58 protein-coding genes, 1 tRNA gene and 1 other RNA gene (2 of these 60 cut by a window edge) are annotated in these 54,721 nt (G+C 72.3%); 26 read left to right on the top strand and 34 right to left on the bottom strand.

Annotated elements, in window-relative coordinates; all coding sequences use genetic code 11:
- A protein-coding gene (locus tag ACIQF6_RS07875) for a sensor histidine kinase (RefSeq protein WP_400891425.1) crosses the window boundary here: on the bottom strand, positions 1–163 show its 5' portion. Its footprint begins 962 nt before the window's first position; the window shows 163 of its 1,125 coding nt (coding positions 1–163); the start codon lies at positions 161–163; its stop codon lies off the left edge, out of view.
- A gap of 120 nt (positions 164–283) precedes the next feature.
- Here ACIQF6_RS07875 and ACIQF6_RS07870 point away from each other — a divergent pair, with 120 nt between their 5' ends.
- Genes ACIQF6_RS07870 through ACIQF6_RS07850 form a run of 5 tightly spaced genes read left to right on the top strand, consistent with a single transcriptional unit; the run spans position 284 to position 3,814 of the window.
- Positions 284–472, top strand: coding sequence for a hypothetical protein (locus tag ACIQF6_RS07870; protein ID WP_400891423.1), 189 nt, complete (start codon positions 284–286; stop codon positions 470–472).
- Positions 469–1,368 (top strand): ABC transporter ATP-binding protein, encoded by a 900-nt coding sequence (locus ACIQF6_RS07865; RefSeq protein ID WP_400891421.1) that lies wholly within the window; start codon positions 469–471, stop codon positions 1,366–1,368. The genes ACIQF6_RS07870 and ACIQF6_RS07865 overlap by 4 nt, the downstream gene beginning before the upstream one ends.
- Positions 1,365–2,354, top strand: a complete 990-nt coding sequence (locus ACIQF6_RS07860) for a hypothetical protein (RefSeq protein WP_400891419.1) — start codon at positions 1,365–1,367, stop codon at positions 2,352–2,354. The genes ACIQF6_RS07865 and ACIQF6_RS07860 overlap by 4 nt, the downstream gene beginning before the upstream one ends.
- Before the next feature lie 60 nt (positions 2,355–2,414).
- Positions 2,415–2,939 (top strand): SigE family RNA polymerase sigma factor, encoded by a 525-nt coding sequence (locus tag ACIQF6_RS07855; protein WP_400891417.1) that lies wholly within the window; start codon positions 2,415–2,417, stop codon positions 2,937–2,939.
- The gene (locus tag ACIQF6_RS07850; RefSeq protein WP_400891415.1) at positions 2,936–3,814 is read left to right on the top strand and encodes a hypothetical protein; all 879 of its coding nucleotides are present in this window, start codon (positions 2,936–2,938) and stop codon (positions 3,812–3,814) included. The genes ACIQF6_RS07855 and ACIQF6_RS07850 overlap by 4 nt, the downstream gene beginning before the upstream one ends.
- A gap of 27 nt (positions 3,815–3,841) precedes the next feature.
- Here the strand turns inward: ACIQF6_RS07850 and ACIQF6_RS07845 are convergent, their stop codons facing one another.
- From ACIQF6_RS07845 to ACIQF6_RS07825, 5 genes are all read right to left on the bottom strand, one after another.
- A complete protein-coding gene (locus ACIQF6_RS07845; protein ID WP_400891412.1) occupies positions 3,842–4,315 on the bottom strand; it encodes a hypothetical protein in 474 nt (157 codons plus the stop codon).
- Positions 4,213–4,857, bottom strand: a complete 645-nt coding sequence (locus tag ACIQF6_RS07840; RefSeq protein ID WP_400891410.1) for an alpha/beta hydrolase family protein — start codon at positions 4,855–4,857, stop codon at positions 4,213–4,215. Before ACIQF6_RS07840 ends, ACIQF6_RS07845 begins: the two co-directional genes overlap by 103 nt.
- A 147-nt stretch (positions 4,858–5,004) precedes the next feature.
- Positions 5,005–5,781 carry an ABC transporter permease gene (locus ACIQF6_RS07835; RefSeq protein WP_400891408.1) on the bottom strand — a complete coding sequence of 259 codons (777 nt, stop codon included), beginning with the start codon at positions 5,779–5,781 and terminating at the stop codon, positions 5,005–5,007.
- Positions 5,778–6,794, bottom strand: coding sequence for an ATP-binding cassette domain-containing protein (locus tag ACIQF6_RS07830; RefSeq protein ID WP_400891406.1), 1,017 nt, complete (start codon positions 6,792–6,794; stop codon positions 5,778–5,780). The genes ACIQF6_RS07835 and ACIQF6_RS07830 overlap by 4 nt, the downstream gene beginning before the upstream one ends.
- A gap of 167 nt (positions 6,795–6,961) precedes the next feature.
- Positions 6,962–7,630 carry a DUF4097 family beta strand repeat-containing protein gene (locus ACIQF6_RS07825; protein WP_400891404.1) on the bottom strand — a complete coding sequence of 223 codons (669 nt, stop codon included), beginning with the start codon at positions 7,628–7,630 and terminating at the stop codon, positions 6,962–6,964.
- Positions 7,631–7,854: 224 nt separating this feature from the next.
- Here ACIQF6_RS07825 and ACIQF6_RS07820 point away from each other — a divergent pair, with 224 nt between their 5' ends.
- On the top strand, positions 7,855–8,628 hold the full coding sequence (locus tag ACIQF6_RS07820) for a helix-turn-helix domain-containing protein (protein ID WP_400891402.1): 774 nt from the start codon (positions 7,855–7,857) through the stop codon (positions 8,626–8,628).
- Positions 8,629–9,055: 427 nt separating this feature from the next.
- On the opposite strand, the gene ACIQF6_RS07815 is transcribed toward ACIQF6_RS07820, so the two are convergent.
- Together ACIQF6_RS07815 and ACIQF6_RS07810 are read right to left on the bottom strand one after the other, a co-directional pair.
- A complete protein-coding gene (locus ACIQF6_RS07815) occupies positions 9,056–9,610 on the bottom strand; it encodes a cysteine hydrolase family protein (RefSeq protein ID WP_400891399.1) in 555 nt (184 codons plus the stop codon).
- 59 nt (positions 9,611–9,669) lie between these two features.
- A complete protein-coding gene (locus ACIQF6_RS07810; RefSeq protein WP_400891396.1) occupies positions 9,670–10,905 on the bottom strand; it encodes an MFS transporter in 1,236 nt (411 codons plus the stop codon).
- A 123-nt stretch (positions 10,906–11,028) separates the two neighbouring features.
- Here ACIQF6_RS07810 and ACIQF6_RS07805 point away from each other — a divergent pair, with 123 nt between their 5' ends.
- On the top strand, positions 11,029–11,964 hold the full coding sequence (locus ACIQF6_RS07805; protein ID WP_400891394.1) for a LysR family transcriptional regulator: 936 nt from the start codon (positions 11,029–11,031) through the stop codon (positions 11,962–11,964).
- Positions 11,965–12,235: 271 nt separating this feature from the next.
- Here the strand turns inward: ACIQF6_RS07805 and ACIQF6_RS07800 are convergent, their stop codons facing one another.
- The 5 genes from ACIQF6_RS07800 to ACIQF6_RS07780 form a co-directional block, all read right to left on the bottom strand.
- Positions 12,236–12,880: a response regulator gene (locus ACIQF6_RS07800; RefSeq protein WP_400891392.1), complete on the bottom strand. Its 645-nt coding sequence runs from the start codon at positions 12,878–12,880 to the stop codon at positions 12,236–12,238.
- The gene (locus ACIQF6_RS07795; protein ID WP_400891389.1) at positions 12,844–14,139 is read right to left on the bottom strand and encodes a sensor domain-containing protein; all 1,296 of its coding nucleotides are present in this window, start codon (positions 14,137–14,139) and stop codon (positions 12,844–12,846) included. Before ACIQF6_RS07795 ends, ACIQF6_RS07800 begins: the two co-directional genes overlap by 37 nt.
- Positions 14,140–14,291: 152 nt before the next feature.
- On the bottom strand, positions 14,292–16,784 hold the full coding sequence (locus tag ACIQF6_RS07790; RefSeq protein WP_400891386.1) for an FtsX-like permease family protein: 2,493 nt from the start codon (positions 16,782–16,784) through the stop codon (positions 14,292–14,294).
- Positions 16,784–17,566, bottom strand: coding sequence for an ABC transporter ATP-binding protein (locus ACIQF6_RS07785; protein ID WP_400891384.1), 783 nt, complete (start codon positions 17,564–17,566; stop codon positions 16,784–16,786). The genes ACIQF6_RS07790 and ACIQF6_RS07785 overlap by 1 nt, the downstream gene beginning before the upstream one ends.
- 134 nt (positions 17,567–17,700) lie before the next feature.
- Positions 17,701–18,654: an MBL fold metallo-hydrolase gene (locus ACIQF6_RS07780; protein ID WP_400891381.1), complete on the bottom strand. Its 954-nt coding sequence runs from the start codon at positions 18,652–18,654 to the stop codon at positions 17,701–17,703.
- Between the two features lie 101 nt (positions 18,655–18,755).
- On the opposite strand from ACIQF6_RS07780, the gene ACIQF6_RS07775 reads away from it, so the two are divergent.
- Positions 18,756–19,685 (top strand): AraC family transcriptional regulator, encoded by a 930-nt coding sequence (locus tag ACIQF6_RS07775; RefSeq protein WP_400891379.1) that lies wholly within the window; start codon positions 18,756–18,758, stop codon positions 19,683–19,685.
- 310 nt (positions 19,686–19,995) lie between these two features.
- Here ACIQF6_RS07775 and ACIQF6_RS07770 read toward each other — a convergent pair whose 3' ends face one another.
- Both ACIQF6_RS07770 and ACIQF6_RS07765 read right to left on the bottom strand, forming a co-directional pair.
- Entirely contained in the window at positions 19,996–20,547 is a 552-nt protein-coding gene (locus ACIQF6_RS07770; RefSeq protein ID WP_400891377.1) for a nuclear transport factor 2 family protein, read from the bottom strand.
- Positions 20,548–20,661: 114 nt separating this feature from the next.
- Positions 20,662–21,441 carry an NAD(P)H-dependent oxidoreductase gene (locus tag ACIQF6_RS07765; RefSeq protein ID WP_400891374.1) on the bottom strand — a complete coding sequence of 260 codons (780 nt, stop codon included), beginning with the start codon at positions 21,439–21,441 and terminating at the stop codon, positions 20,662–20,664.
- Positions 21,442–21,583: 142 nt separating this feature from the next.
- Between ACIQF6_RS07765 and ACIQF6_RS07760 the strand changes: the two genes are divergently transcribed.
- Positions 21,584–22,432 carry a helix-turn-helix transcriptional regulator gene (locus tag ACIQF6_RS07760; RefSeq protein ID WP_400891371.1) on the top strand — a complete coding sequence of 283 codons (849 nt, stop codon included), beginning with the start codon at positions 21,584–21,586 and terminating at the stop codon, positions 22,430–22,432.
- Between the two features lie 82 nt (positions 22,433–22,514).
- On the opposite strand, the gene ACIQF6_RS07755 is transcribed toward ACIQF6_RS07760, so the two are convergent.
- Positions 22,515–23,951, bottom strand: coding sequence for a DEAD/DEAH box helicase (locus ACIQF6_RS07755; protein WP_400891368.1), 1,437 nt, complete (start codon positions 23,949–23,951; stop codon positions 22,515–22,517).
- Between the two features lie 274 nt (positions 23,952–24,225).
- Positions 24,226–24,429, bottom strand: coding sequence for a cold-shock protein (locus tag ACIQF6_RS07750; protein WP_030916923.1), 204 nt, complete (start codon positions 24,427–24,429; stop codon positions 24,226–24,228).
- A 440-nt stretch (positions 24,430–24,869) separates the two neighbouring features.
- Here ACIQF6_RS07750 and ACIQF6_RS07745 point away from each other — a divergent pair, with 440 nt between their 5' ends.
- Entirely contained in the window at positions 24,870–25,091 is a 222-nt protein-coding gene (locus tag ACIQF6_RS07745) for a hypothetical protein (RefSeq protein WP_400891366.1), read from the top strand.
- On the opposite strand, the gene ACIQF6_RS07740 is transcribed toward ACIQF6_RS07745, so the two are convergent.
- Positions 25,081–25,368, bottom strand: coding sequence for a type II toxin-antitoxin system Phd/YefM family antitoxin (locus tag ACIQF6_RS07740; protein WP_400891364.1), 288 nt, complete (start codon positions 25,366–25,368; stop codon positions 25,081–25,083). The genes ACIQF6_RS07745 and ACIQF6_RS07740 overlap by 11 nt on opposite strands.
- Positions 25,369–25,613: 245 nt before the next feature.
- Between ACIQF6_RS07740 and ACIQF6_RS07735 the strand changes: the two genes are divergently transcribed.
- Both ACIQF6_RS07735 and ACIQF6_RS07730 read left to right on the top strand, forming a co-directional pair.
- Positions 25,614–26,201: an RNA polymerase sigma factor gene (locus tag ACIQF6_RS07735; protein WP_400891362.1), complete on the top strand. Its 588-nt coding sequence runs from the start codon at positions 25,614–25,616 to the stop codon at positions 26,199–26,201.
- Positions 26,198–26,842, top strand: a complete 645-nt coding sequence (locus ACIQF6_RS07730) for a hypothetical protein (RefSeq protein ID WP_400891359.1) — start codon at positions 26,198–26,200, stop codon at positions 26,840–26,842. Before ACIQF6_RS07735 ends, ACIQF6_RS07730 begins: the two co-directional genes overlap by 4 nt.
- Positions 26,843–27,141: 299 nt before the next feature.
- Here the strand turns inward: ACIQF6_RS07730 and ACIQF6_RS07725 are convergent, their stop codons facing one another.
- The 5 genes from ACIQF6_RS07725 to ACIQF6_RS07705 form a co-directional block, all read right to left on the bottom strand.
- Positions 27,142–29,274, bottom strand: a complete 2,133-nt coding sequence (locus ACIQF6_RS07725) for a hypothetical protein (protein ID WP_400891356.1) — start codon at positions 29,272–29,274, stop codon at positions 27,142–27,144.
- A 367-nt stretch (positions 29,275–29,641) separates the two neighbouring features.
- Positions 29,642–29,908 carry a Txe/YoeB family addiction module toxin gene (locus ACIQF6_RS07720; protein ID WP_400891353.1) on the bottom strand — a complete coding sequence of 89 codons (267 nt, stop codon included), beginning with the start codon at positions 29,906–29,908 and terminating at the stop codon, positions 29,642–29,644.
- A complete protein-coding gene (locus ACIQF6_RS07715; protein ID WP_400891351.1) occupies positions 29,905–30,183 on the bottom strand; it encodes a type II toxin-antitoxin system Phd/YefM family antitoxin in 279 nt (92 codons plus the stop codon). The genes ACIQF6_RS07720 and ACIQF6_RS07715 overlap by 4 nt, the downstream gene beginning before the upstream one ends.
- Positions 30,184–30,265: 82 nt before the next feature.
- The gene (locus tag ACIQF6_RS07710; RefSeq protein WP_400891349.1) at positions 30,266–30,607 is read right to left on the bottom strand and encodes a hypothetical protein; all 342 of its coding nucleotides are present in this window, start codon (positions 30,605–30,607) and stop codon (positions 30,266–30,268) included.
- Positions 30,608–31,069: 462 nt separating this feature from the next.
- Positions 31,070–31,154, bottom strand: a tRNA-Ser gene (locus tag ACIQF6_RS07705).
- A 128-nt stretch (positions 31,155–31,282) separates the two neighbouring features.
- Here ACIQF6_RS07705 and ffs point away from each other — a divergent pair.
- The 8 genes from ffs (at position 31,283) to ACIQF6_RS07665 (ending at position 38,950) form a co-directional block, all read left to right on the top strand.
- An RNA gene (ffs, locus tag ACIQF6_RS07700) (signal recognition particle sRNA small type) lies at positions 31,283–31,379 on the top strand.
- 62 nt (positions 31,380–31,441) lie between these two features.
- Complete coding sequence (locus ACIQF6_RS07695) at positions 31,442–33,595, top strand: DNA polymerase III subunit gamma and tau (RefSeq protein ID WP_400891347.1); 2,154 nt, start codon at positions 31,442–31,444, stop codon at positions 33,593–33,595.
- A gap of 184 nt (positions 33,596–33,779) precedes the next feature.
- Positions 33,780–34,094: a YbaB/EbfC family nucleoid-associated protein gene (locus ACIQF6_RS07690; RefSeq protein ID WP_400892190.1), complete on the top strand. Its 315-nt coding sequence runs from the start codon at positions 33,780–33,782 to the stop codon at positions 34,092–34,094.
- Positions 34,095–34,338: 244 nt separating this feature from the next.
- Positions 34,339–34,938 carry a recombination mediator RecR gene (gene recR, locus ACIQF6_RS07685; protein ID WP_400892188.1) on the top strand — a complete coding sequence of 200 codons (600 nt, stop codon included), beginning with the start codon at positions 34,339–34,341 and terminating at the stop codon, positions 34,936–34,938.
- Complete coding sequence (locus tag ACIQF6_RS07680; protein ID WP_400891344.1) at positions 34,931–35,611, top strand: DUF5063 domain-containing protein; 681 nt, start codon at positions 34,931–34,933, stop codon at positions 35,609–35,611. Before recR ends, ACIQF6_RS07680 begins: the two co-directional genes overlap by 8 nt.
- A gap of 249 nt (positions 35,612–35,860) precedes the next feature.
- Positions 35,861–37,141 carry an aspartate kinase gene (locus ACIQF6_RS07675; protein WP_400891342.1) on the top strand — a complete coding sequence of 427 codons (1,281 nt, stop codon included), beginning with the start codon at positions 35,861–35,863 and terminating at the stop codon, positions 37,139–37,141.
- Positions 37,142–37,401: 260 nt separating this feature from the next.
- Entirely contained in the window at positions 37,402–37,929 is a 528-nt protein-coding gene (locus tag ACIQF6_RS07670) for a SigE family RNA polymerase sigma factor (RefSeq protein ID WP_400891340.1), read from the top strand.
- Entirely contained in the window at positions 37,922–38,950 is a 1,029-nt protein-coding gene (locus tag ACIQF6_RS07665) for a hypothetical protein (RefSeq protein ID WP_400891338.1), read from the top strand. The genes ACIQF6_RS07670 and ACIQF6_RS07665 overlap by 8 nt, the downstream gene beginning before the upstream one ends.
- Positions 38,951–39,000: 50 nt before the next feature.
- Here the strand turns inward: ACIQF6_RS07665 and ACIQF6_RS07660 are convergent, their stop codons facing one another.
- Positions 39,001–39,759, bottom strand: coding sequence for an SDR family oxidoreductase (locus ACIQF6_RS07660; RefSeq protein ID WP_400891335.1), 759 nt, complete (start codon positions 39,757–39,759; stop codon positions 39,001–39,003).
- Between the two features lie 138 nt (positions 39,760–39,897).
- On the opposite strand from ACIQF6_RS07660, the gene ACIQF6_RS07655 reads away from it, so the two are divergent.
- Positions 39,898–40,710: a helix-turn-helix transcriptional regulator gene (locus ACIQF6_RS07655; RefSeq protein ID WP_400891333.1), complete on the top strand. Its 813-nt coding sequence runs from the start codon at positions 39,898–39,900 to the stop codon at positions 40,708–40,710.
- Positions 40,711–40,744: 34 nt separating this feature from the next.
- Here the strand turns inward: ACIQF6_RS07655 and ACIQF6_RS07650 are convergent, their stop codons facing one another.
- On the bottom strand, positions 40,745–41,335 hold the full coding sequence (locus ACIQF6_RS07650; protein ID WP_400891331.1) for a hypothetical protein: 591 nt from the start codon (positions 41,333–41,335) through the stop codon (positions 40,745–40,747).
- Positions 41,336–41,475: 140 nt separating this feature from the next.
- Between ACIQF6_RS07650 and ACIQF6_RS07645 the strand changes: the two genes are divergently transcribed.
- A complete protein-coding gene (locus ACIQF6_RS07645; protein WP_400891328.1) occupies positions 41,476–43,299 on the top strand; it encodes a prolyl oligopeptidase family serine peptidase in 1,824 nt (607 codons plus the stop codon).
- Positions 43,300–43,330: 31 nt separating this feature from the next.
- Positions 43,331–43,915: a hypothetical protein gene (locus ACIQF6_RS07640; protein WP_400891326.1), complete on the top strand. Its 585-nt coding sequence runs from the start codon at positions 43,331–43,333 to the stop codon at positions 43,913–43,915.
- Positions 43,916–43,952: 37 nt separating this feature from the next.
- Here the strand turns inward: ACIQF6_RS07640 and ACIQF6_RS07635 are convergent, their stop codons facing one another.
- On the bottom strand, positions 43,953–44,729 hold the full coding sequence (locus tag ACIQF6_RS07635; protein WP_400891324.1) for an SURF1 family protein: 777 nt from the start codon (positions 44,727–44,729) through the stop codon (positions 43,953–43,955).
- Between the two features lie 69 nt (positions 44,730–44,798).
- On the opposite strand from ACIQF6_RS07635, the gene ACIQF6_RS07630 reads away from it, so the two are divergent.
- Positions 44,799–45,317 (top strand): GNAT family N-acetyltransferase, encoded by a 519-nt coding sequence (locus ACIQF6_RS07630; protein WP_400891322.1) that lies wholly within the window; start codon positions 44,799–44,801, stop codon positions 45,315–45,317.
- A 31-nt stretch (positions 45,318–45,348) separates the two neighbouring features.
- On the opposite strand, the gene ACIQF6_RS07625 is transcribed toward ACIQF6_RS07630, so the two are convergent.
- A complete protein-coding gene (locus ACIQF6_RS07625) occupies positions 45,349–45,720 on the bottom strand; it encodes a YybH family protein (RefSeq protein WP_400891320.1) in 372 nt (123 codons plus the stop codon).
- A gap of 90 nt (positions 45,721–45,810) precedes the next feature.
- On the opposite strand from ACIQF6_RS07625, the gene ACIQF6_RS07620 reads away from it, so the two are divergent.
- Complete coding sequence (locus ACIQF6_RS07620; protein WP_400891318.1) at positions 45,811–46,683, top strand: LysR family transcriptional regulator; 873 nt, start codon at positions 45,811–45,813, stop codon at positions 46,681–46,683.
- 29 nt (positions 46,684–46,712) lie between these two features.
- Here the strand turns inward: ACIQF6_RS07620 and ACIQF6_RS07615 are convergent, their stop codons facing one another.
- The 7 genes from ACIQF6_RS07615 to ACIQF6_RS07585 form a co-directional block, all read right to left on the bottom strand.
- Positions 46,713–47,828, bottom strand: coding sequence for an aminopeptidase P family protein (locus ACIQF6_RS07615; RefSeq protein ID WP_400891313.1), 1,116 nt, complete (start codon positions 47,826–47,828; stop codon positions 46,713–46,715).
- Positions 47,829–47,849: 21 nt separating this feature from the next.
- Entirely contained in the window at positions 47,850–49,241 is a 1,392-nt protein-coding gene (locus ACIQF6_RS07610) for a dipeptidase (protein ID WP_400891311.1), read from the bottom strand.
- Positions 49,242–49,270: 29 nt separating this feature from the next.
- Positions 49,271–50,410 carry a hypothetical protein gene (locus tag ACIQF6_RS07605; protein WP_400891309.1) on the bottom strand — a complete coding sequence of 380 codons (1,140 nt, stop codon included), beginning with the start codon at positions 50,408–50,410 and terminating at the stop codon, positions 49,271–49,273.
- Positions 50,411–50,767: 357 nt separating this feature from the next.
- Positions 50,768–50,968, bottom strand: a complete 201-nt coding sequence (locus tag ACIQF6_RS07600) for a hypothetical protein (protein WP_400891306.1) — start codon at positions 50,966–50,968, stop codon at positions 50,768–50,770.
- Between the two features lie 305 nt (positions 50,969–51,273).
- On the bottom strand, positions 51,274–51,777 hold the full coding sequence (locus ACIQF6_RS07595) for a hypothetical protein (RefSeq protein WP_400891304.1): 504 nt from the start codon (positions 51,775–51,777) through the stop codon (positions 51,274–51,276).
- On the bottom strand, positions 51,755–52,711 hold the full coding sequence (locus ACIQF6_RS07590; RefSeq protein WP_400891302.1) for a hypothetical protein: 957 nt from the start codon (positions 52,709–52,711) through the stop codon (positions 51,755–51,757). Before ACIQF6_RS07590 ends, ACIQF6_RS07595 begins: the two co-directional genes overlap by 23 nt.
- Before the next feature lie 871 nt (positions 52,712–53,582).
- A complete protein-coding gene (locus tag ACIQF6_RS07585) occupies positions 53,583–54,065 on the bottom strand; it encodes an NUDIX hydrolase (RefSeq protein ID WP_400892185.1) in 483 nt (160 codons plus the stop codon).
- Positions 54,066–54,082: 17 nt separating this feature from the next.
- Between ACIQF6_RS07585 and ACIQF6_RS07580 the strand changes: the two genes are divergently transcribed.
- Positions 54,083–54,721: the 5' portion of a GntR family transcriptional regulator gene (locus ACIQF6_RS07580; RefSeq protein WP_400891300.1), read on the top strand. 144 nt of this gene lie beyond the right edge of the window; the window shows 639 of its 783 coding nt (coding positions 1–639); it begins with the start codon at positions 54,083–54,085; its stop codon lies beyond the right edge, outside the window.

Here is a 54,721-nt window from a genome sequence, read left to right as displayed (position 1 = left end):
GGCTCCGCCCCCGGCCCAGCGCCAGCACGCACACCGCCGCACCGGTCGCCGCGTCCAGCGCCCACACCCGGCCCTGCGCCGCGTACTGCGCGGCCATCACCAGCACCACCAGGGCGAATCCCGCCCCCAGCGCCGCGTTCCCCACCACCGACGTTCGTCTCACGGCCGCCACGGTAGGTGAATCGGCCGCCCCGGCAGAACCGTCCGAAAGTACGACGCCGTCCGGCCCGGACCGTACCTTCGGCCGCTGCGGGCCGCCGCCGCCGGGCGGGAGCGTGGGGCCATGACCGCAACGACGACCGGTGCCGCGCTGCTCGCGGTGGCCGAGAAGACCGAACGCAGCCCGCTGCTGTACGCCTGGTGGGCCGTCCAACTGGGCGTACTGATCGCTCTCGGCTGGGGCGGCTACCGCCTGATCCGGGCCTGGCGGGCGCGGCGCGCCGAGCAGGACGCGGAGGACGGGCAGTGGTGACCGCCGTGCTGGAGGCGACCGGCCTCACCAAGCGGTACGGGCGCCGAACCGCGCTCGCCGACGTCGAGTTGAGCATTCCGGCGGGCCGGGTGGTCGGCCTGGTCGGGCCGAACGGCGCCGGCAAGTCCACCCTGCTGCAACTCGCCTGCGGGCTGATCGCCCCCACCTCCGGACGGATCCGGGTGCACGGCGCCGAACCCGGCACCCGCCCCGACCACCTCGCCAGGGTCGGGTACGTCGCCCAGGACACCCCCGTCTACCCGGACCTCACCGTCGCCGAGCACCTGCGGTTCGCCGCCCGCCTCAACCCGCGCTGGGACCGGGCGCTCGCCGAACGCCGGTTGAACCGCGCCGAGTTGGACCCGCGACAGAAAGCCGGCCGACTGTCCGGCGGCCAGCGCGCCCAACTCGCCCTCACCCTGGCCGCCGCCAAGCGCCCCGAGCTGCTGATCCTCGACGAACCCGCCGCCGCCCTCGACCCGCTCGCCCGGCACGCCTTCCTCGACCACCTGATGGAGTCCGTCAGCGAGCTCGGCGCCACCGCCGTGCTCTCCTCCCACGCGCTGCCCGACGTCGCCCGGGTCTGCGACCACCTGGTGCTGCTCGCCCGCGGCCGGGTCCACTTGCACGGCGACATCGGGCCGCTGCTCGCCCGGCACGCCCGGCTGACCGGCCGCGCCGCCGACCTCGACGCCCTGCCGTCCGACGTCACCGTGCTGGACCGCACCGAGGCCGCCGACGGCCGGGCCACCGCCCTGATCCGCACCGAGCGGCCACTGTCCGCCGACGGGCCGTTCACCGTCACCGCGCCGGACCTGGAAGAACTCGTCCTCGCCCAACTCTCCCTCGCCGCCCGCCCCGGGCAGCCGACCGCCCGACCGGAGGCCCACCGATGATCCGGCTGACCTGGCGCCAGTTCCGCACCCAGGCCCTGATCGGCCTGGCCGCGCTGCTCCTGCTGGCCGGCTACCTGCTGCTGCTCGGCCTCGACATCCACCACGCCCAGCAGGACGTCCTCGCGCACTGCGGCGGCCGGGACTGCGCCGGACCGCTCGGCGCCTTCGCCGACCGGTACCGGCTGCGCACCGACCTGCTCGACTACCTGCTGCTGGTGCTGCCCGCCGTGCTCGGCGTGTTCTGCGGCGCCCCGCTGGTCGCCCGCGAGTTCGAGGGCGGCACCCACCGGCTGGTGTGGAACCAGAGCATCACCCGCCGCCGCTGGCTGGCGGTCAAACTGGCGGTGGTGGGCGGGAGTTGCACCGTCGCGGTCGCGCTCGTCGCGCTGCTGCTCGGCTGGGCCGCCGGCCCCGTCCTCGCCGTCGAGGGCGCGCGCTTCGAACCCGTCGCGTTCGCCTCGCACGGGCCCGCCCCCGTCGCGTACACCGCCTTCGCGTCCGTGCTCGGCGCCACGCTCGGCCTCCACCTGCGGCGCACCGTCCCCGCGATGGCCGCCACGCTCGCCGTGTTCGTCGCGGTCCAACTCGCCGTCCCGGCCCTCGTCCGGCCGCACTACCGGGAACCCGAGCGGACCCGGGTGCAGCTGACCGCGCCGATCGTCGCCAACCTCGGCAAGATCGGCACCTACGGCGACATCGGCGGCCTGCGGGTGCCCGGCGGGCCGTGGGTGATCGACACCAGCGCGATCCTCGACGAGACCGGCGCACCGGTCGGACACACCGACTGGTTCCAGGACTGCATGGACCACAGCTCCCTCACCGACCTGCCCGGCTGCCTCGCCGACCACCGCATCCACGTGGAGATCACCCAGCAGCCCGCCGGCCGCTACTGGACCTTCCAGGCCGTGGAGAGCGCCCTGTTCGCCCTGCTCACCGCCACTGCGGTCCTCCTCGCGGCGCGACGGCTGCGCAGCCGCGTCGACTGAACCGGGGCCGCCCGAAAAATTGCTGACAACCTTTCACCCCGGCTCGGGCGTGTGTGCGGTGTGAGTCGAGAAACCGAGGACGACGCCTACGCAGCCTTCGTCGCAGTCGCCTGGCCCCGACACCTGCGGACGGCCACGCTGATCGCGGGGGACCGCAACCGCGGCGAGGAACTGCTGCAGGACTGCCTGGTCAAGCTGTACGTCCGCTGGCGCCGGGCGGTCGCCGACGACCCGCACGCCTACCTGCGGCGCATGCTGGTCAACGGCCACATCAGCTGGTGGCGCCGCCGGCGCCGGGAGACGCTCACCGCCGACCTCCCGGAACGGCCCGGCGGGGCCGGCGACGGGTACGACGCCACGGACGAACTCCACCGGGCGCTGCGCTCGTTGACCACCGGACAGCGCGCGGTGGTGGTGCTGCGGCACCTGGAGGACCTCTCCGAGAAGGAGACCGCCGCCGTCCTCGGCTGCTCGGTCGGCACCGTCAAGAGCCAGCACTCCCGGGCGATGGCCCGGCTGCGCACCGTCATGTCGAAGGACCGGCCGGCGGGCCGGTCCAGGGATCAGGAGGCTGTCAGCCCATGAGCACCAACGAACACGAGGACCTGTCGTACGCGATGGAGGTGCTGGCCGACCGCCAGCCCCCGCCGGGCCGGCCGCCGACGGCGGAGCTGGTGCGCCGTGGCCGGCTCCGCAAGCGCCGGCGCGCCGCCGTCATGACGGGCGGGGTCGCTGCGGTTGCCGCGGTGGCGATGGCCGGCGCGTTCGTCGTCGGCGGCAGCGGCAGCCCGGCGGTGAGCGGGATCGGGCCGGCGGCCGGCGCGTCCGGGTCGACCACGCCCACCGAACTGCCGTCCAGCAGGCCGACGAACACCGGCCTGCCGTCGACCAGGCCGACGAACACCAGCTCGCCGTCGAGCAAGCCCACGGACACCGGCTCGCCGTCGAGCAAGCCCTCCGGCGCGCCCACGGCAGATCTCCCCCTGGCGAACCTGCTGGAGGCGCGGCTCCCGGCCGGCTACCACATCGTCAGCACCTGGAACCAGCCGGCGACGAAGCCCGGCGACCCGTGGCGGGCCGGTGCGGGGCACACCATCACCAACGGCTCGCGGACCGGCAACATGCGCATCGAGCTCACCCAGGTGACCGGCGTGCGGAGCGGATCGACGGACTACAAGCCGACCGCGGACTGCGGCTCGGTGCCCAACTGCACCGTCACGCAACGTCCCGACGGCAGCGTGCTGATGGTCGTGCTCCCCCCGGCGGCGCCGGGCGGCCTCCAGGACTGGAAGGCCCTCCTGTACGGCACCGACGGCACCCTGGTCACCGCCTCCTCGGGCACCGTCCCCGGCCCGGGCGAGGGGAGCGACATCTACCCGGGCCCGCCGGTTCTCAACGGCGACCAGCTCACCGCCCTCGCCCTGGACCCGGTCTGGCAGGGCATCATCCACCAGCACTAGGCGGCAACGCACCGTTCCCGCCGCAGCTCAGGGGCGCAGCAGCCCCCAGTACAGCGCCCACGGGACGAACAGCGCGCCCGAGAGCGCCAGAAGTCCGATCCGCACCCGGCTGCCACGCGCCGGGCGGTTCCGGACGGCCGCCACCACGGTGAGGGCGACCGCCACCACCGTTGTCACGGCGGCCAGTTGAAGCACCGACCGGACCATCGACCGGCCCAGCACCGGGCCGGGCAGCGCCGCCGCCACGAGTGCCAGGAACAGCAGGTAGAGCGGCGTGCCGACGACCGTGAGCGTTCCGGTCAGCGCGGCCCAGCGGGCCGCGCGGGGCAGGCCGGCCGGGGCGGGGCGGCGGCGCAGTCGGCGGACGGCGCCGGTGGCCGGAGGGCCGGCGAACCCGATCAGGCAGACGACGGCCGACCCGGCCTGGAGCCAGGGCGACTCGTACCGGGCGAGCGGGGCGAGCGGCCGGCTGGCGTACTGCTGGACGGGGGCGGCGTCCACCGACACCGGCGGCAGCGCGGCGGCCAGGCCGGTGATCCAGTGGGACTCGAAGTCGGCGTAGTCGTCCGGCAGTTGGAAGGGTCGGTCGAGCCGTCGGCGAAGCTGCGGCGGAGGTTGTGCCGGACGTCCGGGACGGTGCGGATGGTGTAGTGGCGGTTGCCCGCACGGTCCAACGCGTCCCGGACGATCCGCTCGCTCTCGGCGGGCACGGCCTCCCGGTCCAGCGTCCCCCACTCCACCGGCACCGGTACGCGGAGCTGCTCCCAGGCGGGCAGTGGGTCGTAGTCCGCGCAGGCCTGCTGGCGGGCCGGGCCGAGGCCGGACGCGCCCGCGGTCACCACGAAGGACACGTCGGAGGCCCGGCCGGCGGCGAGCGTGACCACCCATGCGCCCTCGGACAGTCCCCACAGGCCGACCCGGGCCGGGTCGACCTCGGGCCGGGCGCGCAGCAGCCGCAGGGCGGCGAGGGCGTCGTCCGCGAGCAGGAGGGTGATCAGCCCCGGCAGTGCGGTGCGGTGTGTTGTTCGGCGTCTGCCGCCCATGGCGTGGTCTCCCCGTGGTCGATGTCGCTCCACCTTCTCCGACCGCACGGCGCTGCGGGATGGGGCGACCACTCGGAACCCCAGGGGGACAACCCCCGGAAATGCCAATGAAGCTGACGTGAAGTCAGCTCCACTGGGCGGGGGCGATTACTTCGGCTCGCGGTCGAACTGCGAGCGGGACCAGACGTAGCCGAGCACCGTGAGGGCGGCGCACCACAGCAGGGCGATCCACCAGTTGTCGCCGATGGGGGTGCCGAGCAGCAGGCCGCGCAGGGTCTCGATGGCGGGGGTGAACGGCTGGTACTGGGCGACGGGCTGGAACCAGCCGGGCATCGAGTGCAGCGGGACGAAGGCGCTGGAGATCAGCGGCAGCACGATCAGCGGCAGCGCGCTGTTGCTGGCGGCCTCGGCGTTGGGGCTGCCCAGGCCCATGCCGACGGCGATCCAGGTGAGGGCGAGGGCGACCAGCACCAGCAGGCCGAATGCGGCCAGCCACTCCAGCACGCCGGCGTGGTGCGAGCGGAAGCCGATGGCGACCCCGACGGCGCCGACCAGCACCACGCTCAGCACCGACTGCAGCACGCTGCCGATCACCCGGCCGAACAGCACCGACCCGCGGTGGATGGCCATGGTGCGGAACCGGGCGACGATGCCCTCGTTCATGTCGGTGGCCATCGACACGGCGGTGCCGATCACGGTGGAGCCGATGGTCATCATCAGGATGCCGGGCACCAGGTAGGCGACGTAGGCCTGACGGCCGGCCCCACCGCTCATCGCGGCGCCGAAGACGTAGACGAACAGCAGGAGCAGCATCACCGGCGTGAGCAGCAGGTTCAGGGTGAGCGACGGGTAGCGCCGGGCGTGCAGCAGGTTGCGCCGCAGCATGGTGGACGAGTCGCGGACGGCAAGGGCGAACGAGCTCATCGGGCAGCCTCCTCGGAGGAACCGGCCGCGACGGCCGGGGCGGTGGACGGCGCGCCGGACGGGGCGCCGGACTGGGCGGGGACGGCGGGCGCGCCGGTCAGCGCGAAGAACACGTCGTCCAGATCGGGGGTGTGCACGGTCAGCGAGTCGGCCTCGACGCCCGCCGCGTCCAGCCGGTCGAGCACCGAGCGCAGCGCTCGCTGGGAGCCGTCGCTCGGAACCAGCAGGGTCAGCGACTCGTCGTCGCGGGAGCCCTCGGTGAGCGCGCCGGCGGCGGACCGGTACGCCGCCGGGTCGGTGAAGCGGAGCCGGACGTGGCCGCCCGGGACGAGGCGCTTGAGTTCCTCGGCGGTGCCTTCGGCGGCGATCACGCCGTTGTGCAGGACGGCGATGCGGTCGGCGAGTTCGTCGGCCTCCTCCAGGTACTGGGTGGTGAGGAAGACGGTGACGCCGCCGGTGACGAGCTCCCTGATGATCTGCCACATGCTGTGCCGGCTGCGCGGGTCGAGGCCGGTGGTCGGCTCGTCCAGGAAGATGATCCGCGGGCTGCCGACCAGCGTCATCGCGATGTCGAGGCGGCGCTTCATGCCGCCGGAGTAGGTGGAGGCGGGTTTCTTCGCGGCCTCGGTGAGGTCGAAGCGGGCCAGCAGGTCGGCGGCGACCCGGCGGCCCTCGGCCTTGGGCAGGTGGTGCAGGTCCGCCATCAGCAGCATGTTCTCCTCGCCGGTGATCAGACCGTCGACGGCGGAGAACTGGCCGGTGACGCCGATCGCGGCGCGCACCGCCTGCGGGTCGGCGGCGAGGTCGTGCCCGCCGATCCGGATCGGCCCGCTGCCCGGGCCGGCCGGGATGAGAGTGGAGAGGATCTTGACCGCGGTCGTCTTGCCGGCCCCGTTCGGGCCGAGCAGGGCGAAGACGGCGCCTTCCGGGACGGACAGGTCGACGCCGTCGAGGACGGTCTTGTCCCCGTAGGACTTGCGCAGCCCCTGTGCCGCGATGGCCAGGCCGGTCATGGGAGAACTCCTTCTGCTGCGGGGCGAGGTGGTGCCGGGTGGTTGGTGCCTGCCGGGCCCGGCCGCCGTGCGGACAGCGGCCGGTCGGGGCGGTGGGGCGGTGGGGCGGTGAAGCAGTGAGGCGGTGGCGCGGTGAGACGGTGGTGTGGTGCGCTGCCGGGCGGCGGTCAGACGGTGCGGGCGGTGATGTCGCCGTTCTTGGTGGTGGCGCGGATGGCCAGGGCGGGCACGTCGTCGGCGTTGCGCAGCGCGTTGTGGATGCGGCCGTGGCCGGTGCCGGCGTCCAGCGAGGCGGAGATTCCGCGGGCCGCGCCGACGGTGATCGAGCCGGACTGGGTGGTGAGCACCAGCTCGCCGCGCGCCGCCTCGGCCACGGTGAGGTCGCCGCGCTGGGTGTCGAGCTGGGCGGAACCGGTGAGGCGGCCGATCTCGACGGAGCCGTCCTGGAGGACGAATCGGCCGCCGGCCGCCTCGTCGACCTTGACCGCGCCCCGGGCGCTCTCGTACGCGACCTCGCCGAGCCGTCCCACGCCGCGCAGTTCGGCGTCGGCGGCCTTCGCCTCGATCCGCGAGCCGGCCGGCAGCTGGACGGTCACCTCCAGTGCGCCGCTCGGGCCGAGCAGGCGGTGGTTCGAGGCGGCGGTGACGATCCGAAGCACGCCGTCGGCGAGGACCACCTCGGTCTGCTCGGCGGCCTGCACGTCGCGGCTCTTCGCCGGGTTCGCGGGGAGCACCTCGACGACGGTGTCAGCGCGGTCCGCGGCGATCAGGCGGAGCAGGCCGGCCGGGATGTCGATGACCGCGGTGATGGTGGTGGGGGTGTCGAACTTCTGCATGGCCGTCTCCTCTGCGCTTCGTTTCTGACATTGGAAACGCTACGTTGCATTCATGGAGTCGGCAAGGCTGTTGTTGCAATGAAAGTGCATCGCAGCAGGTGAAGCTGCGTAAATCGTTGCAATGATTCTGGAGATAATGCAACGCCGCGATGGTGTGCGTTGCAATGGTGTGTGGGTGAACGCTATGCTGGGGCGCACCAGGCACACCGACCGAGGAGACCGCGATGCCGGGAGGCAGGCTCACCCAGCACGAACGCCAGCAGATCGCGCTGGGACTGGCCGACGATCTCGCGTACGCCGAGATCGCCCGCCGCCTCGACCGTCCGACCTCGACCATCACCCGCGAGGTCATGCGCAACGGCGGCCCCACCGGCTACCGGGCCGACCTCGCCCACCGCGCCACCGAACACCGCGCCCAGCGCCGCGCGGCACTGCCCCGCAATCCGTACTCCGACCGGCCCGCCGACGGGCGCGACCCGGAGGCCGTGCGCGCCTATGAGGAGACCGTCACCACGGTCTTCATGCACTCCGGCATGAGCCGAATGCCGGCCAGGGTGCTGGCCGCGCTGCTGCTCACCGACGAAGGCAGCCTCACCGCGGCGGAACTCGCCCAGCGCCTCCAGGTCAGCCCGGCGTCCATCTCCAAGGCAGTCGCCTTCCTGGACGAACAGACGATGATCCGGCGCGAACGGGACGACCGCCGCCGCGAGCGGTACGTGCTCGACGAGGACATCTGGTACCAGGCCACCATCGCCAGCGCGCGCGCCAACGCCGCCGTGGTCGAGACCGTCCGCCAGGGCGTTCCGATTCTCGGCCCCGACACCCCGGCCGCCGTCCGGCTGGAGAACATCGCACGCTTCCTCGGCTTCGTCTCCGAGGGCCTGTTCCGAATGGCCGACCAGGCCCGTGACGTCCTCTTCGCCAAGCCCGAGCCGGGCGACCAGGCCGCCGAGACCGCCGAGGTTCCCGGGGATGCGAGCGGCGGCGGCAGGGGCTGAACTGCGCTGCGTGGTTGGGGATTTCGCCCGATCGGGTGGGTGGCCCGGAAAGGCGGGGACCGCGGCTGGCCCGGGCTGCGCCTGCTGCCCGAGCCGGGCACCGGAGGCGCCGAGACCGCTGACGCTGTCGGCGCGGCCGAGGCTATCGGGGGTGCGAGTGGCGGCGGCAGGGGCTGAACTGCGCTGCGTGGTTGGGGATTTCGCCCGGCTGGACGGCCCGGGAAGCCGGCGACCGCGGCTGGCCCGGGCTGCGCCTGCTGCCCGAGCTTGCGTCGGCGCGCCGCAGCCGGCCCGGTGTCCGGTGATGCCGCGCGCGCCACGGTCGCCGTGATCCGGCTGTGTCGCGCCGAACTCCGGCCCTCCGTAACGGCGTTCCTCGCTGTGTTCGCCCGGCTTGCCGTCCCGGGCGGTGTCGTGCGATGGCTTCTCAGGCCGCCAGTAGTTCGGCGAGGGTGACCGGTTCCGCGCGGGACGGCAGCAGCTGGTGGAGGACGAGCGTGTGGAGCTCCGGGTCGGGGTCGGCGGTGCCGTCGGACAGGATGCGGAGGCGGTAGTCGAGGTCGGCCGCGGCCAGGGCGGTGGACAGGACGGCGCCGCCGGTGCTGAGGCCGGCGACGATCAGGGTGTCGATGCCGCGGGCGCGCAGCTGCCGGTCGAGGTCGGTGCCGGACAGCGCGGAGAAGCGGGTCTTGCGGACGACCAGGTCGGTTTCGTGCGGCGCGAGTCGTGGGTGGAACGCGGTGGCCGGGTCCGCGTCGGGCAGGGCGCGGTGTCGGGCCACCGCGGCGAACACGGTGTTGCCGACGGGGACGGCCGCCCAGTCGTCCTCGGTGAACGCGGTGCGGACGTGGGCCACCGTGCCGCCCCGTGCGCGGACGGCGGTGGCGGCCCGGGCCAGGCGGTCGAGCAGCGGCCCCGCGTCGGGCAGGGCGGACAGGACGGTCGGCTGACAGTCCAGCAGGAGCAGCGCGGTGTTCCGCATGGTGGTGTCCTCGTTTCCGATGGTCAGATGCGGCGGGTGCGGTGGGTGCGAAGCGTGCGTCAGGCCGGGCTGTCGAGCAGCGCGGGCGGGTGCGGCGTGGCCGGCTCGCGGCGGGGGAGCAGCAGCGGGGTGCCCAGGGCGAGCAGTCCGGCGACGGCGAGGGTGGTGCGTGGGCCGGTCAGGTCGGCGAGCAGGCCGCCGAGCGCGGTGAGGGCGGCGATGGTCGCCTGCTGGCCGATCGACCAGGCGGTCAGGGTGCGGGCGACCAGGTGCTGCGGGGTGCGTTCCAGCCGGTAGGTGGCGAGCACCGGCGTGAACAGGCTCATGTGGACGATGATCGCCAGCTCGACGGCGATCACCGTGATCAGGCCGATCACGCCGGGCCGGACGAAGACCAGCCCGATCAGCCAGATCGCGCGCAGCGTGCCGACCGTCCGGAACACCCGCATCCGGCCGTACCGCGCCACCACCCGCCGGGCCAGCCGGGAGCCGATCAGCCCGCCGAGGCACGGGGCGGCGAAGGCCAGGCCGTACTGCCAGGCGGGGAAGTGGAGTTGGCGCAGCAGCAGGACGGCCAGCACCGGCTCGGTGGCCATGATGAGGCCGGACACCAGCAGGTTGTTGAGGTACAGCGGGCGCAGCCCGGGGTCGCCGAACAGGTGCTTCCAGCCGTCCAGCAGCGATCCGGCCGCGCCGGTGTCGCGTCGCGGCGGCGCCTCCTCCCGGCCGCGGATCGCCGCCAGCCCGAGTGCCGAGAGCAGGTAGCTGCATGCGTCCGCCAGCACCGTGGTGACCGGGCCGAATGCGCCGATCGCGGCCCCGCCGAGCGGTGGTCCGATCGCGATCGAGCTCCAGTTGGTCGACTCGAAGCGGGAGTTGGCGATCAGCAGGTCGTCCGGCCGGACCAGCGCCTTCAGGTACGCGCCAGCGGCCGCGCCGAACGCGATTTTCGCCGTGGCGACCACCACCGACACGGCGAGCAGCTGGACGAAGCCGAGCACCCCGCAGGCGTACGCCGCCGGGACGGACGCCATGGCGGCGAACCGCGCCAGGTCGGCCGCGATCATCACCGGCCGCTTGCGCCGGAACTCCACCCACGGCGCGAGCGGCACCGCGAGCAGCGCCCCCACCGCCGGGCCGACCGCCGACAGCGCCGACACCTCGGCCGGGCCGGCGTGCAGCACCAGCACCGCGATCAGCGGCAGCGCCCCGAACCCCAGGCCCGACCCGTACGCGCTCACCGCGTAGGCCGCCCAGAGCCACCCGAACTGCCGCCCCAATGGCCGCCTGCCCACTCCGCCCCCTGCACCGTACAAAGCCACGTTGACCAGGGAGAGCCAATCGGGACGGATAACCACAGGTCAAACAACCGAGGAGGGGTTCCGACACAACCATCGGTTGTTCATTAAGGTGGCGGCGTGGACCTCGAAGCCGTACGCACCTACCTCGCCGTCGCCGAGTCGGGCCAGTTCCAGAAGGCCGCCACCGACCTGGGGATCACCCAGCAGGCGGTCTCCAAGCGCATCGCCGCCCTTGAGCGCGACCTCGGGGTCCGGCTGTTCACCCGCACCCCGCGCGGCGCCGAGACCACCATCGACGGCCAGGCGTTCCTGTCGCACGCCCGCGAACTGCTGCGGGTCGCCGAACGCGCCGTCGCCTCCGTGCACGCCGCCCGCCGCCCGCTGCGGGTGGACGTGATCAACCTGCGCGGCGCGGCCTCCGGGCTGCTGCGCGACTTCCACCGCACCCACCCCGGGATCGAACTCGACGTGGTGAAGCTGCTGGACATCGACGAGGCCGTCCGCGCCGTCCGGGCCGGCGCCATCGACGCCACCTTCCGCGCCGTCACCGCCCCCGGCCGGCCGCTGCCCGACGACCTGGCCTCCGCCCGGGTGGTCGACGAGCAGCTCCAGCTGCTCACCGGCCCCGCCCACGCGCTGGCCGACGCCCCCACGGTGACGCCGCGTCAACTGGTCGGCCACCGGATCTGGATGCCCGGCATCCTCCCCGGCTCAGAGTGGGCGGCCTACTACGACGACCTGGCTGCCGAGTTCGGCCTCACCATCGAGGCCACCGGCCCCAACTTCGGCTCCGACGCCCTGCTCGACACCGTCGCCGACACCCCGGCGCTGGCCACCTTCATGAGCGACGGCACCCGCCTGGTCTGGCCCGCGAGCCACGGCCTGCGCCGGATCCCGCTCACCGACCCGACCCCGGTCTACCCGCACTCCCTGCTCTGGCAGCGCGACAACCCGCACCCCGGGCTGACCGCCCTGCGCGCACACCTGGCCGCCACCAAGGCCGCCCACGACGCCCCCGGCACCTGGACGCCCGCCTGGACGGCGCGGAACTGACGCCGACTCGGAGCCGCACCCGCACGCCCCTCGGGCGCGCCCCGCGCCGTCGACCCGTGAAGCCGCGAACCTGCCGCCCGGCCTGCACGCCCCGAACCGCCGCCACCTGGCCGCGCTGCCCAGCTCGTCCTCGACCCGGCGAACCGCCGGCTGCTCGGGACTCGCGACGTTCGCCTCGCGCCCGCCGAGGGCGGTGCCCCGGTCGGCTCCGTCCAGGCTGCCGCCGTCCTCCGCCGCGCGGTCACCGACCGCACGGGGGAGGCGCCCGCGGTCAGGCGTTGAGGTAGGCCAGCACCGCCAGGACGCGGCGGTTGCTGTCGCTGTCCGGGGGCAGGTGGAGCTTCACGAAGATGTTCGAGATGTGCTTGGCCGCCGCGCCCTCGGTGACGAACAGCCGCTGCGCGATGGCCGTGTTGGAGCAGCCCTCGGCCATCAGCTCCAGCACCTCCCGCTCCCGGGCGCTCAGCGTGCCGAGCGGCCGGTCGCGGGAGTGGCTGACCATCAGCTGGGAGACCACGGCCGGGTCCATCGCGGTGCCGCCGGCGGCGACCCGGCGGATCGCGTCGATGAACTGCTCGTTGTCGAAGACGCTGTCCTTGAGCAGGTAGCCGATGCCGCCGGTGCCGTCGGCGAGCAGCTCGCGGGCGTACATCTGCTCGACGTGCTGGGAGAGCACCAGGATCGGCAGACCGGGGATCTCCCGCCTGGCCTGGAGCGCGGCCCGCAGGCCCTCGGTGGTGAAGGTCGGCGGCAGCCGGACGTCGACCAGCAGGACGTCGGGGCGGTGCTCGGCGGCGGCGGCCAGCAGGTCGGGGCCGTTGTCGACGGCCGCGACGGTCTCGAAGCCGTAGGCGTCCAGGAGTTGGATCAGCCCCTGCCTCAGCAGGAAGAGGTCTTCGGCGAGGACAACGCGCACGGTATCTCCATCGTGATGGCGGTCGGACCGCCCGGCGGGCTGGTGATGTCGACGGTTCCGTCGAAGGTGGCCAGCCGGCGGCGGATGCCGTGCAGGCCGGTGCCCCGGGCGGGGTCGGCGCCGCCGCGGCCGTCGTCGACCACCCGGGCGTGCAGCACGGCGCCGTCGTGCCGGGCGACCACCTCGACGTGCTCGGCCCCGGAGTACTTGAGCGCATTGGTCAGCAGCTCCGACACCGCGAAGTACAGCGCGGACTCCAGCGGCGGCGGCAGCGCGCCCGGCAGGTCCACCGTCACCTCCACCCGCAGCGGGCTGGCCAGGCCGAGGGCGCGCAGCGCGTCCGCCAGTCCGCGCTCGGCGAGCACCGGCGGGTGGATGCCGCGCACCAGGTCGCGCAGCTCGCGCAGCGCCGTGACGGACGAGCTGCGGGCGTCGCGCAGCAGCCGGCGGGCCTCCTCCGGGTCGCTGTCGAGGTGGCGTTCGAGCGCCCCCAGGGTCATGCCGAGGCCGACCATCCGGGCCTGCGCGCCGTCGTGCAGGTCGCGCTCGATCCGGCGCAGCTCGGCGGCGGCCGCGTCCAGCGCCCCGGTGCGGGTCTCGGCCAGGTGCCGCACCCGCAGGACCAGCCGGGACCGCTCGGTGGGGCCGAGCAGCAGCCGGGTGAAGTGCGCGTGCACGGTGAGGAACACCCGGCTGTACCGGGCCCAGCCGACGAACAGCGCGCCCGCCGCCAACGCGGCCAGCAGCGCGGTGAGTTGACTGTCGACCGGGAGGAAGAAGTACCAGCGGCCGGTGCCCTGCGCCCGCAGCACCGGCCGCCACAGGCCGAGGGCCAGTGCCAGCCCCTCCAGGACGTAGTAGAGCACCGCCGCGGGCAGGAACCCGATCATCCCGACCACCGAGTTGAGCAGCAGCCAGAGCAGGTCCCGCCAGCTGGCCGGGTCGGTCAGGATCCACTTGCAGCGGCGGATCCAGCCGACGATGTCCCGCTCGAACTCCTGCGGCGCCGGCCGGTACGGCACCTCGACCGGCACGCCCACCCGGGCCGCCGCCCGCCGGTTGGCGTTGCACAGCCGGCGGACCCACCCGGTCACGATCGGCAGCATCAGCGCGCCGATGCCGATCACGAACAGGACCACGAAGTAGGCGGTGACCAGGAACAGGCAGATCGAGAGCATCGCGCCCAGCGCGATCAGCACCCCGACCAGCAGGTCGGAGCCGGCCCGCCGGAGCTGGGCGGACCGGAGCGGGAGCGGCAAGCGAAGCACCTGAGCGATCGTCCATCCCTGGCAGCAGCGGCCCCGCGAGCCCGTCCGGCGACAGTACGTACAGGACGCACCTCCCGGCCAGGCTAGCGGGTCTTTCGCGGAAGTGTCACGCCGTCAAGAACGGCCATGTGAGGCAGAGTTGGTCAACCGTCCGACCTCGCCGTTTCGACCGGCGGCGTCCGCATGCCCCGCCAGGACGGCACCAGCGTCGCGCCGAGGACCAGGACGAGCGCGCCGCCGACGATCGCCGGGTAGAGACCGACCGGGCCCTGCGGCAGCACCGAATGGGCCTTCACCAGGCTGTACGGGACGATCGTGGTCGCCGCCGCGACCGTGCCCAGCACCGTCGCGACCGCCGAGACCAGCACGCCCTCGACGCCCAGCATCCCCAGCACCTGCGCCCTGGTGGCGCCGGTCAGCCGCTGGAGGCCGAACTCGCCCTGCCGCCTGCGGGTCACCGCCACCAGGGAGTTGACCACGGTGATCGCCGCATAGCCGACGATCATCGCGACGACGGTGTAGTTCGACGACACCAGGATCTGCTGGATCTGCCCGTCCGCACCGGCCGACGCCGGATGCCCGACGACCACCGCACCGGGCGCCGACCCGGCCAGCCGGGAGCGCAGCCCGGCGAGGTCCGCACCGGCGTCCGCGCGGATGAGGATCCGGGTCGGCAGGCCGACGGTGGTGTGCGGGGCCAGCACGTCGGCGGGCAGCAGCAGGTACTCCTCCTGCGGACTCCCGACGTACGTCGCCACCACCTTCGGCCCGGCCGCGACGCCGTCGCCGAAGCGCATCCGCAGGGTGTCCCCGATCCGCACGCCGAAACTCGCCGCCTGCCGTTCCGACAGGGCCACCGCGTTGCCCCGCAGCTCGCCGATCGACCCGCGCAGCCCGGCCGGCGCGAGGGTCTGCCGGACGCCGTCGGCCGAGACGCCGCGCAGCTCCACACTCCCGTCCGCGCCGTCCACGAAGCCGCTGGAGCCGACCAGTTCGGACGCCCCGGCCACCCCCGGCAGCGCCCGCACCGCGTCGAGCACGCCCGGTGCGAAGCCGCCCGTCGAGGAGTCCAGCGCGAAGTCCGCCGGCACGCTGTCCGCCCGGCTGCGGGCGGAGACCGCGTCCTCGGTGGACTGCATGTACAGGGTGCCGGTGGCGATCCCGACCAGCAGCACGATCGGCGCCACCGCGCCCGCCGTCCGGACATGCTGGGTGGTCGCGTTGCGCACCGCCAGGTACCCGGACAGCCTGGACAGCGCCCGGACGGGCCGGCCGACCGCGCGCACCAGCGCCCGGGTGAGGCCCGGGGCGAGCAGCGCCAGACCGATCGCGAACAGCACCGAGGCCGGCCCCGCCGTACTCGCCAAGGTCGGGCCGTCGGCCATCGCCGTCGCCGTCACCACCGCCAGCGTCACACCGCTGACCAGGAAGAACAGCGCCAGCAGCAGCCGGGCCGTGGTCAGCCAACGGGTCTGCACCGCGCTCTGCGCCAGCGCCGCGACCGGCTCGGTCCGCGCCGCCCGGCGACCCGCGAACAGCGCCGCGCCGACGGCGGCCGCGACCGCCGCGAACGCGCCGACCGAGACCGGGATCCAGCCCTGCCGGAAGGCGATCCCCTCGGACACCACGCCGTGGCGGGCCAACTGCCCGAACAGCAGCCGGCCGACCACCAGCCCGAGGCCGACGGCCGGCACGGTGGCCAGCACCGCCAGCACCGCGGTCTCGCCGACGACCATCCGTCGCAGCTGCCGGGAAGTGGCGCCGACCGCCCGCAGCAGCGCCATCTCGCGGGCCCGCTGCTGGAGCGACAGCCCGAGCGTGGACGCCACCCCGAACATCACGATCAGCACCGCCCAACTGCCGAAGACCGCCGCCAGAACGGTCACCGTCTCGCCGCCCGCCAGCGCCCCCGGCAGCTCGGCCAGCCCGCGCCGCTCACCCGTGAGCACCGTTGCCCGGCCGTCGACCGCCTCCCGCACCGCGTCCGCCAGGCCTTCGGCGGGCGTCGACGGCCGAACCCCGAGCGAGTCGAACGCCCCGTCGGAACCGGCCAGTTGCGGCGCCTCGGCGTCGGCGAAGAACAGGCCCGGCCGGACCGTCGCCGCAGTGTCGGGCCGGGCCAGGCCCGAGACCGTGAACGTCCGGGTCACGCCCCGCACCACCACCCGCACCTCGGCGCCGACCCCGACCCGCGCCCCGGCCGCCAGCCGGGCGTCCAGCACCACCTGCCCGCCGCCCGGCGCCGCACCCGCGGTCAGCGCGTACGGGGTCAGCGCGGCAGCGGCCCAATTGTGGCCCTCCGTCGCCGAGTTCACGCTCCCGTCCGGGCCGGTCAGCGCCGCCGGGACGGACAGGTCGGCGATCACGTCGCCGACACCCGGGACGGCCCTCACCGCCTCGACCACGTCCGGACCGATGCGCCGACGCTCGCTGAGCGCCTCCGAGCCGTACGTCAGCGGACCGGTCACCACGATCGGCACCCCCGCCAGGCGGTGCGGCGGGGCCGCCATCCGGACGCCGGTCTCCAGCAGGCCGCCGCACGCCATCACGATCGCGGCGCCCAGGAACATCGCCACGAAGGCCGCGACGAACCCGCCCTTGCGGAACTTCAACGTGCGCAGCGCCAGCACCCACATCACCGGGCACCCCCCGACAGCGCCGCGTCCTCGTCGTCCCACGCCCCGAGCCGGGTCATCCGCGCCGCCACCGCCCCGGCGGACGGCCGGTGCAGCTCGCCGGCGAACCGGCCGTCCGCGAGGAACACCACCCGGTCCGCGTACGAGGCGGCCACCGGGTCGTGGGTGACCATCACCAGGGTCTGCCCGCCGACATCCACCGACTCGCGCAGCAGCCCGAGCACCGCCGCCGCCGTCCGGGTGTCCAGCGCCCCCGTCGGCTCGTCCGCGAACACCACCGCCGGCCCGGTCACCAGCGTCCGCGCGACCGCCACCCGCTGCTGCTGCCCGCCCGAGAGCTGTCCCGGCAGATGGTCGAGCCGCCCCGACAGCCCGACCCGCTCGGCCACCGCCAGCAGCTGCCTGCGGTTCGGCCGCCGGCCCGCCAACCGGAGCGGCAACTCGATGTTCTGCAGCACCGTCAGCGCCGGAAGCAGATTGAACGACTGGAACACGAACCCGATCCGGTCCCGCCGCAGCTTCGTCAAACGCACCTCGTCCAGCCCCGCGAGGTCGCTCCCCCCGACCAGCACCCGCCCCGAACTCGGCTTCACCAGGCCCGCGGCGCAGTGCAGGAACGTGCTCTTCCCCGACCCCGACGGCCCCATCACCGCCGTGAAACTCCCCGCCCCGAACGCCAGACTCAGACCGCGGAGCGCCACCACCTCCCCGTCGCCCCGGCCGTAGACCTTCCCCACCGCTTCCAGCCGAACAGCGTGCTGCCCGTCCCCCTGCACCTGCACCGCACCCCTCCACCCGCCAGGTCACGCACCTCGCGCGAACACCTGACCAACGCTAGGAACGGCGGCCGACCGGCACACTGGCATTCCCTGGCGTCTGCGGAGTAGAGATTTCTCCACCCCCGGGCGCGAGGCGGTCAGGCGAACGCGGCCGCCCACCGCTCGATGCCGAACCCGCCGCCCGGCTCCCGCCGGACCTCCAGCGCACCGGCCCCGGCGAAGTGCGAGGGCACCACCAACTCGTGCCGGTCCGCCGCCCGTTCGAGGATCCGCCGACGGCTCGTCGCCGCCTGCGCAGGGTCCGCGCAGAAGCAACTGCTGCACGACGGCGCGAGCACCTGCACCGGGCTGTGCAACAGGTCGCCGACGAACACGGCCCGATCGCCCCCGGACTCCACCCGCAACACGGAGGAACCCGGCGTGTGGCCGGGCGCGGACTCCAGCACCAGGTGCTCGTCGATCCGGTGCGTGCCCTCCCACCGCACCAACTGCCCGCTCCGGTCGACCGGGGCGATGCTGTCCTGGTGGATCAGCCGCCCCTCCGGCCCGCCGCGGTACCCGCTCCCGGGACCGAAGTGGAAGTCGTCCGCGGCCGGCAGCAGGTACTGCGCGTTCGGGAAGGTCGGCACCCACTCCCCGTCGACCTCCATGGTGTTCCAGCCGACATGGTCGGCATGGAGATGCGTGTTGATCACGACGTCCACCTCCTCCGGGCGGACGCCGACCGCGGCCAGCGGGCCGAGGAAGTCGCCCTGCCGGTGATGGAACGCCGGCGACTCGGGCCGCTCCCGCCCATTGCCGACTCCGGTGTCCACCAGGACAGTTCGGCCCGCGCTGCGGATCACCCAGGTCTGCAGCACGAGCACCGTCAGGCCGCTCTCCGGCTGCCAGTGGTGCGGCGCGAGCCAGTCGGCGTTCCCCTCCCACAGCTCGGCCCCGCCCCCCGGGACCAACTGATGGCCCGGCAGGAACGGGCCCTGCCACTCGACGGCCCGGAGGACCTCGACATCTCCGAGCATGACGCTCCGCGTGCGGTCGGCGTCCGTGCGGTCGGCGTTCGTACGGTCGGCGTTCGTGCGGTCGGTGTTCATGCGCTCGACGCTACGAGGAAGGCCTTGATCCTCTCAATGCCCCAACACCTCATTCGCATACGCAATCAGCTCATCTCCGAGCGCATCGATACACTCCCGCCATGGACGTGGTCAGCGACGCGATCTCGGCCGTCCGGACCGGACGCCCCTCCTCCAACCGCATCCGGGTCGACGGGAGTTGGTGCGCCCGCTTCGCCCCCTACGACGGCGCCGGATTCCACGTCGTCCTGGAAGGCGGCTGCCGACTGATCGAAACGGACGGCACCGCACTGACGCTCGCCGCCGGCGACGCGGCGCTGCTGCCGCACGGCGCCGGCCACATCCTCGCGGACGCCGAGGCCGACCCGGACGCGGCCCAACACGCCGTCCCGTTCGAGCAGTTCACCGAGACGGAGCTGGCCCGGCCGCAGCCGCGGACACCGGCACGGGCAGGGACGCCGGGGCCCGGCGAGGTCGAGCTGCTCTGCGGCAAGTACCGCCTCGACCACAGCCGGGCGCACCCGCTGCTCGCCGAACTGCCGGACGTCGTACACCTGCCCAATCGGGTCGGCCAGCACCCCGAACTGCGCGCCGCCATCGACCTGTTGGGACGCGAGCTGACCGGCCGCCGCCCCGGCTCCGGCATCGCCGTCCCGAGCCTGCTCGACCTGCTGCTCGTCTACATGGTCCGCGCCCGGCTCGCCGAGGCCGCGGCGGGCACCTGGCCGGCGGTCCTGGAGGACCCCGTGGCGGCGGCCGCGGTCCGCGCCCTGCACACCGACCCGGCCGCCCCGTGGACCAACGACCGGCTGGCCGCCGAGGTCGGCGTCTCCCGCGCCACCCTGGCCCGCCGTTTCACCACCCTGGTCGGCCGCCCGCCGATGGCCTACCTCACCTGGTGGCGCCTCACCCTGGCCGCCGCCCGACTCCGGGACACCCCCGACCCGCTCGCCGCCATCGCCCGCCAGGTCGGCTACGGCACGCCGTACGCCCTCTCCCACGCGTTCCTACGGGAGTTCGGCACCACGCCGGGGCGCTACCGCAGCCGCTGACCTGGCTCGCGCCACCGACTGCGCTCGTGCCGCTGACCGGGCTCGTGCCGCCGACTGCGCTCGTGCCGCTGAGCGGGCTCGTGCTGCCGAGCGGGCTCGTGCCGCTGACCGGGTTCATGCCGCCGACCGGGTTCGCGTCGCCGAGCGGGTTCGCGCGTCCGACCGGCTTCGCGCTTTCGACCGGGCTCGTGCCGCCGAGCGGGTTCGCGCCGCCGACTGCGCTCGCGCCGCCGCGCGGGTTCGCGCCGCCGACTGCGCTCGCGCCGCCGATCGGGCTCGTGCCGCTCGGCCGGCTTTCGCCGGGTGGCCGCTACGCGCCGCCGGCAAGGTCGCGGAGCGTCGCCTCGGCCTTCGGCGTCAGGGCGAGCGGCCCCCGCCCGGTCGTCCACACCGCCTGCACCTCAAGACGGCGCAGTCGCCAGCCCTCCGAGGTCCGCACCGCCTCGCCGGTGAACGTGCCGCCGACGTCGAAGTGGCCGCCGGGTTCCTCGCCGCGCGCCTGCTGGGTCGCGGCGAGATGGACGTGCGTCATGATCGCGTTCCACCGGACCGCGGCCCGGTCCCCGTCCAGCTCGATCATGTAGTTGGCCCCCACATGCTGAGTCCGCTCGAACTTTCCGAGCGTCACCTGCTCGGCCTCGGCCAGCCCCGCGATCCCCCGGTGCTCCCCGACCGGTGTGCTGATCCGCACATCGGACGTGAAGTACCGCCGCGCCCACGCGTCGTCGAACCGGCCGCCGTTCCGGGGCACCGTGTCGAGACTGATCAGATAGCCGTCGATGAGCCCGGTGATCTCGGCCCGATCGGCCAGAACCCGAACCTGCCGCTCCAGAGCGGCGAACGCCTCCGTGCTGATGCCCATGGCCGTGACTCCCCGGGTCGCGCTGCCTGTCGCGGCCGACCCGGCCGCGCACCACCGAGGCTAGAACTTCAAGCCCGCTTGAGATCAAGACGCTCCCCGGGCCGCCGCCCCCGCTCAGCCGCGTACGTGCAGGCCGAACCCCGTGCGGCCCGCGGGCTCCAACCCCTCCTTCAGGCGCAATGACGGGATCTCGTAGTCGCCGAAGTTCTGTCGGCGGAACGCGATCGGCTCGGTCGACTCCAGCGTGAGCAGGCGCTGCTTCCACGCCTCGGCGACGGCCGGGAAGTCCTCGTCGGGCATCCGGTCGGCGCCGTACAGCACGAACGGCGGCAGCACCTCCACGCCCGGGTAGTAGAGGACGCCGTGCTGGAACGGGAACAGCAGATCGTCGATCGGGCCGTTGATCCCACGCGCCGCATAGTGCGACTCCGGGCCGCCGACCGTCACCGACAGCAGGGCCCGCCGGCCCGCGAGGGTGCCTTCGCCGTACCGCTCGCCGTACTTGGTGGCGCTGTGCTCGCCGACCCCGTACGCGAATCGGTAGGTGAACACCCGGTCCACCCAGCCCTTGAGGATGGCCGGCATCGAGTACCACCACAGCGGGAACTGGAAGACGATCGTGTCCGCCCACAGCAGCTTCTCCTGCTCGGCCCGGACATCCGGCGAGAGCTCCCCCGTCTCGAACGCCCGCCCCGAATCCGCCGCGACCTTCAACGGACTCGATGCCGCCGGGCCGTAGTCCGCGGCGTCCACCACCGCCTTCCAGTTCATCGCGTACAGGTCGCTCACCCGCACCTCGTGCCCGGCGCCCTCCAACGTGGACACCGCGAGGTCCTTCAGCGAACCGTTCAGCGACTTCGGCTCCGGATGGGCATGAACGATCAGCGTCTTCACAGCAGAACTCCCTCGGATCGACTGCCTCCGATCCTGGCCGCCGCGCCGTCCGGCGTTCAGGGGCTCCCTGTCCGTCGGACCGGACTTCCTGGTACTGCCAGGGCCACCCTCAACACCCCCACCCGCAGCCATACTCGGCACCATGGACGATCTCGCGGGCTTCCTGCGGACCCGGCGCTCCCGGGTCGACCCGGCCACCGCCGGCATCCCCGTCGACAACCGCCGCCGGGTCGAAGGACTCCGCCGCGAAGAGGTCGCCCACCTGTCCGGCGTCAGCGTCGACTACTACGTGCGCCTCGAACAGGGCCGTGCCACCCAGCCCTCCGAGCAGGTGCTCGACGCGCTCGCCCGCGTCCTCGACCTCGACGCGACCGAACGCGAACACCTCCACCGCCTCGCCTGCCAACGCCGCCGGACCACCAGGACCCCCGCCACCCGGATCCGCCCCGAACTGCTCCGCGTCCTCGACCTGGTCCCCGACGCACCCGCGCTGATCATCAACCACCGGCTGGACGTCCTCGCCACCAACCGCCTCGCCGAACTCCTCCTCGGCCACCCCGCACCGGGCCTGAACACCGCCCGCCACATCTTCCTCGACGAAGCCGCACGCGGCCTCTACGCGGACTGGGAGAACTGCACCCTCGACGTCGTCGGGCACCTCCGCCTCGCCGCCGGCCAATACCCCGGCGACCCCCGCCTGGCCTCCCTCATCGGTGAACTCGCCATGGGCAGCGACCGCTTCCGCCGCCTCTGGGCCCGCGCCGACGTCCGCGCCCGCACCCACGGACGCAAGGCCTACCACCACCCCCTGGTCGGTCCCCTCGAACTCCACCAGGAGAACTTCGCCCTCCCCGACGAATCCGGCCTCGAACTCCTCATCCTCTCCGCCGCCCCCAACACCCCCACCGCAGACGCCCTCCGCCTCCTCACGACCCTGGCCCCGGCCGCGCCCGCTCCGCAGCGAACTCCGCGCCCCCGTTCGTCGGCGTGAACGGAACCGGGACCGGAACCGGAACCAGGACCGGGACCGCGGTGCGGCGGTTCCCGGTGGTGGCGGGTGCGGTCGTTCGCGGCTACCGACCGTGGCGCCGGGACGCGGTACCGCCCGAGCCGTCGGAGTTCGCCCGGGTGCGGGCGGTGGCGGCGGGGCGGCCGTAGCGGTTCCGGCCGGTGGGCCGGTTGTGGCGGGGCCGCTCGACGACGGGGTCGGGGATCGTGACGGGCACGCCGGTGGGGACGCGGGCACCGGTGATCCGGGTGAGCTCCTCGCCGCCGGCCCGGACGTCGGTGGTGACGGGGGTGATACCGGCCGTGGCCATCATCCGGGCCGCCCTGCGGCGCTGGTTGGGGAGAACCAGGGTGACGACGGTGCCGGACTCGCCGGCCCGGGCGGTACGTCCGCCGCGGTGCAGATAGTCCTTGTGGTCCGCGGGCGGGTCCAGATTGACGACCAGGTCGAGGCCGTCGATGTGGATGCCCCGGGCGGCGACGTCGGTCGCGACGAGCGCGGCCACCTGACCGGTGCGGAACTGCTCCAGGGTGCGGGTGCGCTGCGGTTGGGACTTGCCGCCGTGCAGGGCCGCGGCCTTCACACCCTTCGCCAGCAGGGTCTCGACCAGGCGGTCCGCGTCGCTCTTGGTGTCGATGAACATGATCACCCTGCCGTCGCGGGAGGCGATGTGGGCGATCGTGGCGTTCTTGTCGGTGTGCTGCACGTGCAGCACGTGGTGCTCCATCGTGCTGACCGCTCCCGCGGACGGATCCACCGAGTGCGTGACCGGGTCCTTCAGGAAGCGCCGCACCAGGCTGTCGACATTGCGGTCCAGGGTGGCGGAGAACAGCATCGTCTGCCCGCCCTCGGCGACCTGTTCGAGGAGCGCGGTGACCTCGGGCAGGAAGCCCATGTCGGTCATCTGGTCGGCCTCGTCGAGGACGGTGACGGCGACCCGGTCCAGCCGGCAGAGCCTGCGCTCGATCAGATCCCCCAACCGGCCCGGCGTGGCCACCACGATCTCCGCACCACGGTTCAGCACCTGCGCCTGCCGGCGCACCGGTACCCCACCGACCACGGTGGCCATGCGCAGCCGCGCCGCGTGGGCGTACGGGGTGAGCGCCTCGGTGACCTGCTGGGCGAGCTCACGGGTGGGGACCAGGACCAGCGCGACCGGGCACCGCGGCTCGGCCTGCTGCCCGGCGGTACGGGCGAGGACGGCGAGACCGAACGCGAGCGTCTTGCCGGAGCCGGTGCGACCCCGTCCCAGTACGTCACGGCCGGCCAGCGAGTTCGGCAGCGTCGCGGCCTGGATCGGGAAAGGGGTGGTGACGCCCCTCCGCGCCAGGATCGTCAGCAGTTCCCTCGGCAGGTCCAGCTCCTCGAAGGAGCCGACGGCGGGCAGGGCCGGCACGGTACTCACCGGCACCGCGAACTCCCGCCGGGAGGCGGGTTCCGCGCCGCTCGACGCGGACCGGGAACCGGCGTGACGGCGCGGCGGACGGCTGGAACGGTTCATGCGGGGAGACCCTTCTCGGGGGCGGCAGGTGACGTACGGTCGGCGCTCACCGGGAAGCGGGAGCGGAGAACCCTGGGCCGTGGACCGCCGAGGCATGATGCCGATCCGGACGTGGCGCGGTGCGTTCGCGCGGGAAGGCGGCCGGTGAACCGGAGGCGACTCGGGCCGGAACAGCCCGGAGCGCGCGGTGTCGCAAAGCCGAGGGGCCCGCGACCGGGCACCATGTGCGCGGCGCGGGCCCCTCGCTGCCAGGCGGTTGCCGTGGCAGTGGGAACTACAGCGGGCGAATGTTCTCGGCCTGCGGGCCCTTCTGGCCCTGCGTGACGTCGAACTCGACCTTCTGGCCCTCGAGCAGCTCGCGGAAGCCGCTGGCGTTGATGTTCGAGTAGTGGGCGAACACGTCCGGGCCGCCACCCTCCTGCTCGATGAAGCCGAAGCCCTTTTCCGCGTTGAACCACTTCACGGTGCCATTAGCCATGTAAAAAATCTCCTTCAAGGGACTTTTCGGAACCCGCACGATACGGGCGCCGAGTCACCGCGATGAGAACCCGCCCGGAATATCCGGAAAACAGAAATGCGCCTGCGATACATCAGCAGGCGCACACAAAGTTCATGGGAACCACTACTGCAACTCCTTCGACTGTAGCAGCCTCAAGCCCGCAACGGGGGGATGCTTCTCTCCCGGTTCCAGCGGAAGTTGCGCCCGGCGCCGGCGGGCCTGTCCCACCCGGCACGCCACGATCACCGCCGGTCGGGGCGGATCCGAGCGCGCGGCGGCCGCCGCGGCAGCCGACCTGCGGCACTCCGCCGAGCCCGCGCCCCGTGGCGTGCCGCTCGACGCGCCCGGCATTTCGGACATCCGGAATTCGGGCCGTCCAAAAGGACCGCTCCCGCGTTCCGCGGCGCATACTGGCCTGGATGAGAAAATCTGAAGCAGTCCGCCGGCACCTGCCCACCAGCCCCTTCAAGCCCAAGGCCGAAGCGCCGCCCAAGCACTTCGCCCTCGGCGACCGCGTCACCCACGACGCCTACGGCCTCGGCCGGGTCATCGCCGTCGAAGGCGACACCGCGGTACTGGTCGACTTCGGATCACGGCAGGAGCGCATCGCCGAACCGTACCGAGGCATGTTCAACCTCTGACCCACCCCCACATCCGCCCCCACATCCGCACATCCGCCCCCACATCCGCTCCCACCTCTGCCCGGCCCCCCACCCGGCCGGACGGGGGTGACCGAGGCCGGGCCGGGGAGCGCAGCAGGTAGTCCGTCTCGCGGAGCGAGGCGTATTCGGCCGGCGGGACGACGAGCAGCGGCTCGTGGCGGGCGCGCGTGATGACGAGCTCTTCGGCATCACTCCCGACGGCATCGAGCGCGGCGGCCAGGTTGCTGCGGAGCTCGCTGGCACTCACCGTCTTCATGCCGTAGGGCCGGGGGATGAACGACGAAGGCCCGGGCCGGCGAATCGGCCGGGGCCTTTCGTTCGCCCTGGCAGGCGAAGGCGGACGGCGCGAGATTCGAACTCATGAGGGGTTGCCCCCAACACGCCTTCCCATTCTCCCGAACGCTGCGGCGGCAAGTAGCTGGACGGGCCGCGTGTAACGCCTTCGAACGCCGGAGCCAAGTAGAGGTGTAAGGCAGTGCTCGTCGTCCCAAGGAGTCATCCGTGTCAGCGGAGCACCCGATAGCACCACCCTCGCGCGACCCGGCGGCGTTCGCCGTGTTCTACCGTCAGCAGTTCGACACCGTGCTCGGCTTCGTCGCCCGGCGCACCGACAGCGTGCACCTCGCAGCCGACCTGACGGCCGACATCTTCCTGGCGGCGCTGGAACAGGCCGACAGTTACGATGCCCGCCGCGGCGCGCCCGTCGCCTGGCTGTACGGGATCTCCCGCAACGTCCTGGCCGCGCACTTCCGCGGCAGTGCCCGCGAGCTCAACGCGGTGGCCAGGATCGCCGGTCAGCGGATGCTGGACGATCAGGACGTGTCCGCGATCGAGGGACGCATCGACGCGGCCCGCGAGGCTCGCGGCCTCGCTGTTCAGCACGCCGCCCTGTCCGAGCCGCTGCGCGCGGTGCTGGATCTGGTGGCCGTCGACGGGCTGGCCGTCCGTGAGGCAGCCAAGGTGCTGGGCATCAGCGCGGCCACCGCCCGGGTGCGGCTGCACCGGGCCCGCAAGGCGCTGCAGAAGGTTGCTCCGCAGACCAGCACCACCAGCCCGTCCGTGAACGCTCTTCTGGAGGCCGCCTCGTGACCACGCCCCTGCACTTCCAGCAGCAGCTCGGCGCCGAACTCGCCACCCGTGCCGCGAACCTGTCCGCTACAGACACCGCGGTCCGGGCCCGGCCGCGCCACACCCGCAGGCTGGTGGCGACCGGCTTCGGCCTGGCCGCCGCGGCCACGGCGGTCGTCCTGATGCCGCACACCGGCGCCACCGGCGTGGCAGCCAAGCCGCAGGCCGGCCCCACCGCCTCCCCGGCGGCCGGTGGTGGCTCGGCCGCGGTGCAGCTCAGCACCGCCTCCTACACGGTGACCCCCAACCAGGACGGCACCGTTTCCTTCCAGCTGATCGGCACCGAGTGGTCCGGTCTCCAGAGCGCCCTGCGCTCGGTGGGCGTGCCCGCGCTGGTCATGACGCCCTCGGCCTCCTGCCACACCCCGGTGGCCACCGACAGCAGCCGGCTGGATTCGGTGATGTCGTTGGCTCCCGACAACGGCCGCATCGCGATCCTGCACCCCGCCGCCATCCCGCCCGGCGAAAGCCTGCTGCTGCTCAACATCGCTCCCGAGGGCGCGCTCCACCCGAGCACCGTCGGAAGCCTGGAGATCTCACTGACCGCGCAGACCCCCAGCTGCTTCCCCCTCTCCCAGACCAACGGGATCGGCGTGGGCTGAATCGACCGGCCGAGGACCCCAACACGCTCTCCAATTCGCCTCAGCGCCGTCCGCCGGTGTTCACACCCGCCCTGACCTGCGGCGGAGCGCGCCATCGGGCGGTGGCCGAACCGGGCTGGACGGGAGTGAACAAGACCAGGACCGAGACCGCGCACCGTCGGCTCCGGCCGGCCCGGCCGGTGCCTGAGTGGAGCCCTCCGCCAACGCCGGCGAACATACGGCGCCCGCCGGACTCCACAGATGGGCTCCGTGGAATCCGGCGGGCGCCGGTCACCGGCCGGATCGGGTGGTCAGGGCCCTCAGCCGATGCGACGTTGGCGCCTGCTGAGGGCGAGGGCGAGTCCGCCGAGGATCAGCAGCGTGCCGCCGATGGCGGCCGCGGTGAGCACGGTGGTGCCGGTGAAGGCAAGGACACCGGACGGTTTCGGGGCGGGGTCGGGGCTACCAGGAGCCGGGTTGTCGGTGGACGGCGGGGGCGTGGCCTGTGCGGACACCGTGTGGTCGGTCTCGCAGCCCTTCTCCGTCTCGCAAGTGCCGCGCCGGCCGTCGGAGGTGGCGACGACGTTGTGCAGCCGGCCGTCGCCACCGCCGTTCACGGTCACGGAGTACGTGATGGTGGCGGTGTCGCCGACGGGGAGGTCTCCGGTCCAGACGAGCTTGCCGTCCTTCACTTCGGCCGTGCCAGTGGTGGCCCTGGCGTCGCCGTTGTAGGCGGCGTCGTCGAGGACCTCGGACAGGTCGTCGGTGATGGTGGCGCCCTTGACCTCCCCGGTGCCCTGCTGGGTCACGGTGACGGTGTAGGTGACGTTGTCGCCGATCTGCAGGGTGGAGCCCGACTTCGGGTCGGCGACCTTGCTGAAGGTGTACCACCCCACCGCGTGCTGGGTGGTGCAGCCCGGGGTGCTGCCGTCATCGGCCATCGCGCAGCCGGGTGACAGGACGGTGTTGACGAGGTGGGCGTCTCCGCCGGCCTTGACGGTCACCGAGTAGGTGATCGTCGCCTCGTCGCCGACCGGGACGGTGCCGTTCCACGTCAGCACGCCGCCGGTCACGGCCGCGGTACCGATGGAGGCGCTGATGTCGTCGTTGTAGGTGGCGTCGTCCAGCACCTTTGCCAGGTCGTCCGAGAACGAGGCCTGGGCGGGGGCCGAACCCTGCTGCTTCACCTTCACCGTGTAGGTGACCTTGTCGCCGGGGGCGACGCTCCGGCCGGAGGCGGGGTCGGCGACCTTGGTCACCGCATAGTTGGCGACCTCGATCCCGGCCGGGTCCGACGGGATGGTCGGCCGGATGCCCGAGTCCGGCGGGGTGTCCGCCGTCGCGGAGGCGGTGTTGACGAATGTGCCCGACACCGAGGTGTCCAGCACCGTGCTGTACTCGTGCGACTCGCTCGCTCCCGGGGCCAGCGAGGCGACCGTGAACGCGCCGAGCTGTGGGAACCTGTCGTCCGAGACCTGCACGTTGGTCAGCGTGCCCTGGCCGGTGTTGGTGACCGAGATCCGGTACTTCACCGTGTCGCCGTACCGGAAGACCGGGTAGTCCGCCGCCTCGTTGGCGTCGTGCCACTGGCCGTCGTTGCCCTGCACGGACTTCTTCAGGGAGGCCGAGTAGTAGTTCGCCACCGTGATCGGCGCGGACGTGCGCATCACCAGTTCGGTGTGTCCGTCCCGGGCCTGGGCCCGGTTGACGAGTGTGTCCCCGCCCACCGCGCCGTCCGTGGCCACGGCGACCTTGAACTGCTGGCGTGCGCCCGGAGCCAGCACGGGCCCGATCACGCGCACGGCCGTCGCGCCCGGGGTGAACGTCTCCGTCCACCCCACGCTGTTGCCCGTGACGTCGCCGGCCTTGCCGTTCGTCGGATCGCCCGGGTCGTCGGAGAGCGATCCGGTGGCGGCAGTGGTGTAGTACACCTTCGCGCCCGCCTCCGGCGTCACCGACTCCAGCCTGTACGAGCCCGAGTACGACGTCCCGCGCCCGTCCCCCTGGTACGGCAGGATGTCGATCGTGTCCGTGAACGCCTGCGGCGCCGGGTCGTACGACCGCAGCGTGACCGTCCACGAGCCCGAGCCCTTGCCGTCGCCCTTCACGTTCGGGATGAACGCCGAATCCGGGCTCTTCCCGATCGTCGTCAGACCGGTGGCCGGCACCATCACCGCGGCGGACACCGGGCCGGCGCTCTGGCCGTTGACGGAGGCGGTCGCGGAGTTGGACAACCGGGTGCCCGATTTGGCGGAGCCGGTGATCACGCCCTGGTAGGTCAGCGAGTGCTGCTCGTTGGTGGTCACCCCGTTCAGGGTCCAGGTGAGGACCTGCTGCCCGCTCCCGTTGGCGGTGACGGCGGGCTCGGGGTCGGCCGAGCCGGCCACGTAGGTCATCCCGGCGGGAAGCGTGTCCACGATCACCACAAGGGCGAGCAGGAGTGCGAGCGGCACCCTCGCTCGCAACCTGCGGAGGGAGAAGGGGTGCGTCATCACCGATGAGACCAGCCAGCCCCTCCGGGAAGCCCGGCCGAAGCGTCCAACGAAGACCCCGAAGAGGTCGATTGAGAGGGGAGCAGAGGCGGGAAAACGACGAAGGCCCGGACCGCAGTTGCGGTCCGGGCCTTCGATCAGGCGGAGGATGCGAGATTCGAACTCGTGAGGGGTTGTCCCCAGCACGCTTTCCAATTCTCCTCGGTGTCGTCTACCAGGGTCCACAGCCGTCCTGAACTGCAGTGGAGCGAACCGCTGGACGGTGCTTGAACCCGGCGGTTGGACCAGGGTGAACGAGACCAGAAATGAGACCACGGCACCTCACGTTCTACTTGCCGTAGTGGTAGCGGCACGCGATGACGCACAAGGTGTCGGTCTGCTCGTCCAGGACGTAGACCAGGCGGTGTTCCTGGTCGATTCTGCGGGACCAGGCGCCGGCGAGCTCGTGCCGCAGGGGTTCGGGCTTGCCAATGCCCTCGTTACCGTTGCGGCGGATGTCGTCGATCAGCAGGTTGATGCGCTTGAGGAGCCGTCGGTCGTCCGCCTGCCAGGACAGGTAGTCGGCCCAGCCGCGTTCGGTGAACTGGACTTTCACGCGCTCTGCTCGGTGAGGTCTTCGGGGTCGATCAGTTCGCGGGGCGCGGCACGGCCTTCCCGGTACTCCTGCAGGGAGCGGCGAAGGTGCTCGGCGTTGGCCGGGGACCGGAGGAGGTAATCGGTCTCGCGGAGCGAGGCGTACTCGGCCAGCGAGACGACGACCAGCGGCTCGTGGCCGGCGCGAGTGATGACGAGCTCTTCGGCGTCGCTCTCGACGGCGTCCAGCGCGGCGGCAAGGTTGCCGCGGAGCTCGGTGGCACTCATCGTCTTCATGGCGTACAGAATAACGTACATCTATCGAGCGGGCCAGGGGTGCGACGAGGGCCGAACCGCCGGTGCAGCGGTGACGCCGGATTCAGTAGTGCTCGTCGTCCGCGCTGTCAGGGTCCGGGATGCGCCAGATGATTCGAACCTGCTCGTCGAGGGGGAGCGATGGACCGCCGATATAGAGGCGGTGGATCAGGTGGAGCACCGCCAGTCGGAATGCTTCCGGATCGAGGTCTTCCACGGTCGGGCGGCTCAGCTTCGTCACCTGGCGGACGATGTGCGGATCGGCCTCAAGAGGCCCGAGTTCCGCCACGAATTCCGGCTCGAGGGCGCCTTCCCCGCGCATGGCCGAGATCGAGCGCTGGAGGAGATCCGGCTCGGCCTCGAACCGGGTGACGATGTGGCCGACGACAGGTCGTGGTCGTTCCATATGCGAGCTGCGGTCTCGTCGTCTGCCACGAAGTCCGGAGGCGGCGTCTCGGAGCGCATCAGGGACGCCAGGCTGACGAGATGCGGTTCCCAGCCGAGTGCACTGTGCAGCAGGGTGGCGAGTCCGTCGCCTGGGCTTCTCCAGAAGATGAGGTCTTCGTCGTAACCGTTGACGAAGTGCAGGACGTGGTCCGCCGGGTCGAATTCGACGCCGGACATCTCTCCCAGGTGGGTGAGGACGGCCTGCCTGCCCCGGTACCGTCCCACGCAGCGGCGGGCCTGTGCGACGAACGACTCCATGGTCGTGTCGGCCAGTTTCTGGCGCGGCATCTTCTGGTGGTTCTGTCCTGTACTTCCGAACACGAGACCAGTGCGCGAGCGGAGCGGACGCGACACGACCGATGGCCGAGGCGGAGAACGACGAAGGCCCGGGCCGCAGTTGCGGTCCGGGCCTTCGATCAGGCGGAGGATACGAGATTCGAACTCGTGAGGGGTTGCCCCCAACACGCTTTCCAAGCGTGCGCCCTAGGCCTCTAGGCGAATCCTCCGTGGGAGAGCTTAGTACATGTTGAGGGGTGGTTGCGACCACGCTCTCGCAGGTGGGTGGCGGGGGTGGCCTGCGGATCGGAGATTGGGGTGGGTGGGGGGAGCAGGGGTCGGGATCCGCTACTCTTGGGGCAGCCCCTCGTGTGGCGTTATCTCTCTGAACCCCCCCAGGGCCGGAAGGCAGCAAGGGTAGGAGGGCTCTGGCGGGTGCGCGAGGGGTCCTTGTGTTTTCGGGCACCGTGGCGGTGGGGAGCCACGTTTGTCGGTTGGTCCCGATATCGTCGGTGGCGTGTCCCTAGCCCTGTACCGCCGCTACCGCCCCGAGACCTTCGCGGAGGTCATCGGGCAGGAGCACGTGACCGTCCCGCTCCAGCAGGCCCTGCGCAACAACCGGGTCAACCACGCGTACCTGTTCAGCGGGCCGCGTGGATGTGGAAAGACGACCAGTGCCCGCATCCTGGCCCGCTGCCTGAACTGTGAGCAGGGCCCGACGCCGGAGCCGTGCGGGGAGTGCCAGTCGTGCCGCGACCTGGCGACCGGCGGGCCGGGCTCGATCGATGTGATCGAGATCGACGCGGCGTCGCACGGTGGTGTAGACGACGCGCGTGAGCTGCGGGAACGGGCGTTCTTCGCGCCGGTGCACAGCCGCTACAAGATCTTCATCCTGGACGAGGCGCACATGGTGACCTCGGCCGGCTTCAACGCGCTGCTGAAGGTGGTGGAGGAGCCGCCGGAGCACCTGAAGTTCATCTTCGCCACCACCGAGCCGGAGAAGGTGATCGGGACGATCCGGTCCCGTACCCACCACTACCCGTTCCGGCTGGTGCCCCCCGGCACGCTGCGCGACTACCTGGCGCAGGTGTGCGGGCGCGAGGGCATCCAGGTCGAGGACTCGGTGTTCCCGCTGGTGGTGCGGGCCGGCGCCGGGTCGGTGCGTGACTCGATGTCGGTGATGGACCAGCTGCTGGCGGGTGCCGGCGAGGCCGGTGTGACGTACCAGATGGCCACCGCGCTGCTGGGGTACACCGACTCCTCGCTGCTGGACGAAGTGGTGGACGCGTTCGCGGCGCAGGACGGCGCGACGGTGTTCCAGGTGGTCGACCGGGTGGTCGAGGGCGGGCACGACCCGCGGCGCTTCGTCACGGACCTGCTGGAGCGGCTGCGCGACCTGGTGATCCTGGCCACCGTGCCGGACGCGGGGGAGAAGGGGCTGATCGACGCCCCGGCCGACCGGGTCGCGGTGATGCAGGCGCAGGCCGACCGCTTCGGCCGGGCCGAACTGAGTCGCGCCGCGGACCTGGTCAACACCGGCTTGACCGAGATGCGCGGCAACGCCGCCCCCCGGCTGCAGCTGGAGCTGATCTGCGCCCGGGTGATGCTGCCCGGCGCGTACGGCGACGAGCTGTCGACGCAGGCCCGGCTGGACAAGCTGGAGCGCCGGGCCGCCACCGGCGGGTTCGCCGCGCCGATGGCGTTCCAGCCCGCACCGGTGGAGGCACCGCCCGTGCAGCCGCAGCCGGTCGTCCAGCAGGCCCCGGCCCCCGTCGTCCAGCAGGCGCCCGCCCCGGCCGCCCCGCCCGCTCCCGCCCCGGCCGCTCCGGCGGGCCCGGCCCCGGGCGCCTGGCCGATCCCGCGCAGCTTCCCCCCGGCGGACCAGACCCCGCCGCCGGCCGCCCCGGCCCCGCAGCCGGTCGTCCAGCAGGCCCAGCAGGTCCAGCAGACCCCGCCGGCACAGCCGCAGGCCCCGGCGCCGGCACCGGCGCAACCGGCTGCCACCGCCGCGCCCTCCGCAGCCGCGCAGCAGGGCGCCGCGCAGATCCGGCAGATGTGGCCGCAGATCCTGGAGGCGGTGAAGAACCGCCGCCGGTTCACCTGGATCCTGCTCAGCCAGAACGGCCAGGTGGCGGGCTTCGACGGCAGCACCCTGCAGGTGTCGTTCGTGAACGCGGGCGCCCGGGACAGCTTCGTCGGCAGCCACAGCGACGAGGTGCTGCGGCAGGCGCTGACGGACGCGCTGGGCGTGGACTGGCGGGTGGAGTGCATCGTCGACCCGTCGGGCGGCACTTCCTCGCCGTCCGGCCAGTCCGCCGCCGCCTCGTACGCGCCGCCGGCCGCACCGGCCGGTGGCGGCTGGGGCGCCCCGCCGCGGCCCCCGCAGCCGTCCGCGCCGGCTCCGCAACCGTCCGCGCCGCCCGTCCAGCAGGCCCCGGCCGCCCCGGCGGCACCGGCCCCGCAGCCGGTCGCGCCCCCGCCGCCGCCCGCTGCGGCGCCGCCCGCGCCGTCCGCCCCGCCGGTGCAGGCGCCGCCCGCGGTCGCGCCCGAGGACGACGTCCCGGAGGAGGACGACCCGGACCTGAACGAGGACGTGTTCTCCGCGCAGGATCTGATCGTCCGCGAGCTGGGGGCGACGGTCCTGGAGGAGATCCACCACCGTCCGGGCTGAGACGCCGCAGGCAGCGGGCCTGCCGGAACCGCAGCGGGCTTTCGGAACTGACGTGGGGCCGACGGGTCGGCCGCGTAGGCTCGGGGGCAGGTGCCGGCGCGGGTGCTTTCGGTGCTTCGCGTCGGCCGTGTGAGTGCCGATGGATGGATGGAGTAGAGCCGTGTTCCCTGGTGGCCAGCCGAACATGCAGCAGTTGCTGAAGCAGGCACAGAAGATGCAGGAGGAGCTCGGCCGGGCTCAGAAGGAGCTCGCCGAGACCGAGGTCCGCGGGACCGCGGGCGGCGGTCTGGTGGAGGTGACGGTGACGGGCGCCGGCGAGCTGACGTCGGTGAAGATCTCCCCGGCCGCGGTCGACCCGGACGACACCGAGACCCTGGCGGACCTGGTGCTGGCCGCGGTGCGGGACGCCAACGCGGCGGCGCAGAAGCTCCAGGCGGAGCGGATGGGCCCGCTGGCCCAGGGCCTGGGCGGCGGCGGCATCCCCGGTCTCCCGTTCTGAGCCGTTCACCGCACGGTCGCGCCCAGCACGGTCGCGCCCAGCACGGACGTACACAGCACGGATGTACACAGCACGGACGCGTCCAGCGCCGCCGGCACCCGCACCACGGCTGTGGTGGCTGAACGCTCGCTGGCAGTGAGTTATGTGATTTATGAGCCAGTAGGGCGTCGGGCGGTGTGTCCGGCGCCCGATTCGTTGGATGATGGCACCGGAGTGCGAACCCCGGTCGAAGGAAGGCGTGGCGGTGTACGAGGGCGTGGTTCAGGACCTGATCGACGAGCTGGGCAGGCTGCCCGGAGTCGGTCCGAAGAGCGCCCAGCGGATCGCCTTCCACATCCTGCAGGCCGATCCGGTGGACGTGCGGCGGCTGGCGTTCGCGCTGCAGCAGGTGAAGGAGAAGGTGCGGTTCTGCGTGGTCTGCGGCAACGTCGCGGAGTCCGAGCAGTGCCGGGTCTGCCTGGATCCGCGTCGCGACCTCGCGGTGATCTGCGTGGTGGAGGAGTCCAAGGACGTGGTGGCGATCGAGCGGACGCGCGAGTTCCGCGGCCGCTACCACGTGCTGGGCGGGGCGATCAGCCCGATCGAGGGGGTCGGTCCGGACGACCTGCGGATCCGTGAGCTGATGACGAGGCTCGCGGACGGCACGGTCACCGAGCTGATCCTGGCCACCGACCCCAATCTGGAGGGGGAGGCGACCGCGACCTACCTGGCCCGGCTGTGCAAGCCGATGGGCCTCAAGGTCACCCGGCTGGCGAGCGGTCTGCCCGTCGGCGGGGACTTGGAGTACGCCGACGAGGTCACCCTCGGCCGGGCGTTCGAAGGGAGACGACTGCTCGATGTCTGACCGAACCGACACCGCTGACCGAACCCACCCGTCGGACCCGGCCCGCGTGCTGGGCCGGACCGAGGCCCCGGACGACTTCGCGGTGCAGATCGCGGACTCGGTGGAGAGCTTCGTGCTGGCCGTCACCGAGGTTGCCAAGGGCGACGAGCCGGGCAGTGCGATCTCGCTACTGCTGCTGGAGGTGTCGCAGCTGCTGCTGGCGGGCGGTCGGCTGGGCGCCATCGAGGACGTGCTGCCGGAGGACCGCTTCGAGCCGGACGCCGGCCCGGAGCCGGACGGGGTGGAGCTGCGCGAGCGGCTCGCCGAGCTGCTGGCGCCGATCGACGTCTACCACGAGGTGTTCGACCCGTACGGCCCGCCGGAGAAGCCGAGCGCGTTCCGGATCTCGGACGACCTGGCGGGGGTGGTCAGCGAGCTGAGTCACGGCCTGACGCACTACCGCGAGGGCCGGGTGTCGGAGGCGCTGTGGTGGTGGCAGTTCTCGTACCTGTCCAACTGGGGTTCGACCTGCACGGCGGTGCTGCGGGCGCTGCAGTCGCTGATCGCGCACGTCCGGCTGGACTCGCCGCTGGGCGCGGTGCCGGACGGGGCGGACACCGACGACGACGGGTTGACGGACGAGCAGCTGGAGCAGCAGGCCGGCGACCTGATGGCTGCCGAGCTCGGGCTGTAGCCGCGAACAGCCGGTGTGCGGCGGGGGAGTGTGACGCATCCGTCACCCCGTGCGGCGGAGGCGAAGATTCCGGACGCGCCGGCGGTGCGTCGGCGGCGATTCTTCGGGGCGGGCGGTCGGGGCCCGCAGACCTGACGGTCCACGGTGATCAGAGTTCGATATTCGTATCTCACCATGTGGAAGTCGTCGGCCGGAACATCCCTGCTCGTTAGACTGAGGCGACCTACCACCCCAAGTCGAGGAGCCCCCGTGGGCCTTGTCGTGCAGAAGTACGGCGGCTCATCCGTCGCTGATGCCGAAGGCATCAAGCGCGTCGCCCGCCGAATCGTGGACACCCGGAAGGCCGGCCATGAGGTCGTCGTCGTGGTCTCCGCGATGGGTGACACCACGGACGAGCTCATCGAACTCGCGGAACAGGTGACGCCTATTCCGTCCGGCCGTGAGTTCGACATGCTGCTGACCGCCGGAGAGCGCATCTCCATGGCGCTGCTGGCGATGGCGATCAAGACGCTGGGCTTCGACGCCCAGTCGTTCACCGGCAGCCAGGCCGGCGTGATCACCGACGCGACGCACAACAAGGCGCGGATCATCGACGTGACGCCGGGCCGGATCCGCAACGCCCTGGACGAGGGCAACGTCGCGATCGTGGCCGGCTTCCAGGGCGTCTCGCAGGTCTCCAAGGACATCACCACGCTGGGCCGCGGCGGCTCCGACACCACCGCGGTGGCGCTGGCGGCCGCGCTGGGCGCCGAGGTGTGCGAGATCTACACCGACGTGGACGGCGTGTTCACCGCCGACCCGCGGGTGGTCAAGAAGGCCCGCAAGATCGACTGGATCGCCTTCGAGGACATGCTGGAGCTGGCCTCGTCCGGCTCGAAGGTGCTGCTCGACCGCTGTGTGGAGTACGCCCGGCGCTACAACATTCCGATTCACGTACGCTCCTCGTTCTCCGGTCTGCCGGGGACTATCGTCAGCGGCACCAACCCGAACCAGCCCGAAGGGGGCGAGATGGAGCAGGCCATCATCTCCGGAGTCGCCCACGACACGTCGGAGGCCAAGGTCACCGTCGTCGGCGTGCCGGACAAGCCGGGCGAGGCGGCCCGGATCTTCCGCGCCATCGCGGATGCCGAGGTCAACATCGACATGGTGGTGCAGAACGTCTCCGCCGCGTCCACCGGCCTCACCGACATCTCGTTCACCCTGCCCACCAACGAGGGCCAGAAGGCCATCGACGCGCTGAACCGGGTCAAGGAGGGCATCGGCTACGAGTCGCTGCGCTTCGACGACGCGATCGGCAAGATCTCGCTGGTCGGCGCCGGTATGCGCTCCAACCCGGGCGTCACCGCGACGTTCTTCGAGGCGCTGTCCGAGGCGGGCGTGAACATCGAGCTGATCTCCACCTCGGAGATCCGGATCTCGGTGGTCACCCGCGCCGAGGACGTGCCGGAGGCGGTCCGCGCCGTGCACACCGCCTTCGGGCTGGACAGCTCCGGCGACGAGGCGGTCGTCTACGGCGGCACCGGCCGCTGACCGCAGGGCGCCCAGGTGTCCGCGCACGGCGCAGAGGTTGTGTGCGGGACGGGTGAAGCGGACCCTGACCGTCCGCCGGGTCTGCCAGAATCCCCCTTCGGAGCTACGTGTTCCGGAGGGGGATTCCCTCTCCGCGGAAGAACTCCCCCGGCGCGGGGCAACCAGGACAGGGGATCGGGTGTCCAACCAGCGTGACGAACGTGACAGGGGCGGCGGTGGCGATCACCCTCCCCGGGGCGGCCCGGCGGGCCGGTAGTCGGATGGGCTTTGCTGCGGCGGCAGCGGACGCGACCGGGGCCAGCGTCGACCAGCTCACCGACACCTACCGGGCCCACTACCGTTCCCTGCTGCGGCTCGCCGCACTGCTGCTGGACGACCTGTCCTCCTGCGAGGACGTCGTGCAGGAGGCGTTCATCCGGGTGCACGCCGCCCGGCGTCGGGTCCGTGACCCCGAGAAGACCCTGGCCTACCTGCGGCAGACCGTGGTCAACCTGTCCCGTTCCACCCTGCGCCGTCGGCTGCTCGGCCTGCGCCTGCTGCCGAAGCCCATGCCTGACATGGCCAGTGCAGAAGAGGGGGCATACGATGCGCTGGAGCGCGATGCACTGAAGGCCGCGCTACGGGGGTTGCAACGCCGTCAGCGGGAGGTGCTGGTGCTGCGCTACTACGCCGACCTGACGGAGGCGCAGGTCGCGGAGGTGCTCGGCATTTCCATCGGCTCGGTCAAGGCCTACGGGTCGCGCGGACTGGCCGCCCTGCGGGTGCGGCTGGAGAGCGGCGATGACTGACCAGCACCGACCGGACCCGCCCGGCGAACTGACCGAGGACCAGCTTCGCGACCTGCTGCGCCACGCCGTCGCCACTGTCCAGCCCGAACCCGGCGCGCTGCCCCGGCTGCGCGCCGCGGTGCCCCGCCGCCGGGCCGCCCGGCGGCGCGCCCTGGGCGGCGCCGTGGTGCTGGCCGGCGCGGTCGCGGTGCTGCCCGTGGTGCACGCCGCCCAGCCGTTCAACCTGTCCGGCGACCCCACCGGCGGCCAGGCCGCGCCCGGCGACACCTCTGGCCCGGGCAACTCCGCGGCCGCCCCCGGCCTTCCGCACAGCGCCGCCACCGCGACCGTCTCCGGGCGGGACGGCGTCGACCCCGAGGCCTCGCCCGACCCGAGCGCCGACGGCAGCTCGGGCGCGTCGCCCGCCGACGTGCCGTCGTGCACCCGCGCCGACCTCGGCCGGGCCGGCGCCCAGCAGGCCGACGCCGCCCAGGCCGACGGCCGGATCTACGGCTGGTTCCGACTCACCAACACGGCCGGCCGCCCCTGCCGGGTCACCGATCCGGGCGCCCTCGACCTCGGCGCCGGCACCACCGGTGTCCGCCTGGTCGCCCATACCGTCGGCGACCCGGCGAGCGCCCTGCCCGACCCGGCGGGGCTGCCCCACGAGCTGCTGCTCGGCCCCGGCGCGTCCTTCCTGGTCCGGTTCGCCTGGGTGCCCACCCTCTGCGCGACCGCCTCGCCGTCCCCGACCGGCCCGCAGCCCGGTCCCGCCGCCAGCGCCGGCGCCCTGCCCGGCATCGACGCCCAGACGGACAGCGCCCCCGCGATCGCCGCGGCCGACCCCAGCCCCACCGCCGAGCCCACCCCCGCCGGCCCCCCGGCGGCCGCCACCTTCGCGCTCGGCTACACCCCCGACCCGGCCACCGGGCCCGCCGCCACCATCGCCCTCCCGGCCGGCTGCGGCGGCACCGTCTACCACTCCGCCCCCGAACCGGTCCCGGCCGCCGGCCCGGCCCCGTCGCCGAGCGCCACCACCTGACCGGGAGTCAGCTCAGATCCCGTCGCCGGGCGCCACCGCCTGACCGGCCGTCAGGCCTGGCGGGTCGGCAGCACCACCACCTGGCTCAGGTTGATGTGCCGCGGGCGGCCGACGACGTACCCGACCAGGTCGGCGACATCGGCGGGGGAGAGCGCCCCGATCGCGTCGAACATGGCGCCGAGCTGGCCGTCCGGGCCGAGCTCGGGGTTGTCGATGTGGCTGCCCAACTCGGTGTCGGTCAGGCCGGGTTCGACGTTGGTGACGCGCACGTCGCGCGGGCCGTACTCGGAGCGCAGGGCGGCCGACAGCTGGGTGACGGCGGCCTTGGTGGCGCCGTACACCGCGTAGTTGGGGAACACCACGTGGGCGCCGATGGAGGAGACGTTCAGCAGGTCGGCGGTGGCGCCGTCGGCTGCGGCGGCCACCAGGTCCGGGCCGAACGCGCGGACCACCCGCAGCACGCCCGTCAGGTTGGTGTCGACCATGCGGGTCCACTCGTCGAGCCGGCCGTCGTCCACCGGGTTGGGCAGCATCACACCGGCCGCGTTCACCACCAGGTCCACCCGGCCGAAGGCGGCGTGCACCTGCTGCCGGGCGGAGTCCACCGAGGCCCGGTCGGTGACGTCGACGGGCGCCGCCAGCGCGTTCGGGCCGAGTTCGGCGGCCAGCTGCTCCAGGCGGTCCTTGCGGCGGGCCAGCAGCGCCACCCGGGCGCCGTCCGCGACGAGCTGCCGGGCGACGGCCTCGCCGATGCCGCTGGCGGCGCCGGTGACGACGGCGGTCCGGCCGTGGAGGGTCGGGTGTGCCATGGGGATCACGCTCCTGTTCGGTCTGCTGCGGTGACGTCCACGAGTCTCGGCGCGCGCCGCCCGGGTACCCAGGGCTGCGCTCTTCCTGGGTCTGCGAGAACCACCTTCGGGGCCGTGCGCCCGTCGTATCGTCAGGGCATGAGCGAACTCGGGGAGTTCCTGCGGCTGCGCCGGGGCCGGATCCAGCCGTCCGACGTCGGCCTGCCGGAGTTCGGGCGGCGGCGCCGGGTGCCGGGGCTGCGGCGCGAGGAGGTCGCGCAGCTCGCCGGGGTGAGCGTCGACTACTACGTGCGGCTCGAACAGGGCCGCGGCGACGGCGTCTCGGCCGAGGTGCTGGACGCGGTGGCCCGGGTGCTGCGCCTGGACCGCACCGAGCGGCAGCACCTGCACGACCTGGCCCGGCCGCCGCGCGAGGCGTCCCGGCGCAGCCCGCGGCAGCTGCGGGGCGGTCTGCGGCTGGTGCTGGACGCGCTGGACGCGCCCGCGTTCGTGCTCGGCCGCTGCCTGGACGTGGTGGCCTGGAACGCGCTGGGCGATGCCGTGATGGGCTTCTCCGACCTGCCGCCCGGGCAGTGCAACGTGGCCCGGCACGCGTTCCTGTCGCCGGCCGGACGCCGGCTCTACCCCGAGTTCGAGCGGGTCGCCGCCGAGACCGCGGCGTTCCTGCGGTTGGACGCGGCCCGGCACCCGGACGACCCGGAGCTGAAGGCGCTGCTCGCCGACCTCGCCGCCGAGCCGCTGTTCGCCGAGCTGTGGGCGCGGCACGGCGTCCTGGAGAAGACCAGCGGCCGCAAGCTGCTGCTGCACCCGCGGGTCGGCGAGCTGGACATCGGCTACGAGACGCTCGCCCCGCCCGGCGAGCCCGGGCTGCAACTGGTCGTCTACACCGCGGAGCCCGGCTCGCCCACCGCGGAGCGGCTCGCGCTGCTGGCGGACGCCGTCCGGATCTGAGACCGCGGACCGGACGGCGTCCGGGTCCGCGGTCTCAGATGCCGAGCGACTCGGCGCGGGCCTCGGCGCGCAGCAGCAGGGCGTGCACCTCGGCCTGCCGGCGGCCGGGGCGGTCGTTCCACAGGTCGGGCGAGGCGGTCGGGCGGCCGGTGGCGTGCAGCACCTCCATGACCTGGGTGCGGGCCCGGCGCACCGTGTACGCGGTGCCGTAGCCGTGCGCGAGGACGGCGGTCTGCGCGCCGAGCAGGCAGACCCGGCCGGCCGCGTCCCACATCGCGCCCTGGATCCAGCCGGCCTCGGCGAGGTAGCGGGAGGTCAGCCGCAGGTGCCCGGCGACGGTGATCGGCACGGGGCGGGCGGGGCGGCGGGCCATCCGGTCCAGCAGGGTGCGGCGGGGCAGCGGGTAGCCGAAGTTCCAGGGCCGGTGGGCGGAGCCGTACAACGGGGCGTCGCAGTCGGGTTCCGTCCGGGGCGGGGCGGGCAGCGGCAGCAGCGGCAGCCGCTCGGGGGCGGGGAGCCCGGCGAGGTACTGCTCGATCTCCTCGACCAGGCCCAGGTGCTGGGCGAGGACGGGCAGGTCGAGGCGGTCGAGCTGGTCGAGCGGCGGCGGCGCGGACACGGGCATGGCACAACTCCTCCGGTCGTTATGTCGTATTTGTACCTCTTCCTTTGATCGCCCGTCCGATGCCGCACCGCAGCCGTTCCGTGTCCCACCGTTCGTCGGGACCGTTCCGCTCACCGCCCGGAATCGGGTTGGATGAGGGTATGAACGAGCAGACGAACGTCGTTCCGGCGTGGGAGCAGCGGTTCCGGGCAGCGCGGGTCTCGCTGCCCGACTGGGCGGACGAGGCGCCGGAGCGGGCGCTGTACGTGTCCAACGCGACCGGCACCTACGAGGTGTACGCGTGGGACCGCGCCACCGACGAGCACCGCCGGGTCACCGACCGCCCCCACGGCACCACGGACGCCGAGCTCAGCCCCGACGGCCAGTGGATCTGGTGGTTCGACGACACCGACGGCGACGAGTTCGGCGTCTGGCGCCGCCAGCCGTTCGCCGGCGGCCCCGACGAGGAGGCCGTGCCCGGCGTCCCCGCCGCCTACGAGGCCGGCCTGGCGCTCGGACGCGACGGCACCGTGGTGGTCGGCACCTCCACCGACGACGAGGGCACCACCCTGTACCTGCGCCGCCCCGGCGCCACCGGGACCGAGGTGGTCTACCACCACGCCGAGTACGGCGGCATCGGCGACCTGTCCCACGACAGCACCCTGCTGGCCGTCGACCACACCGAGCACGGCGACGCCATGCACTCCGCGATCCGGGTGCTGCGGCTGTCCGACGGCGTCACCGTCGCCGAACTCGACGAGGTCACCGACCGCGCCGAGCCGCGCGGCGTGGCCTGCCTCGGCTTCGCGCCGGCCGCCGGCGACACCCGGCTGCTGGTCGCCCACCAGCGCTCCGGCCGCTGGGAGCCGATGCTGTGGGACGTCGCCACCGGCACCGAGACCGAACTGACCCTCCGCGACGAGCAGGGCCGCCCGTTCCCCGGCGACCTGTCCGCGCAGTGGCGGCCCGACGCCCGCTCGCTGCTGATCGAGCACGAGTACGAGGCCCGCTCCGAGCTGTTCTCCTACCGGCTGGAGACCGGCGAGCTGACCCGGCTGGACACCCCGCGCGGCACCGTCGCCGGGGCCACCGCCCGCCCCGACGGCACGGTCGAGTTCCTGTGGTCCTCGGCCGCCGAGCCGTCCGCGGTGCGCTCCACCGCCGGCACCGTGGTGCTGCGCGCGCCCGGCCCCGTGCCGCCCGGCTCGGTGCCGGTCGAGGACATCTGGGTGGACGGCCCCGGCGGCCGGGTGCACGCCCTGGTGCAGCGGCCCACCGGCGAGGGCCCGTACCCGACGGTGTTCGAGGTGCACGGCGGCCCCACCCACCACGACAGCGACTCCTTCGCGGCCGGCCCCGCCGCCTGGCTCGACCACGGTTTCGCGGTGGTCCGGGTCAACTACCGCGGCTCCACCGGCTACGGCCAGGCCTGGACCGACGCGCTCACCGAACGCGTCGGCCTGATCGAGCTGGAGGACATCGCCGCCGTCCGCGACTGGGCGGTCTCCTCCGGCCTCGCCGACCCGGACCGCGTGGTGCTGTCCGGCGGCTCCTGGGGCGGCTACCTGACCCTGCTCGGCATCGGCACCCAGCCCGACCTGTGGACGCTCGGCCTGGCCGCCGTCCCGGTCGCCGACTACCTCACCGCGTACGCGGACGAGATGGAGGCGCTGAAGTCGCTGGACCGCACGCTGTTCGGCGGCACCCCCGAGGAGGTCCCCGACCGCTGGCACGCCTCCTCGCCGCTGTCGTACGTCGAGCAGGTCAAGGCCCCGGTCTACATCAGCGCCGGTGTCAACGACCCGCGCTGCCCGATCCGGCAGATCGACAACTACGTCCAGCGGCTGGAGGAGCTCGGCAAGGTCCACGAGGTGTACCGCTACGATGCCGGGCACGGTTCGCTGGTCGTCGACGAGCGGATCAAGCAACTTCGCCTGGAGATCGACTTCGTCCGGCGACACCTGGCCCCCGGCACCGTCCGCTGACCGGTGCCCGGGCGGTAGGGGGGAACAACCGGTGGGTGGACGACGCGCCGCGCTCGCCGTCGCCGCGGTCGGCGCGATCGTGCTGACCGCGGCCGGCTGCTCGTCGAACAGGAAGGGCGACTGCGTGGAGGCCGCCGCGCCCGTGAAGGCGGACACCGGCATCGTGCTCGCCAAGGGCAAGAGCGGCGGCCACAGCTCCGGCGGCTCCGGCGGCAGCAGCGGCTCGAAGGGGTCGAGCGGCAGCGGGGGCTCCGGGAGCAGGAAGGGGTCCGGCACCTCGCCCCACACGGGCGGCGGCGGCACCCGGGTCGTCCACCACTACCACCACCGGCCGGGCTCCACCCGCAGCGACGACTACATCGACGAGTGCGGCAACCCGTCGCCCGCCCCGGGCTCGGGCTTCGGCGACTTCGGCGGCGACTGCGCCACCCCGAACGCGCTGCCCGCCGCGACCCCCGTCACCGGTTCGCCCTCGGCGTCGCCGGGCGGGGTCGCGCCGAGCTCCGCCGCTCCGCCGGTGCCCTGCACCTCGCGGCCGGCCCTGCCGGCGCCCACGGCGTCGCCGTCCGCCCTCCCGTCCCCTTCGCCGTCCGCGTCCAGGTCCGGGACGCGCTGACGGGTGCGGGTCGGCGGGGTGTCCCGGTGGGCGGAGGTCAGTCCAGGGCCGGGTCCAGTCCGAAGGCCCGGTCCTGGGCGGCCTCGGCCTCGCGGCGCACCAGCCGGAACCACATGAAGACCACGAACCCGGCGAAGACGAACCACTCCAACGTGTAACCCAGGTTCTGGAACGCCCGCAGGCTCAGCCCGTCGCCGCCCTGCGGCTGCACCGTCGGCACCGACGTCAGCCCCGCCGGGACGTCGTCGGCCGCCACCCAGCCGTCGTACACCGGGTACGGCAGCACGTTCACCAGCGTCGCCGGGCCGATCGTGCCCAGCTGCCCGGCCGGCAGACCGCCCGCCACCGCGCCGCCGCTGCCGCTGTTCTCCGGGGCCTGCAGCCGGCCGGTCACGCTGACCTGCCCGGACGGCGCCTCCGGTGCCGTGCCCGGGTCGCCCGCCACCCAGCCGCGCACCACGGGCACGGCCGGGCCGCCGTCTGTGAGCAGCGGGGTGAGCACGTAGTAGCCGGAGCGGCCGTCCACCGTGCGGTTCGGCACCAGCAGCTGGTGCGCGGCGTCGTACGAGCCGGTGACGCTCACCGTCCGACCCAGGGTGTCGGTGCCGACCTTGGCCGCGGCGTCCGGCAGCAGCTCGGTCAACGGCCGGGCCCGGGACTCGGCGGAGACCGCCTTGTTGATCTCCTGGTGCGTCGACACCCGGCTCTCGAACCGGCCGAGCTGCCAGGAACCGAGCATCAGGCAGACCCCGATCGCCGCCACCGCGACGACCGTGCCGAGAAGCCACCGCGGGCTGAACAGGAACCGGTACACCCCACCACGGTAACCATTCCTGACATCCGCCCGGACCGCCGGGTGCCGCCGCACCGTAGGGTGGCCGCCGTGATCAGTCTTCTGACCGCCGATGGTCTCCCCGCCCGCTGCGAGGCCCTCGCCGATCTGCTGCTGGACGCCGTGGCCGACGGCGCCTCGGTCGGCTTCCTGGCCGGCACCGGCCGCGACGAGGCGGCGGCCTGGTGGCGGACCCTGCACCCGGCCGTCGCCGACGGCAGCCGGCTGCTGTGGACGGCGTCCGCCCCCGACGGGCGGCTGCTGGGCACCGTGTCCCTGGTCCGCGAGACCCGGTCGAACGGCCGGCACCGCGCCGAGGTCGCCAAGCTGCTGGTGCACCGCGACGCCCGCGGCGCGGGCCTGGGACGGCGGCTGCTGGCCACCGCCGAGCAGGCCGCCCGGGACACCGGTGCCACCCTGCTGCTGCTCGACACCCAGACCGGCAGCGCCGCCGAACACCTCTACCGCTCCGCCGGCTGGACCGCGTTCGGCACCGTCCCCGGCCACGCCGCCACCCCGGACGGCGTGCTCGCCGACACCACCTACTACTACAAGCAGCTCATCGGCTGACGGGCTGCGCGGGCGGCCGCGTTCCGGCTGCTCAGCCCTCCGCGTCCGGCCGGAGGAACTCGGGCTGGTCCAGCAGCCGCAGCCAGCTGCCGTCCGGCTGCTGCCGCACCACCTGGGCGCGGGCCCCGGCGCCGTCCCTCGGCGGGGTGGCGGTCAGCGCGATGCCGTCCGCGGACAGCGTCGGCAGCGGCGGCTCCGGGACGAACTGCGGGCGGTTCGTCAGCACCCGCTCCCACAGCTCCCGGATCGCCTCCCGGCCGACGGTGAGCCGCCCCGGCGGGTACGCCAGCACCGCGTGCTCCTCGTACAGCGCGGCGACCCCGGTGGCGTCGCCCGCGTTGGAGCGCTCCACGAACAGCCGGGTCAGGTCCTCCGGGCGCATCGCCTTCTCGTACTCGCTCATCACGGCCTCCTCGTTGTCGTGCCCCCAGCCTTCCGCCGGCACTGCCAGAAGTCCAACAGCTGGTTCTGCTCGGAACTAGAATCTGTGGTCATGGAACTGAGGCAGCTGGAGTACTTCCTCGCCGTCGCCGAGGAGCGCAACTTCACCCGCGCCGCCGAGCGGGTGCACATCAGCCAGTCCGGGGTCAGCGCCCAGATCCGGCAGCTGGAACGCGAACTCGGCGCCGAACTCTTCGACCGCTCGGCCCGCACCGTCACCCTCACCGTGGCCGGCAAGGCCGCCCTCGAACACGCCCGCCAGGCGGTGGCCGCCGCCCGCGCCGTCGGCCAGGCGGTCGGCGAGGTCGGCGACCTGATCCGCGGCAGCCTCACCGTCGGCATGGTGGCCGGCTGCACCCTCACCCCGCTCTTCGACGGCCTGGCCGCCTTCCACCGCGCCCACCCCGGCGTCGAACTCGCCCTGCTGGAGGACGACTCCGACCGCCTCACCGAAGCCGTCCGCACCGGCGCCCTCGACCTCGCGCTGATCGGCTGCGCCGGCACCACCCCCGACGGCCTGGACGCGCACACCCTGGTCGCCGAACCGCTGATCGCCGCCGTCCCGCCCGGCCACCCGCTCGCCGGGCCCGCCGTCACCCTCGCCGCACTCCTCGCCCACCCGCTGATCTGCCTGCCGCCCGGCACCGGCGTGCGCACCGTCCTCGACCGCGACTGCGCCGCCGCCGGACTCACCCCGCGGATCGCCCTCCAGGCGTCCGCCGCCTCCGCGATCGCCGACCTCGCCGCCCGCGGCCTCGGCGTCGCCGTGCTCAGCCGGTCGATGGCCGAGGCCTTCCCCGCGCTGGTGCCGGTCACCGTCACCGACCTCACCACACCCGGCCTGCTCGCCCTGGTCTCCCGCCCCGGCCCCGCCCCGGCACTGCGCACCCTGCTCGCCGAACTGCGCCGGGCGTTCAACCGCTGAACGCCCGGCGCAGTTCGGGTGGCGACAGGTCAGTTCACGAACGCCAGCTCGTGCGGCGTCCCGTTGAACCGCAGACCGCCGTCCTCCGTCACCGTCACGATGTCCTCGATCCGGACGCCGAACCGGCCCGGCAGGTAGACGCCCGGCTCGATGGAGAAGCACATCCCCGGCACCAGCGGCCGGGTCTCGCCCTCGATCATGTACGGCGGCTCGTGGGTGGTCAGGCCGATGCCGTGGCCGGTGCGGTGGATGAAGTACTCGCCGTACCCGCCCTCGGTGATCACCGCGCGGGCCACCCGGTCGATCTCCTGGCAGCTCACCCCCGGCGCCACCGCGTCGAACGCGGCCTGCTGGGCCCGCCGCACCAGGTCGTGCACCCGCTGCACCTCCTCGGGCGGCTCGATGCCGACGAACACCGTCCGGGTGGTGTCCGAGCCGTAGCCGTCCTTCAGCCCGCCGAAGTCCAGCACCACGGTGTCACCGCGCCCGATCACCCGGTCCCCGGCCTCGTGGTGCGGGTTCGCCCCGTTCGGGCCGGAGCCCACCACCGTGAAGTCCACCTGGCTGTGGCCGTGCTCGATCAGCAGCGCCGCCAGGTCCGCGGCCACCTCCCGCTCGGTGCGACCCTCGAACGGCACGCCCAGGATCGCCCCGTACGTCAGGTCCGCCGCCGCACCCGCCGCCGCCAGCCGGGCCAGCTCGTCCGGCTCCTTCACCGCCCGCAGCATCGGCAGCACCGAGGTCAGCGAGGCGTACGAGGTGCCCGGCAGCGTCTCCTGGAAACCCAGCAGGTGCATCGCCCAGGCGTTGTCGGAGATCCCGTACCGGCCCGCCGGGTCCAGACTCGGCGCCAGCACCGCGTACGGGTCCTGGCCGTCGACCCAGTCGGCCATCCGGACCGCCTCCGCACCCGCCGCCCGCTCCGCGTCCGGACGCTCCAGCCTCGGCACCAGCAGCACCGGCTCGGCGCCCGGCGCGACCACCAGCGCCGTCAGCCGCTCGGTGCCCACCGGAAGATAGCCCGTCAGGTACGTCAGGTCCGGGCCGGGTGTGACGACCAGTCCGGCCAGTCCCGCATCGGCGGCGGCCGTCGCGGCACGGGCCATCCGGGCCTGGAAGTCGGCGGTGGTGAACGGCTCGGGCATCAGGATCCCCTCCCTCGGGGGTCAGCGGCCGGCGGCCGCGTAGTGACGCAGGAACAGCGCCTCGACCAGAGCCATGTGCTCGATCTCGCCCGGGTCGACGCTCTCGTTGGGCGCGTGGATCAGCGAACGAGGCTCCTCCACACCCATCAGGATGATCTCCGAACCCGGGTACTGCGCGGCAAGAGCGCTGCACAGCGGAATCGAACCGCCCTGCCCGAGGAACGACAGCGGCCGGCCGTACGCCTCCCGCGCCGCCCGGTCCAACGCCGCGTACGCCTTCCCGTCGGTCGCCGCCCGGAACGGCGAACCCTTCGACTCCGGCTCCACCTCCACCCGCGCACCCCACGGCGCGGCCTTCACCAGATGCGCCGTCAGCGCCTGCTGCGCCACGTCCGGATCCATCCCCGGCGGCACCCGCAGACTCACCCGCGCCCGGGCCTCGCACGGCACCGCGGACGCCGAACCCACCACCGGCGCACAGTCGATGCCCAGCACCGTCACCGCCGGACGGGCCCACAGCCGGTCCGCGACCGTCCCCGAACCCGTCAGCCGGACCCCGTCCAGCACCCCGGCGTCCGACCGGAACTGCTGCTCGTCGTACCCCATGCCCTCCCACCGGCCGTCGGCCGGAAGACCCTCGACGTGCGTCCCGCCGTGCACGTCACGCAGCGAGTCCAGGATCCGGATCAGCGCCGCGAGGGCGTCCGGGGCCGGGCCGCCGAACATCCCCGAATGCAGATCCGACTCCAGCGTCCGCACCGTCACCACCACGTTCGCCATCCCGCGCAACGAGACGGTGGCCGTCGGCACCCCCACCGCGGCGTTGCCGGTGTCGCAGATCAGCAGCGCATCGGCGTGCAACTCCTCCGGATGCTGCGTCAGATACGCCTCCAGGCCGCCCGTCCCCTGCTCCTCCGACCCCTCGACCACCAGCTTCAACCCCACCGGCAGCTCGTCCCCGAGCGCCCGCAACGCGGTCAGATGCATCACCACATTGCCCTTGCAGTCCGCCGCCCCGCGCCCGTACCACCGCCCGTCCCGCTCCGTCAGCTCGAACGGCGGCGACACCCACGCCTCGTCGTCCAACGGCGGCTGCACGTCGTAGTGGCAGTACAACAACACCGTCGGAGCCCCCGGCGGCGGCGGACGGTGCCCCAGCACCGCGAAACTCCCGTCCGGTGTCTCCACCAGCCGCACATCCCGCAGCCCCACCCCCGCGAACGCCGCAGCCACCCACTCCGCGGCCTCCCGGCACCGCTCCGGCGGCTGCTGCCGCGGATCCGCCACCGAAGGAATCGCCACCAACTCCGCCAAGTCCCCCCAGGCCCGCCCCATCAGCCCGGCCACCCGCCCACCCAACTCGTCCACCACACCCGTCCCCTCTCCCTCACCCGACACAACCCCACCGATCATGCCCGGCCCCGGGGCCCCGCACGTGAAACTCAGGCCGTTGCGCCGTCCAGGATGCGCACCCACCACTCCAACTGCTGGACTTCGTTCTTCCGGTGCACCCGCGGGCGCAGGACCCGATAGGCGGCGACCAGCCGCTCGGCGGTCGACCTGGTCAGCGCGGGCACGTGAAGGTCGAGGATCCGCTCCCACTCGGGTGCCAGCACGTCCCCCAGGTCGCGGTGCAGCGCGTCGAGCGGGAGCTCGCGGGCCACCGCCCACACCACCAGATCCGGAGCATCGGCCAGCAGGTGCCAGTGGTTCGCCGACCGCTCACCGAGCAACCGCACCAACTCGTCGAGGATCGCCCGCCGGAAAGTGATCGCGATCCGCACCCCGGTCGCCTCCGTGTGCGCGCCGAACAGCGCCCGGAAGTCCGGGCCCGAGGTGTCCCGCCAGATCTCCTCCCGTCCCTCCGGCGTCAACGTCCGGAACGCGAGCGCCGGTTCGCCCCCGGCCGCGAAGAACGCCAACGCGGTGGTCGCCTCGCCGACCGCGTACCCCGCACGGCTTGGGCCGCGCCGCTCGCCGCGCCGCAGCCGGAACGGAATGCCGTCCCCCTCGAACTGGCGCACCAGCCGGGCCATCACCGGGTGCCGGAGCAGCAGGTCCTGCGCGGTCGTCGGATTGTGGTGGCGGTGCGCCAGATCGTAGGCCGTTCGGGCGCGATCGCGCGCCGCCCCACCGACGACCCGGACATCCAGCACGGCCCGGTCCAGATGCTCGGCGGACAGGTCGCTCGCGCCCTGCGCGAGGAGCCCCAGCGTCTGGAAACCGTCGATGCACTCGATCCCGGACAGCTCGACACTGCACCCGCCCCAGTCCGGCTCCGCCCGCCAGAGCCGCTCGTCCACCCCGAGGACCACCCGCCCGACGACCCCGAACAACTCCGGGCTCTCCCGCAACAGGCGCGCCCGCGCCGCATTCTGCCGACTCGCCAGCAACTCCCGCCGGGCCCCCAACCGCTCAGCCGCATCGACCGCCCCGGCCAGCCCCGCCAGTTGACCCGCCGGCACCCGCAGATCCCACTGCTCGTCGTCCACCCGCTGCATGTAACCGGGCCGGAGCCAGTACCCCGAGTAGAACACCGGGACGCTGGTCGGCCCCTGCCCGCCAGGAAACGGCTGTGTCATCGCAAACGCGCTCATGCCATCACAACGGCACGACCCGACACAGGTGACGCCCGAAGCCGCCCCAACCCCCCCGGCCCCACCCCGAGACGGGACCACCACCAAGTCCCACAACGAGTGAGGGCCGCACCGGATTTCTCCGATGCGGCCCTCACTGCTCGGTCGGGGTAGCGGGATTTGAACCCACGGCCTCTTCGTCCCGAAGCAACCTGGGTGGGTGCTTGACCTCGGGCTGTTGTGCCTCTCACCTGTCACGATGGTGTGCTGACGTCCGCAGGTGTCCGATGCTGTTCGTTCGCGTTGTCACTCAGTTAGACACCTACCCAAGCGCCACTTGAGTTGCTGCATGACCGCGGCTCGTCAGGTCTGCAAGTGACTGGCCCAGACGGCCTTGATCTGCTCTCCTTGCTCGGGGGTGATGACGCCAGCTTCCAAGGCCACAGCCACGAGATCCGTTCCGGCCGCCATTTTTAGGGCGGTGAACGCATCGTTCATGCGGTCGGAGTTACGCGGTGTTCCGACATGCCCAGCTTCCAAGTCGCCGGGGAGGAAGTTCGCCACTTCGCCGTCGTTGCTGGAGAACGCGGCCCTATCCATCCTCACGTGGACCCGTTTGGTGCCTATGGTGACGACGGTTCCGTGCGACCCATTGTGGTACAAGGGTCGGTCGCTTGGCACTCTGACCGTGACTTTGTCCCCGACTTTGAAACTGCTCAGAGTCATTCCACTGCCGAGCATGCGAGCCCCTATCTTGGTGCGTTTATCAGAAGCCAATTTATGCCACTTGCTCTAGTTGTCTGTCGCGCCCAGAGATGGCGTGGGAAGATTCAGGGCTCGGTTGATGCTGCAAAAGGGTAGCGTTTGAGCTACCGGAATTCATTATCAAAAACCGACTTGATCCGCTTGAGGATCATGAACAGCGTTAGAGTGAAGTGGATGAGCAGGTAGGCGAGGATCGCACTAGTCCAGACAGGCATCCTCTCGCTGCCAGTAGAAGACTCTGCCCCGAGAACTAGAACAGCCATTAGAGATACAAAGAGCGCGTAGGTGACATTTGCCTGGAGCTGCTGCGTGAGGACAAATTTCAAGTTTTGAGAGGTTTGTCCGCCGGTGCCCGCTGCGGCCTTTCTGGCGACGTCAAACATTAGAACTAGAAGATTAAATAGGAGCCCTGCCAGAAGGGCCAAGGCGGCAAGTAGATTGGAAACGCCCGCCATTCGCCATTTGGCGACCACTATGCCTGCGGATGCAATTGCGGGGGTGCCGCATAGAAAGATGATATCGGACCAAAGGATCTTGTTGTTGCGATTGCTTCGGAGCGTCTTGAAGTGATCTTTGATGATCAAACTAGGGTTGATCATCCGAAGCATTCGGCACCTCCAGGCGAGTGTGATCCCAATGACTGGGCCAGGCAAACGGACGCGAAAGCGCATCGGGGCTGAGGCCGACTACGTGTGCGAGCTCCGAGGAAATCTCAGCTGCACGCCCATAGACGAACGCATCGTTGACCTCAGTTCCGTCTGCAAGGGCCTCCTCGTCCAGGTCATACACCATCAAGGGCTTTGTACCAGGAGCCACTGACACCGTGCGGGTGGTGCCGCCGACCTTCACTTCAATCTTCATCTCGTCGAATCGCTCGCCACGCCATTCGAGAAGGTGTTGGAGGTCTCCATCCGAACTGACTGCCGCTCCGATCCATTCCTTTGGGAGGAAGCCGTTCCGAGCTGGACGGACTACCATTTCCACTGAGCCGATCGAACTTTGCCGGCTGCTTATGTTGTACATATCCCCCAAGTCATGCGGGATTGCATGCCGAACGAGTCGATACTTCTTTACTTTTCCTTGTTCGAGCAGGATCCCAAACGCCGACTCTGGGGCGAGATTGCTAACCTCTAGAGTGTACCCCGGATATTTGGCCCTAAATGCGGACTTGAATGCGCTGGAAAATAGGGTGAGTATCCCGTTTCCGTGAATTCTCTCCGTCATTATGATGGCCAAATCCGCCCCAGCTGGCACGGATATCAGGTTTCGGAGATCGATAAGTTCAACGTCATCTTCGGTGCGCTGGAAAACGGTTGAAAGGCTGGCCCGATCTTTAATTCTTGATCGGATCCCGTATGATCCTGTCGAAAGCTTCACCCTTAGCTGACGGTTCTCGTGGGTGATGCTGCCGACCTCCAGGGACTTTTCCTTTGAAGAGTCTTCATAGGGCCGCTCCTGCAAGTGGGCGAAGAAGCCATATAGGAGTGATAGAAGATCCGTGCCGGCGCCGTCGAAATTATCCAATGGGAGGGCATCCTTCATTCGGTTCTTGCGAATTCGAATGACGTAGCTCGCGAGTGAATATTTCGACATACCTCTCCCTATGGCGGTCGCGGAGCATCACGATACAACCTGGTGCATACGATGCGCATCGGTCTTGACACATTGGTGTTGGGGGCATGGTCAGCATGGGGGCGGTGGAGCGGTTTTGGCCGGTGTCCTGTCTGGTCTGGGGTCGAGCATGATCGGGGGGCCGTAAGCTGTTGCGACTCGGTCAGGGCTTTGGGAGCCTGACCGCAATTTGGCCGAGTGGCCCCCCGGTCTTGCTCGACGCGGGTCCCGGTCCTGACAGGTGGGTAAAACCGCGGAGCCGCCCGCCCCGGCCCCGGTGGGGTTTGGGCGCCGCCACTCTCTCTGTCCGCCGGCGGCTTCGGGGCGGAGTGAGCGAGGCGCGAGAGCCACGGTGCTGGACTTCCTCTGTTCAGGGTGGAGTTCGGGCGCGATGATTGCAGCGTCGGCCGTTACCCCTGGCGGCTCTGCCGCCGGGCGGGGGCGGCCGGGGCGGCCCGGGGCGGAGACAGGAGGGCGGGCCCGGCCGTCCCGCCCCGTGCGTAGGTTTGTGTCGAACCGAGTGGGGCGGGATACGGCTGCGCGTTGGGCAGGTGCCGCATCAGGACCGGGCTTCATCTCTGAGGGAGTTCGGGGCCTGGCTGAGTGACGAGTGAGCGGGCGAAGATCCACCCATCTCCACTACCTACTCCATCTGATGCCAGCCCGCCGCAGGCGGGCCTTGATGAAGTAGCGAAACTCGTAACACTTCCCCATCCGTCAAGCGGCCCGCCTCGGCGGGACTTGGCGCAGGGGCAGCAGCAATACGTGACCACCGTCAGACTCTGACGGTGCCCCTTGACGGTCAGCTTGCTGCCGCGTGCCCAGTGAGCAACTGTCGGCCGTCGTGGGTGCGGATGCTGGGCACCGCCTCGTCGCTGAGTGCGTCAAGTACACGGACCGCGAACACCTCGGCCATGCGGGCGGAGACCTCTGCCGGCGTCAGCCAATCGATCGCGGTGGACTCTTCTGACAACTGCTCGCTCCCGCCTTCGAGGTGGCAGCGGAAGACCAGAGCGACCACGCCGCGGGTGACGTTCTTGTAGACGCCGGTGAGCCGTTCGACACCGACCTGAAGGCCGGTCTCCTCGTAGATCTCACGGCGTACTCCGTCCTCGACGGTCTCCGTCAGCTCCAGAACGCCGCCGGGTGGCTCCCAGGTGCCGTTGTCCGCGCGGCGGATCGCCAGCACCCGGCCGTCCTCGCGCACCACGGCACCCGCAACGGACACGGAGTGAAGGGGCGTTGACTGCGGCTTCGGGGCGCTGTTACTCATGTAGAGGAGAATAGGAGCCCTGAAGAACTATGGCGAGTAGCGAGTCGGCGGCGTCGACGAAGGCGAAGAAGTACCTCCAAATCGCGGATGATCTGGCTGCGAAGATCAGGGCCGGAGTCCTGCTTCCCGGGCAGCCCATCCCCAGCGAGGCTGAGTTGATGCAGACCTACGGGGTGGCCTCGGGCACTGTGCGCAATGCCATCGCCGAACTGCGGACGGCGCAGCTGATCGAGACTCGGCACGGGAAGGGCTCCTTCGTCCGCTCCCGCCCCCCGGTGCAGCGGAAGTCGTCGGACCGCTTCCGCCGCGCACACCGCAAGGCCGGCAAGGCGGCCTACCTCGCCGAGACCGAAGCGTCCGGTGGCAAGCCCACGGTCACCGTGCTGTTCATCGGCCCCACCGAAGCGCCGGCCGATATCGCCGAGCGACTCCAGATCCCGGCCGGCACCCAGGTCCTCGCCCGTCGGCGCCGGTACTTCCGGGACGGCGTGCCGACCGAGGAAGCGACCTCCTACTTGCCGTGGGACGTGGTGAAGGACATCCCGGAGATGTTCGCCGAGAACCCGGGCGGTGGCGGCATCTACCAGCGCTTGGAGGACCACGGCTTCACGCTCGCCGAGTACGGGGAGACCGTCCGGGCCCGGCTGGCGACCAAGGCCGAGGCGACC

The sequence above is a fragment of the Kitasatospora sp. NPDC092948 genome (assembly GCF_044754805.1).
Taxonomy (GTDB): Bacteria; Actinomycetota; Actinomycetes; order Streptomycetales; family Streptomycetaceae; genus Kitasatospora.
This window is presented reverse-complemented; position numbering and strand designations above follow the sequence as displayed.

What these genes read in the sequence shown, in the direction of transcription:
- ACIQF6_RS07860 (WP_400891419.1), top strand. Translation starts at nt 1,365, where the DNA reads ATGATCCGGCTGACCTGGCGCCAGTTCCGCACCCAGGCCCTGATCGGC.
- ACIQF6_RS07755 (WP_400891368.1), bottom strand. Translation starts at nt 23,951, where the DNA reads ATGAACCGTTCCAGCCGTCCGCCGCGCCGTCACGCCGGTTCCCGGTCC.
- ACIQF6_RS07820 (WP_400891402.1), top strand. Translation starts at nt 7,855, where the DNA reads ATGCCGGGAGGCAGGCTCACCCAGCACGAACGCCAGCAGATCGCGCTG.
- ACIQF6_RS07715 (WP_400891351.1), bottom strand. Translation starts at nt 30,183, where the DNA reads ATGAAGACGATGAGTGCCACCGAGCTCCGCGGCAACCTTGCCGCCGCG.
- ACIQF6_RS07615 (WP_400891313.1), bottom strand. Translation starts at nt 47,828, where the DNA reads ATGCCCGAGCCGTTCACCACCGCCGACTTCCAGGCCCGGATGGCCCGT.
- ACIQF6_RS07760 (WP_400891371.1), top strand. Translation starts at nt 21,584, where the DNA reads ATGGACGATCTCGCGGGCTTCCTGCGGACCCGGCGCTCCCGGGTCGAC.
- ACIQF6_RS07770 (WP_400891377.1), bottom strand. Translation starts at nt 20,547, where the DNA reads ATGGGCATCAGCACGGAGGCGTTCGCCGCTCTGGAGCGGCAGGTTCGG.
- ACIQF6_RS07750 (WP_030916923.1), bottom strand. Translation starts at nt 24,429, where the DNA reads ATGGCTAATGGCACCGTGAAGTGGTTCAACGCGGAAAAGGGCTTCGGC.
- ACIQF6_RS07775 (WP_400891379.1), top strand. Translation starts at nt 18,756, where the DNA reads ATGGACGTGGTCAGCGACGCGATCTCGGCCGTCCGGACCGGACGCCCC.
- ACIQF6_RS07740 (WP_400891364.1), bottom strand. Translation starts at nt 25,368, where the DNA reads ATGAAGACGGTGAGTGCCAGCGAGCTCCGCAGCAACCTGGCCGCCGCG.
- ACIQF6_RS07870 (WP_400891423.1), top strand. Translation starts at nt 284, where the DNA reads ATGACCGCAACGACGACCGGTGCCGCGCTGCTCGCGGTGGCCGAGAAG.
- ACIQF6_RS07830 (WP_400891406.1), bottom strand. Translation starts at nt 6,794, where the DNA reads ATGACCGGCCTGGCCATCGCGGCACAGGGGCTGCGCAAGTCCTACGGG.
- ACIQF6_RS07745 (WP_400891366.1), top strand. Translation starts at nt 24,870, where the DNA reads ATGAGAAAATCTGAAGCAGTCCGCCGGCACCTGCCCACCAGCCCCTTC.
- ACIQF6_RS07840 (WP_400891410.1), bottom strand. Translation starts at nt 4,857, where the DNA reads ATGGGCGGCAGACGCCGAACAACACACCGCACCGCACTGCCGGGGCTG.
- ACIQF6_RS07670 (WP_400891340.1), top strand. Translation starts at nt 37,402, where the DNA reads ATGGGCTTTGCTGCGGCGGCAGCGGACGCGACCGGGGCCAGCGTCGAC.
- ACIQF6_RS07660 (WP_400891335.1), bottom strand. Translation starts at nt 39,759, where the DNA reads ATGGCACACCCGACCCTCCACGGCCGGACCGCCGTCGTCACCGGCGCC.
- ACIQF6_RS07605 (WP_400891309.1), bottom strand. Translation starts at nt 50,410, where the DNA reads ATGACACAGCCGTTTCCTGGCGGGCAGGGGCCGACCAGCGTCCCGGTG.
- ACIQF6_RS07815 (WP_400891399.1), bottom strand. Translation starts at nt 9,610, where the DNA reads ATGCGGAACACCGCGCTGCTCCTGCTGGACTGTCAGCCGACCGTCCTG.
- ACIQF6_RS07655 (WP_400891333.1), top strand. Translation starts at nt 39,898, where the DNA reads ATGAGCGAACTCGGGGAGTTCCTGCGGCTGCGCCGGGGCCGGATCCAG.
- ACIQF6_RS07620 (WP_400891318.1), top strand. Translation starts at nt 45,811, where the DNA reads ATGGAACTGAGGCAGCTGGAGTACTTCCTCGCCGTCGCCGAGGAGCGC.
- ACIQF6_RS07595 (WP_400891304.1), bottom strand. Translation starts at nt 51,777, where the DNA reads ATGCTTCGGATGATCAACCCTAGTTTGATCATCAAAGATCACTTCAAG.
- ACIQF6_RS07610 (WP_400891311.1), bottom strand. Translation starts at nt 49,241, where the DNA reads ATGATCGGTGGGGTTGTGTCGGGTGAGGGAGAGGGGACGGGTGTGGTG.
- ACIQF6_RS07690 (WP_400892190.1), top strand. Translation starts at nt 33,780, where the DNA reads ATGCAGCAGTTGCTGAAGCAGGCACAGAAGATGCAGGAGGAGCTCGGC.
- ACIQF6_RS07825 (WP_400891404.1), bottom strand. Translation starts at nt 7,630, where the DNA reads ATGCAGAAGTTCGACACCCCCACCACCATCACCGCGGTCATCGACATC.
- ACIQF6_RS07850 (WP_400891415.1), top strand. Translation starts at nt 2,936, where the DNA reads ATGAGCACCAACGAACACGAGGACCTGTCGTACGCGATGGAGGTGCTG.
- ACIQF6_RS07680 (WP_400891344.1), top strand. Translation starts at nt 34,931, where the DNA reads ATGTCTGACCGAACCGACACCGCTGACCGAACCCACCCGTCGGACCCG.
- ACIQF6_RS07650 (WP_400891331.1), bottom strand. Translation starts at nt 41,335, where the DNA reads ATGCCCGTGTCCGCGCCGCCGCCGCTCGACCAGCTCGACCGCCTCGAC.
- ACIQF6_RS07710 (WP_400891349.1), bottom strand. Translation starts at nt 30,607, where the DNA reads ATGGAACGACCACGACCTGTCGTCGGCCACATCGTCACCCGGTTCGAG.
- ACIQF6_RS07790 (WP_400891386.1), bottom strand. Translation starts at nt 16,784, where the DNA reads ATGTGGGTGCTGGCGCTGCGCACGTTGAAGTTCCGCAAGGGCGGGTTC.
- ACIQF6_RS07590 (WP_400891302.1), bottom strand. Translation starts at nt 52,711, where the DNA reads ATGAAGGATGCCCTCCCATTGGATAATTTCGACGGCGCCGGCACGGAT.
- ACIQF6_RS07835 (WP_400891408.1), bottom strand. Translation starts at nt 5,781, where the DNA reads ATGAGCTCGTTCGCCCTTGCCGTCCGCGACTCGTCCACCATGCTGCGG.
- ACIQF6_RS07780 (WP_400891381.1), bottom strand. Translation starts at nt 18,654, where the DNA reads ATGAACACCGACCGCACGAACGCCGACCGTACGAACGCCGACCGCACG.
- ACIQF6_RS07645 (WP_400891328.1), top strand. Translation starts at nt 41,476, where the DNA reads ATGAACGAGCAGACGAACGTCGTTCCGGCGTGGGAGCAGCGGTTCCGG.
- ACIQF6_RS07665 (WP_400891338.1), top strand. Translation starts at nt 37,922, where the DNA reads ATGACTGACCAGCACCGACCGGACCCGCCCGGCGAACTGACCGAGGAC.
- ACIQF6_RS07625 (WP_400891320.1), bottom strand. Translation starts at nt 45,720, where the DNA reads ATGAGCGAGTACGAGAAGGCGATGCGCCCGGAGGACCTGACCCGGCTG.